Annotated in this window: 67 protein-coding genes, 1 tRNA gene and 1 pseudogene (2 of these 69 running past the window's edge); 14 read left to right on the top strand and 55 right to left on the bottom strand. The window is 44.9% G+C overall.

The features are described from left to right. The 12 genes from FTO70_RS04125 to FTO70_RS04070 all read right to left on the bottom strand — a co-directional run. A protein-coding gene (locus FTO70_RS04125; RefSeq protein ID WP_255334439.1) for a VWA domain-containing protein crosses the window boundary here: on the bottom strand, nt 1–2,591 show its 5' portion. 199 nt of this gene lie to the left of the window's left edge; the window shows 2,591 of its 2,790 coding nt (coding positions 1–2,591); its start codon is at nt 2,589–2,591; the stop codon falls past the left edge of the window. Next, nucleotides 2,588–4,486, bottom strand: coding sequence for a BatA domain-containing protein (locus FTO70_RS04120; protein WP_255334438.1), 1,899 nt, complete (start codon nt 4,484–4,486; stop codon nt 2,588–2,590). Before FTO70_RS04120 ends, FTO70_RS04125 begins: the two co-directional genes overlap by 4 nt. An 8-nt stretch (nt 4,487–4,494) precedes the next feature. Next, nucleotides 4,495–5,376, bottom strand: coding sequence for a DUF58 domain-containing protein (locus FTO70_RS04115; RefSeq protein WP_255334437.1), 882 nt, complete (start codon nt 5,374–5,376; stop codon nt 4,495–4,497). A 237-nt stretch (nt 5,377–5,613) separates the two neighbouring features. Beyond that, nucleotides 5,614–6,624 carry a MoxR family ATPase gene (locus FTO70_RS04110; protein WP_255334436.1) on the bottom strand — a complete coding sequence of 337 codons (1,011 nt, stop codon included), beginning with the start codon at nt 6,622–6,624 and terminating at the stop codon, nt 5,614–5,616. Between the two features lie 15 nt (nt 6,625–6,639). Beyond that, a complete protein-coding gene (locus FTO70_RS04105; RefSeq protein WP_255334435.1) occupies nt 6,640–7,521 on the bottom strand; it encodes a hypothetical protein in 882 nt (293 codons plus the stop codon). A gap of 463 nt (nt 7,522–7,984) precedes the next feature. Then, complete coding sequence (locus FTO70_RS04100) at nt 7,985–8,200, bottom strand: ATP-binding cassette domain-containing protein (RefSeq protein WP_255334434.1); 216 nt, start codon at nt 8,198–8,200, stop codon at nt 7,985–7,987. Between the two features lie 17 nt (nt 8,201–8,217). Then, complete coding sequence (locus tag FTO70_RS04095; RefSeq protein ID WP_255334433.1) at nt 8,218–8,646, bottom strand: ester cyclase; 429 nt, start codon at nt 8,644–8,646, stop codon at nt 8,218–8,220. A gap of 246 nt (nt 8,647–8,892) precedes the next feature. Further along, nucleotides 8,893–9,711: an ABC transporter ATP-binding protein gene (locus FTO70_RS04090; protein ID WP_369694328.1), complete on the bottom strand. Its 819-nt coding sequence runs from the start codon at nt 9,709–9,711 to the stop codon at nt 8,893–8,895. Between the two features lie 15 nt (nt 9,712–9,726). After that, on the bottom strand, nt 9,727–10,932 hold the full coding sequence (locus tag FTO70_RS04085; protein ID WP_255334432.1) for an ABC transporter permease: 1,206 nt from the start codon (nt 10,930–10,932) through the stop codon (nt 9,727–9,729). Between the two features lie 76 nt (nt 10,933–11,008). Further along, entirely contained in the window at nt 11,009–12,301 is a 1,293-nt protein-coding gene (locus tag FTO70_RS04080) for a COG1361 S-layer family protein (RefSeq protein ID WP_255334431.1), read from the bottom strand. A 207-nt stretch (nt 12,302–12,508) separates the two neighbouring features. Beyond that, complete coding sequence (locus tag FTO70_RS04075) at nt 12,509–13,885, bottom strand: sodium:alanine symporter family protein (RefSeq protein ID WP_255334430.1); 1,377 nt, start codon at nt 13,883–13,885, stop codon at nt 12,509–12,511. A gap of 886 nt (nt 13,886–14,771) precedes the next feature. After that, nucleotides 14,772–16,238, bottom strand: a complete 1,467-nt coding sequence (locus FTO70_RS04070; protein WP_255334429.1) for a sodium:alanine symporter family protein — start codon at nt 16,236–16,238, stop codon at nt 14,772–14,774. Between the two features lie 732 nt (nt 16,239–16,970). Here FTO70_RS04070 and FTO70_RS04065 point away from each other — a divergent pair. Both FTO70_RS04065 and FTO70_RS04060 read left to right on the top strand, forming a co-directional pair. Further along, on the top strand, nt 16,971–17,186 hold the full coding sequence (locus FTO70_RS04065) for a winged helix-turn-helix domain-containing protein (protein WP_255334428.1): 216 nt from the start codon (nt 16,971–16,973) through the stop codon (nt 17,184–17,186). A 137-nt stretch (nt 17,187–17,323) separates the two neighbouring features. Beyond that, nucleotides 17,324–17,515: a hypothetical protein gene (locus FTO70_RS04060; protein ID WP_255334427.1), complete on the top strand. Its 192-nt coding sequence runs from the start codon at nt 17,324–17,326 to the stop codon at nt 17,513–17,515. Between the two features lie 52 nt (nt 17,516–17,567). Here FTO70_RS04060 and FTO70_RS04055 read toward each other — a convergent pair whose 3' ends face one another. Beyond that, complete coding sequence (locus tag FTO70_RS04055; RefSeq protein WP_255334426.1) at nt 17,568–18,482, bottom strand: DMT family transporter; 915 nt, start codon at nt 18,480–18,482, stop codon at nt 17,568–17,570. A 230-nt stretch (nt 18,483–18,712) separates the two neighbouring features. Between FTO70_RS04055 and FTO70_RS04050 the strand changes: the two genes are divergently transcribed. After that, nucleotides 18,713–19,114 (top strand): ACT domain-containing protein, encoded by a 402-nt coding sequence (locus FTO70_RS04050; protein ID WP_255334425.1) that lies wholly within the window; start codon nt 18,713–18,715, stop codon nt 19,112–19,114. A 197-nt stretch (nt 19,115–19,311) separates the two neighbouring features. Then, nucleotides 19,312–19,524 (top strand): hypothetical protein, encoded by a 213-nt coding sequence (locus FTO70_RS04045; RefSeq protein WP_255334424.1) that lies wholly within the window; start codon nt 19,312–19,314, stop codon nt 19,522–19,524. A 177-nt stretch (nt 19,525–19,701) separates the two neighbouring features. Here the strand turns inward: FTO70_RS04045 and FTO70_RS04040 are convergent, their stop codons facing one another. Beyond that, complete coding sequence (locus tag FTO70_RS04040; protein WP_255334423.1) at nt 19,702–20,949, bottom strand: calcium/sodium antiporter; 1,248 nt, start codon at nt 20,947–20,949, stop codon at nt 19,702–19,704. Nucleotides 20,950–21,059: 110 nt separating this feature from the next. Next, nucleotides 21,060–21,479 carry a nickel-responsive transcriptional regulator NikR gene (gene nikR, locus FTO70_RS04035; protein WP_255334422.1) on the bottom strand — a complete coding sequence of 140 codons (420 nt, stop codon included), beginning with the start codon at nt 21,477–21,479 and terminating at the stop codon, nt 21,060–21,062. A gap of 951 nt (nt 21,480–22,430) precedes the next feature. Between nikR and FTO70_RS04030 the strand changes: the two genes are divergently transcribed. The 3 genes from FTO70_RS04030 (at nt 22,431) to FTO70_RS04020 (ending at nt 24,682) form a co-directional block, all read left to right on the top strand. After that, complete coding sequence (locus tag FTO70_RS04030; RefSeq protein ID WP_255334421.1) at nt 22,431–23,189, top strand: peptidylprolyl isomerase; 759 nt, start codon at nt 22,431–22,433, stop codon at nt 23,187–23,189. 146 nt (nt 23,190–23,335) lie between these two features. Continuing rightward, nucleotides 23,336–23,421, top strand: a tRNA-Ser gene (locus FTO70_RS04025). A gap of 70 nt (nt 23,422–23,491) precedes the next feature. Continuing rightward, on the top strand, nt 23,492–24,682 hold the full coding sequence (locus FTO70_RS04020) for a tyrosine-type recombinase/integrase (protein ID WP_369694327.1): 1,191 nt from the start codon (nt 23,492–23,494) through the stop codon (nt 24,680–24,682). A 2-nt stretch (nt 24,683–24,684) separates the two neighbouring features. On the opposite strand, the gene FTO70_RS04015 is transcribed toward FTO70_RS04020, so the two are convergent. The 10 genes from FTO70_RS04015 to FTO70_RS03970 are packed head-to-tail and all read right to left on the bottom strand — an operon-like array spanning nt 24,685 to nt 32,644. Beyond that, nucleotides 24,685–26,616 carry a hypothetical protein gene (locus tag FTO70_RS04015; protein ID WP_255334419.1) on the bottom strand — a complete coding sequence of 644 codons (1,932 nt, stop codon included), beginning with the start codon at nt 26,614–26,616 and terminating at the stop codon, nt 24,685–24,687. 4 nt (nt 26,617–26,620) lie between these two features. After that, complete coding sequence (locus FTO70_RS04010) at nt 26,621–26,752, bottom strand: hypothetical protein (protein WP_255334418.1); 132 nt, start codon at nt 26,750–26,752, stop codon at nt 26,621–26,623. Beyond that, nucleotides 26,753–27,184 carry a hypothetical protein gene (locus FTO70_RS04005; RefSeq protein ID WP_255334417.1) on the bottom strand — a complete coding sequence of 144 codons (432 nt, stop codon included), beginning with the start codon at nt 27,182–27,184 and terminating at the stop codon, nt 26,753–26,755. Between the two features lie 33 nt (nt 27,185–27,217). Then, complete coding sequence (locus FTO70_RS04000; protein ID WP_255334416.1) at nt 27,218–27,607, bottom strand: hypothetical protein; 390 nt, start codon at nt 27,605–27,607, stop codon at nt 27,218–27,220. Continuing rightward, nucleotides 27,607–30,384, bottom strand: coding sequence for a carboxypeptidase-like regulatory domain-containing protein (locus tag FTO70_RS03995; RefSeq protein ID WP_255334415.1), 2,778 nt, complete (start codon nt 30,382–30,384; stop codon nt 27,607–27,609). Before FTO70_RS03995 ends, FTO70_RS04000 begins: the two co-directional genes overlap by 1 nt. Then, a complete protein-coding gene (locus tag FTO70_RS03990) occupies nt 30,375–30,623 on the bottom strand; it encodes a hypothetical protein (protein ID WP_255334414.1) in 249 nt (82 codons plus the stop codon). Before FTO70_RS03990 ends, FTO70_RS03995 begins: the two co-directional genes overlap by 10 nt. Before the next feature lie 10 nt (nt 30,624–30,633). Beyond that, the gene (locus tag FTO70_RS03985; protein WP_255334413.1) at nt 30,634–31,386 is read right to left on the bottom strand and encodes a hypothetical protein; all 753 of its coding nucleotides are present in this window, start codon (nt 31,384–31,386) and stop codon (nt 30,634–30,636) included. Then, nucleotides 31,386–31,820, bottom strand: a complete 435-nt coding sequence (locus FTO70_RS03980) for a hypothetical protein (RefSeq protein ID WP_255334412.1) — start codon at nt 31,818–31,820, stop codon at nt 31,386–31,388. Before FTO70_RS03980 ends, FTO70_RS03985 begins: the two co-directional genes overlap by 1 nt. After that, nucleotides 31,817–32,137: a hypothetical protein gene (locus FTO70_RS03975; RefSeq protein WP_255334411.1), complete on the bottom strand. Its 321-nt coding sequence runs from the start codon at nt 32,135–32,137 to the stop codon at nt 31,817–31,819. The genes FTO70_RS03980 and FTO70_RS03975 overlap by 4 nt, the downstream gene beginning before the upstream one ends. Before the next feature lie 15 nt (nt 32,138–32,152). Continuing rightward, a complete protein-coding gene (locus tag FTO70_RS03970; protein ID WP_255334410.1) occupies nt 32,153–32,644 on the bottom strand; it encodes a hypothetical protein in 492 nt (163 codons plus the stop codon). Between the two features lie 94 nt (nt 32,645–32,738). Between FTO70_RS03970 and FTO70_RS03965 the strand changes: the two genes are divergently transcribed. The 3 genes from FTO70_RS03965 to FTO70_RS03955 all read left to right on the top strand — a co-directional run bounded on the left by FTO70_RS03965 (nt 32,739) and on the right by FTO70_RS03955 (nt 35,804). Further along, nucleotides 32,739–33,269, top strand: coding sequence for a hypothetical protein (locus FTO70_RS03965; RefSeq protein ID WP_255334409.1), 531 nt, complete (start codon nt 32,739–32,741; stop codon nt 33,267–33,269). Continuing rightward, nucleotides 33,254–34,129: a helix-turn-helix transcriptional regulator gene (locus tag FTO70_RS03960; RefSeq protein ID WP_255334408.1), complete on the top strand. Its 876-nt coding sequence runs from the start codon at nt 33,254–33,256 to the stop codon at nt 34,127–34,129. The genes FTO70_RS03965 and FTO70_RS03960 overlap by 16 nt, the downstream gene beginning before the upstream one ends. A 670-nt stretch (nt 34,130–34,799) precedes the next feature. Next, complete coding sequence (locus tag FTO70_RS03955) at nt 34,800–35,804, top strand: hypothetical protein (protein WP_255334407.1); 1,005 nt, start codon at nt 34,800–34,802, stop codon at nt 35,802–35,804. Nucleotides 35,805–36,643: 839 nt separating this feature from the next. Here FTO70_RS03955 and FTO70_RS03950 read toward each other — a convergent pair. The 21 genes from FTO70_RS03950 to FTO70_RS03850 all read right to left on the bottom strand — a co-directional run bounded on the left by FTO70_RS03950 (nt 36,644) and on the right by FTO70_RS03850 (nt 43,004). Beyond that, a complete protein-coding gene (locus FTO70_RS03950; protein ID WP_255334406.1) occupies nt 36,644–37,183 on the bottom strand; it encodes a hypothetical protein in 540 nt (179 codons plus the stop codon). Beyond that, nucleotides 37,180–37,494, bottom strand: a complete 315-nt coding sequence (locus FTO70_RS03945) for a hypothetical protein (protein ID WP_255334405.1) — start codon at nt 37,492–37,494, stop codon at nt 37,180–37,182. Before FTO70_RS03945 ends, FTO70_RS03950 begins: the two co-directional genes overlap by 4 nt. Beyond that, nucleotides 37,494–37,724: a hypothetical protein gene (locus tag FTO70_RS03940; protein ID WP_255334404.1), complete on the bottom strand. Its 231-nt coding sequence runs from the start codon at nt 37,722–37,724 to the stop codon at nt 37,494–37,496. Before FTO70_RS03940 ends, FTO70_RS03945 begins: the two co-directional genes overlap by 1 nt. A 1-nt stretch (nt 37,725) precedes the next feature. Beyond that, on the bottom strand, nt 37,726–38,121 hold the full coding sequence (locus FTO70_RS03935; protein ID WP_255334403.1) for a hypothetical protein: 396 nt from the start codon (nt 38,119–38,121) through the stop codon (nt 37,726–37,728). Nucleotides 38,122–38,292: 171 nt separating this feature from the next. Continuing rightward, nucleotides 38,293–38,616 (bottom strand): hypothetical protein, encoded by a 324-nt coding sequence (locus tag FTO70_RS03930; protein WP_255334402.1) that lies wholly within the window; start codon nt 38,614–38,616, stop codon nt 38,293–38,295. Next, nucleotides 38,613–38,753 (bottom strand): hypothetical protein, encoded by a 141-nt coding sequence (locus tag FTO70_RS03925; protein WP_255334401.1) that lies wholly within the window; start codon nt 38,751–38,753, stop codon nt 38,613–38,615. Before FTO70_RS03925 ends, FTO70_RS03930 begins: the two co-directional genes overlap by 4 nt. Then, complete coding sequence (locus FTO70_RS03920; RefSeq protein ID WP_255334400.1) at nt 38,753–39,049, bottom strand: hypothetical protein; 297 nt, start codon at nt 39,047–39,049, stop codon at nt 38,753–38,755. Before FTO70_RS03920 ends, FTO70_RS03925 begins: the two co-directional genes overlap by 1 nt. Next, complete coding sequence (locus FTO70_RS03915; RefSeq protein WP_255334399.1) at nt 39,050–39,541, bottom strand: hypothetical protein; 492 nt, start codon at nt 39,539–39,541, stop codon at nt 39,050–39,052. It lies immediately after the preceding gene. Then, the gene (locus FTO70_RS03910; protein ID WP_255334398.1) at nt 39,541–39,684 is read right to left on the bottom strand and encodes a hypothetical protein; all 144 of its coding nucleotides are present in this window, start codon (nt 39,682–39,684) and stop codon (nt 39,541–39,543) included. Before FTO70_RS03910 ends, FTO70_RS03915 begins: the two co-directional genes overlap by 1 nt. Beyond that, on the bottom strand, nt 39,681–39,920 hold the full coding sequence (locus FTO70_RS03905; RefSeq protein WP_255334397.1) for a hypothetical protein: 240 nt from the start codon (nt 39,918–39,920) through the stop codon (nt 39,681–39,683). Before FTO70_RS03905 ends, FTO70_RS03910 begins: the two co-directional genes overlap by 4 nt. Continuing rightward, nucleotides 39,917–40,105, bottom strand: a complete 189-nt coding sequence (locus FTO70_RS03900; RefSeq protein ID WP_255334396.1) for a hypothetical protein — start codon at nt 40,103–40,105, stop codon at nt 39,917–39,919. The genes FTO70_RS03905 and FTO70_RS03900 overlap by 4 nt, the downstream gene beginning before the upstream one ends. Before the next feature lie 455 nt (nt 40,106–40,560). Beyond that, nucleotides 40,561–40,767: a hypothetical protein gene (locus tag FTO70_RS03895; protein ID WP_255334395.1), complete on the bottom strand. Its 207-nt coding sequence runs from the start codon at nt 40,765–40,767 to the stop codon at nt 40,561–40,563. After that, a complete protein-coding gene (locus tag FTO70_RS03890; protein WP_255334394.1) occupies nt 40,764–41,096 on the bottom strand; it encodes a hypothetical protein in 333 nt (110 codons plus the stop codon). Before FTO70_RS03890 ends, FTO70_RS03895 begins: the two co-directional genes overlap by 4 nt. Further along, nucleotides 41,093–41,290 carry a hypothetical protein gene (locus tag FTO70_RS03885; protein ID WP_255334393.1) on the bottom strand — a complete coding sequence of 66 codons (198 nt, stop codon included), beginning with the start codon at nt 41,288–41,290 and terminating at the stop codon, nt 41,093–41,095. The genes FTO70_RS03890 and FTO70_RS03885 overlap by 4 nt, the downstream gene beginning before the upstream one ends. Nucleotides 41,291–41,292: 2 nt before the next feature. Then, nucleotides 41,293–41,589, bottom strand: a complete 297-nt coding sequence (locus FTO70_RS03880) for a hypothetical protein (RefSeq protein ID WP_255334392.1) — start codon at nt 41,587–41,589, stop codon at nt 41,293–41,295. Continuing rightward, nucleotides 41,582–41,851 carry a hypothetical protein gene (locus tag FTO70_RS03875; protein ID WP_255334391.1) on the bottom strand — a complete coding sequence of 90 codons (270 nt, stop codon included), beginning with the start codon at nt 41,849–41,851 and terminating at the stop codon, nt 41,582–41,584. Before FTO70_RS03875 ends, FTO70_RS03880 begins: the two co-directional genes overlap by 8 nt. After that, nucleotides 41,848–41,973: a hypothetical protein gene (locus FTO70_RS03870; protein ID WP_255334390.1), complete on the bottom strand. Its 126-nt coding sequence runs from the start codon at nt 41,971–41,973 to the stop codon at nt 41,848–41,850. The genes FTO70_RS03875 and FTO70_RS03870 overlap by 4 nt, the downstream gene beginning before the upstream one ends. After that, nucleotides 41,970–42,146: a hypothetical protein gene (locus FTO70_RS03865; protein ID WP_255334389.1), complete on the bottom strand. Its 177-nt coding sequence runs from the start codon at nt 42,144–42,146 to the stop codon at nt 41,970–41,972. Before FTO70_RS03865 ends, FTO70_RS03870 begins: the two co-directional genes overlap by 4 nt. Before the next feature lie 365 nt (nt 42,147–42,511). Beyond that, complete coding sequence (locus FTO70_RS03860) at nt 42,512–42,706, bottom strand: hypothetical protein (RefSeq protein ID WP_255334388.1); 195 nt, start codon at nt 42,704–42,706, stop codon at nt 42,512–42,514. Then, complete coding sequence (locus tag FTO70_RS03855) at nt 42,703–42,849, bottom strand: hypothetical protein (RefSeq protein WP_255334387.1); 147 nt, start codon at nt 42,847–42,849, stop codon at nt 42,703–42,705. Before FTO70_RS03855 ends, FTO70_RS03860 begins: the two co-directional genes overlap by 4 nt. Continuing rightward, a complete protein-coding gene (locus FTO70_RS03850) occupies nt 42,846–43,004 on the bottom strand; it encodes a hypothetical protein (RefSeq protein ID WP_255334386.1) in 159 nt (52 codons plus the stop codon). Before FTO70_RS03850 ends, FTO70_RS03855 begins: the two co-directional genes overlap by 4 nt. Nucleotides 43,005–43,119: 115 nt before the next feature. On the opposite strand from FTO70_RS03850, the gene FTO70_RS03845 reads away from it, so the two are divergent. Next, nucleotides 43,120–43,485, top strand: a complete 366-nt coding sequence (locus FTO70_RS03845) for a ribbon-helix-helix domain-containing protein (protein WP_255334385.1) — start codon at nt 43,120–43,122, stop codon at nt 43,483–43,485. Nucleotides 43,486–43,724: 239 nt separating this feature from the next. Here FTO70_RS03845 and FTO70_RS03840 read toward each other — a convergent pair whose 3' ends face one another. Both FTO70_RS03840 and FTO70_RS03835 read right to left on the bottom strand, forming a co-directional pair. Continuing rightward, nucleotides 43,725–45,212, bottom strand: a complete 1,488-nt coding sequence (locus FTO70_RS03840) for a hypothetical protein (protein WP_255334384.1) — start codon at nt 45,210–45,212, stop codon at nt 43,725–43,727. Nucleotides 45,213–45,217: 5 nt separating this feature from the next. Then, on the bottom strand, nt 45,218–47,365 hold the full coding sequence (locus FTO70_RS03835; RefSeq protein WP_255334383.1) for a class I SAM-dependent DNA methyltransferase: 2,148 nt from the start codon (nt 47,363–47,365) through the stop codon (nt 45,218–45,220). Between the two features lie 677 nt (nt 47,366–48,042). On the opposite strand from FTO70_RS03835, the pseudogene FTO70_RS03830 reads away from it, so the two are divergent. Beyond that, a pseudogene (locus tag FTO70_RS03830) lies at nt 48,043–48,189 on the top strand (IS1634 family transposase); the annotation flags it as partial. Between the two features lie 286 nt (nt 48,190–48,475). Here FTO70_RS03830 and FTO70_RS03825 read toward each other — a convergent pair. Continuing rightward, nucleotides 48,476–48,691, bottom strand: a complete 216-nt coding sequence (locus FTO70_RS03825; RefSeq protein ID WP_255334382.1) for a hypothetical protein — start codon at nt 48,689–48,691, stop codon at nt 48,476–48,478. A 585-nt stretch (nt 48,692–49,276) separates the two neighbouring features. Here FTO70_RS03825 and FTO70_RS03820 point away from each other — a divergent pair. After that, nucleotides 49,277–49,654: a hypothetical protein gene (locus FTO70_RS03820; protein ID WP_255334381.1), complete on the top strand. Its 378-nt coding sequence runs from the start codon at nt 49,277–49,279 to the stop codon at nt 49,652–49,654. A 445-nt stretch (nt 49,655–50,099) separates the two neighbouring features. On the opposite strand, the gene FTO70_RS03815 is transcribed toward FTO70_RS03820, so the two are convergent. Both FTO70_RS03815 and FTO70_RS03810 read right to left on the bottom strand, forming a co-directional pair. Continuing rightward, a complete protein-coding gene (locus FTO70_RS03815; protein ID WP_255334380.1) occupies nt 50,100–50,294 on the bottom strand; it encodes a hypothetical protein in 195 nt (64 codons plus the stop codon). A 100-nt stretch (nt 50,295–50,394) separates the two neighbouring features. Further along, on the bottom strand, nt 50,395–50,574 hold the full coding sequence (locus FTO70_RS03810; protein WP_255334379.1) for a hypothetical protein: 180 nt from the start codon (nt 50,572–50,574) through the stop codon (nt 50,395–50,397). Nucleotides 50,575–50,675: 101 nt separating this feature from the next. Here FTO70_RS03810 and FTO70_RS03805 point away from each other — a divergent pair, with 101 nt between their 5' ends. Continuing rightward, nucleotides 50,676–51,041 carry a ribbon-helix-helix domain-containing protein gene (locus tag FTO70_RS03805; RefSeq protein WP_255334378.1) on the top strand — a complete coding sequence of 122 codons (366 nt, stop codon included), beginning with the start codon at nt 50,676–50,678 and terminating at the stop codon, nt 51,039–51,041. A 202-nt stretch (nt 51,042–51,243) separates the two neighbouring features. Here FTO70_RS03805 and FTO70_RS03800 read toward each other — a convergent pair whose 3' ends face one another. From FTO70_RS03800 to FTO70_RS03785, 4 genes are all read right to left on the bottom strand, one after another. After that, nucleotides 51,244–51,714, bottom strand: a complete 471-nt coding sequence (locus tag FTO70_RS03800) for a hypothetical protein (RefSeq protein ID WP_255334377.1) — start codon at nt 51,712–51,714, stop codon at nt 51,244–51,246. 336 nt (nt 51,715–52,050) lie between these two features. After that, nucleotides 52,051–52,722 (bottom strand): hypothetical protein, encoded by a 672-nt coding sequence (locus FTO70_RS03795; protein WP_255334376.1) that lies wholly within the window; start codon nt 52,720–52,722, stop codon nt 52,051–52,053. 212 nt (nt 52,723–52,934) lie between these two features. Continuing rightward, nucleotides 52,935–54,704, bottom strand: a complete 1,770-nt coding sequence (locus FTO70_RS03790) for a UvrD-helicase domain-containing protein (RefSeq protein WP_255334375.1) — start codon at nt 54,702–54,704, stop codon at nt 52,935–52,937. A gap of 4 nt (nt 54,705–54,708) precedes the next feature. Further along, nucleotides 54,709–54,825: the final stretch of an ATP-dependent endonuclease gene (locus tag FTO70_RS03785; RefSeq protein WP_255334374.1), read on the bottom strand. It continues 1,977 nt past the right edge of the window; 117 of the gene's 2,094 nt are visible here — the last part of the coding sequence; the start codon falls outside the window, past its right edge; the stop codon is at nt 54,709–54,711.

Here is a 54,825-nt window from a genome sequence, read left to right as displayed (position 1 = left end):
AAGAGGGGGTTTTCGCCGATGTGGGTGTATTCGTCGGGGCGGTTTACGGAGACGGGCCTCCAGGATGCGTCCTGAAAGGCAGCGATTTCTTCGGGGGAGGCGTCGAGGGGGAGTACGGAATAAGGCGTTTCGGAGATGTTGTGGAGGCCAAAGGCTTCCGAAAGGACGTAGGACTCGTACATGTTGCTACCGATGGAGGTGATTTCCATGGGTTTCCTGTCAAAATAGAGTACAGGGGTCCCTCTTTTTTTGGTTGTGATCAGGATCCGGCCGGGCTCGCCCATTTTGAGGTCAGGCACTTTTAGCTGGAGGTCCTCGCCGGTTTCGGTGTCGGCGACCACCCAGTTCATGGTCCTGGTGATAAGCAGGCTGTCGTTTCCGGCGTAGAGGGCGGGAGCCCAGGGGATTCCCCCTCCGTACCCGTTGTCGGTAGTGATTGCAGCAACCCTGCCCAGGCCGAGCCTCCAGACCGTGAGCACGGGTTTGCCGAGCCTCGTTATTACCAGGCGGTTTGCTTCGGGCCTGGGGCTTACATCATTGTAGGCCAGGACGTCACTTGCTCCGGTAATGTCCCGGGTGATGAAGTGTTTGGGGTCGTAGATTACAACTGAGCCGGAAGAATAGTCATCTTCCGTGTCCTCGGCTTCTTCCGGGTTTTCGGCAAACTTGATATTTACCCTCTGGCCGGGCTCTATCCTGTAATAGTTTTCGGAGAGATGGACTTTGTTCATCAGGGTATCGGCATAGTACCGGCCGTCCCGGTTGACCTGGAAGTCAGCTCTTGGAGCGTGTATGTGGACAAAATAGATGCCTATCCCGCTTTCTTTAAGTGCACTCGCACGCTGAATTGCCTTTTCAAACTTGCCCTCGCCCGGAACCCTGTTGCCGATCCTGCCGTCGGAAACAATTATAATATCAGCTTCTGCATCGTTGTCCTGCTCTTCAAGGAGGTGGCGAGCAGTCAACAGCCCCTGTTCAAGGGAGGTTGAGTCCCCCGTGGGATTTATTTTGCGGATCTCGCTATCAAGCCACACCCTGTTGGACTCCTTGGACATATCCAGGAACCCTTCCGTGATATCCTGCCCCTTGCTGCCGAATGTGATCACATCTACCCTTGCGTCTTTCAAGAGGTCGCTTTCGAGGAGTACGATAGTATTGGACAGGATGTCGTCCAGTATTCTACCCCCTATGTTGTTGCTGTCCGCAGTGCTGGGTGATACATCAAGCATCAGAACGATGTTCCTGCCTCCCCTCCATGTGGAAGGGTTAGACGTAACCGGGAGGAGCTCTTCGAATTTCGTGTTTCTGTACGTGTCCTCCTCCGGGTAATCAAAAGAAGAGTCTCCTCCGACCACCACAAGCCCGCCCCCGTTAAGGATGAATTTCCTCAGGGTTTCGGCTTCGGCGGCCGAGATGGTCGAAGCTGGCTGGTTGTCTATTACCACGGCATCTACACCGTCCAGGGAATTAAAGGACCTGGCTGCATGTACCTCGTAGACCTCACTAAAGATGTTTGCAAGAGGGGACTCAGGTTCATCGGTGACTAAAATTACCTTCGGTTTCGGGGTTACGTATATGCTTTTCATATACTGGTTATTGGTTTCGAAATAGTCCATGCCTCCGAGCCCGGGGGTTGCCGGATGAAGGGTTGCTTTCAGGGCATGCGGGCCCAGGGTCTCAAAGGTGTGGTCGAACTCGATGCTCAGTTCCCTGTCGGCCTGGGTGATTTCCCGGTCCATGACTTTTACCCGGTCAACCGTAATTTTCAGCCGGTAACTTATTTCTTCTTCCGTGGATTTCCTGATACGGGCCATGAAAAAAGCCTGGTTATCGACCGGGACTTCGTTTTCCCCCTCAATTTCGATACTGAGGTCTTCTTCGAGGGTCTCCGGGACCAGGGCTGCTACCGGGAAATTGTTCTTATAGCAATAAGAAAGCGCATCTTCAACCGAAGTACCTGAGTTGCTCTGCCCGTCCGATACCACAAGCACATAGTTTTCGGCCGAAGCCTGCTGGAGGATGGCATCACCTAAAGCGGTATTCGACCCTGAAATCGCCGTAAGTGTAACAGGAATACTGCTGCTGAGCTGGTCTGCAATGTCTTCCGGGACCCCTTCCTGAAGCAGCTCCATGCTTGCGCTTTCATCCGAGATTATGGTGATTCTGGACTGGTCTATTTTAGATGAAGTTACCTGGGCAGAGTAGGGAGCTGCAAGCGCTATAACCAGGAGGAAAGCTACAAGGGCATGGATGAACAGGTGCCTTCTATTGATTCCTTTCCTGAGCCCCACCAACACTAAAAGTGCCAGAGGGACAAGGAGTATAAGCTCCTTTCCATACAGGAAATCGAAGTCATACCGAAAACCGGCGTTATTCAGGAAAACAACGTTATTCAGAAAGCCAGCATTATCCGGAAAAACAGCCTTATCCAGAAGAGCAGCCATCTCCAGAAAAACAGCCTTATTCAGGAAGCCAGCCTTGCCCAGAATGCCAGCATTATCCGGAAAAGCAGGGCCGTTTGGAAAACCAGCCTTATTCAAAAAACTAAGGCCGTTTAGGAAGACAAGGCCGTACAGATAAGCAATAATCATATTACTCTCCTCCTGAACAGGATCGCATTTTCAATGACCAGGAGCAGCAGTAAGGCATAAATCAGGTATTTCCGGGGTTTTAGTGGGGATTTTACACGGAGCTCCTGTTTTTCGTTTGCCTCTTTATCAGCTGCCAGGTCCAGCCGGTTTTCAGTAAAGGTATTTGATTCCAGGGGGTCGTAAAGGTTGGAAGCAATCGTTTTCTGGTCCATGCCGTAAAAACCGCACATGTCGTAGTAAACGAACTTGCTGGTGATGGTCTCTGTAGGGGTTTTGATCCTGGCGTTGTGGTCGAATGCCAGGTACTTTCCGGTTTTCACGTTGGTCTCACTGATATCCCCGATCCCCCACATATATTTGAGCAGTTTTGCCCAGAATACGGGATAAGTGGGAAGAGTATGGAAATTGTTCCAGGGCTCCTCTCCGGTAACGTCGCTCAGGCCCACATAGGCTGTTGTCCCGTTATATACATTCCAGGTGGATACCATGGGCCCAACGCCTCCCAGCTCTGCAAGTACGGTAGCATCTTCTTTCGGGGCAGTGACCAGGAATTGGCGCACATAAGCTTCGCCAAAAGAGACGTCCTCAAAAATTTGCTGCCCGCTCCCTGCTGCTTTAACCGTATGGCTGCCGCCTTCTTTGACTGATTTTACGTATACCGGAAGGACCGGGTAAAGCCCGTGCATCTCCGAAGAATTGAACAGGCAGCCGTTTCCGATTACTATCAAATCTTTTCCGCTTTTTGCATACTCAACGATTTTCCGGACACTCCCGGACGGCAGCGGGCTGGTTTTATGGTTTACGATAATAGTATCATATTTAGTGTAGTCCCCGGGGAGCCCGGCACGAGGGTCATGGTGCACATCAACAACCGTGTTCGGGATCAGCGAGATGGCTGTTATCAGGGGAGACCGGCTGGCCGCCGGGTCCAGGTCCGTTAACACCAGGATTCTTTTAGGAGCTATTTCTGGGATTGAGATCCAGGCAGTGTTATCACAGGGAATTGCGTCCCTGTTGAGTATTTCCACAGTAGAGGTTCCCTGCCGGATGTTGGAGAAGGTGATTTGCCGGGTCCCGAATTTTGCAAGGGACACTGAACTGCTCACTTTCTGGGTGGGGAAGAGGTCTGATTTGCTTTCCAGCCGGACATCGAGTTTCGCGCTTTTATCGTTGAAGTTTTTGACCGTGCACGTATATTCATAAGTCCCGTCATTGCGGTCTGTCAGGTGCCCGGATACGATTGCGTAGTTGGGGGTTTTTTCTCCGACCTGCCTGAATACGAGTTCGATATTTTTGGCATTGGCAACGTTGATGTAGGTTTCAGGCGCCTGCCCCTCCCAGTTTTCAAAATCGGATATGACCACGACTTTCCTGTTCTGGCTATCTTTATCGTTTATGACTGTCAGGAGGGCTTTTGGGATATCAGCCCGGGTGTTTCCGGCCTCCATGCTGTTGATTACCTCTTTTGCATCGGCTGCATCCAGTGCTTGTGCAAGTACCACAGGAATGCTTCCTGCAGCAATAATCGTGTTTTCCCGGCCCAGGTTGTCCATGGCTACGGACCTTGCCTCGGAAACCCGGTCGGCTGAGCTCATGCTGGCAGACGAGTCTATGATAAATATGACTTTTTTTGAATCACCCGCAGCTTCATCTATCATCGGGCCGGCAATGGCGGTGGATATGAAGATCAGGGCCAGCAGCTGTAATAAGAAGAGCGGGTCAGTTATTCTTTTACTGAGTTTCCGCCGGGTATCGAGCAGATTGCTGTGCACCCGCCGGACAAACATAAGGGTAGGCAGGATAACCTGTTTCGGGTGGGGTTTAAGCAGGTATACTATCGTCAGGGGAATTATGCTTGCAAAAGCAGCCAGACCCAGGGGGAAATCGAAGTCCATGGGCAGGATCACCTTTCACCTATAATGCTGAGAACAGTATCAAACGGCTTGTTCTTTATGTTCACCCGGAAATAAGGGATCTTAAATTCGTATGCGACCTTATCAAGTTCAGCAAGGTGTTTTGAGTATTCCTCGGCATATTCCTGTTTGAACTGCGGGCCCACCGAGATATGGATTTCCTCGTTTGTTTCACTGTCTACGAATTTGACTGCCCCGTCCACGTTTTCCGGCAGGTCGATTTCGGTTTCGTCGTAGAGGTGCACAAGGACAAGTTCATGCCTGGAAAGCCTGCGGACGGCGTAGCGGATTGAATCCATGTCGTCCAGGAAATCCGAAATTATTAAGACCATCGATTTTGTCCTTATCCTTGGATATATGGAATCTGCGCAGTCTGCAAGCTTCGTTTTTCCGTTAACTGAAATTCTGGTAAGGTTGTTTACGGCCTTGAGGAACTCGGCACTTCCCTTGTGGGCCTTAGTATAATCTACGTCGTCAGTAAAAGTCGAGATCATATACCTGTCGTTGTATTTCATAACAACATAAGAGACCCCGACGGCTATCGTTGATGCATATTCGAATTTGTTCGGGGTATTGTCCGGAAAGAGCATGCTGGTGCTGGCATCGAGCAATATGACCAGGTTCAGGGTCTTGTCTTCTTCATACCTGCGTATATAGAGTTTCTCCGTGCGTGCATAGAGGTTCCAGTCGATGTTCTTTAGTGAGTCGCCCTCGTTGTATTTCCTGTGGTCTACCAGGTCAAGCCCTGTCCCCTTCCTGGTTGAGAAGTGGCTGCCCGAGTGGATTGCATTCACCCTTTTTTTCAGGAGGAGCGTATATCTATCGAGCTGGGTCAGGAATGACGTATCGATCTTATGTTTTGCAACATCCATGGTTTAACGCCGCCTCCCGAAGTAATCCATAAAAAGAGGGCTCTTATGCCTTGTTTCTCCCCAATCTGCAGCCATGTATTATCCCTGTCTCCCGACGTGTTTTATCCCGATTTCCCGATGTACTGTAATCCCTATTTCTCGATGTGCTTTTTTACGGTCTCACGATGTGCTTTATCCCGATCTACCGAGCACTTATCGATCTCCTGCGTGCTTTATCCCGATCTCACATGAGCTATATCACTGCAGAGCCGAGCTAATTGTTCTATCCGCCAGGATTCTGTTTATGACCTCGTCGCTGGTAACGTTGTCCCTGGCAGCATCAAACGAGAGGATGAGCCTGTGGCGGAGGACCGGAAGGGTCATGCAGTCGATATCGTCTTTGTCGACGTATTTCCGGTTATCGAGAAATGCGTTTGCCTTTGCACAGAGGATAAGGGCAATTGAAGCACGCGGAGACGCACCCGCTTCAATCAGTTCCGGCATGTTCCGGGTCCGGTTCACGATATCAATTGCGTATCGCTTGAGTTTGTCGGAGATCGGGATCCTCCGGGTTATCTGCTGGAGTTCGAGGAAGGTCTGTTTGTCTATGCACTTTCGGACAGTCGGCCTGAAGGACTCGGCGTAACGGTTTACGATCTCGAATTCCTCGTCCGGGTCAGGATATTTCAGGAGGATTTTCATTAAAAACCTGTCAAGCTGGGCTTCGGGCAAAGCATAGGTCCCTTCCATTTCAAGCGGATTCTGGGTTGCAAGGATAAAAAAAGGCTTGTCCAGCAAATAGGTCGTGTTTGCCACAGTGACCTGTTTTTCCTGCATCGCTTCGAGCAGGGCAGACTGGGTCTTTGGGGACGCCCGGTTGACCTCGTCTGCAAGCACGATGTTTGCAAAGACGGGGCCCACCTTGAACTGGAAACGTTTGCCCCCCTTATCGTCTTCTTCAATGATGTCGGTGCCCGTGATATCCGCAGGCATCAGGTCAGGCGTGCACTGGATCCTGCTGAACCTCATATTCATAATCTGGGAAATTGTGGATATGGTAAGGGTTTTTCCCAGCCCCGGATTGCTTTCGACCAGGACGTGCCCTTCACACAGCATGGCTATGAGGATCTGCCGGATCATCTCTTCCTGGCCGACGATAGCGTTGCCTATTTCTTTAAAGATGACTTCGAAAATCTCCGGGGCCCTCTCATAAGTAGGTTTTAAGTCAAGTTCCGAATCTTCCAGCTGAATTTCCTGTTCTCCTCTCATATTAAAACACCGTTCTTAAGACGAAAGATCTTCAAAGTATTGCTTTATCATCGGCTCATATTCCTCGGGAAGGTTTTCCGAATATGTCTGGCTGTACCTGAAAGTATCGTTTGAGTTTTCCGAACTTCCCCCGAACTCATTTTCACTATCCATATCGACCTTGCTTGTGAACCCGAGCCCGAGGCTCGGATTGATTTCCATTTCAACCTGTTCACCATTCTTTATGATGAGAGCTTCCAGGTCATAGATCATATCCGGGGCGCTTTCTTTCTCATATTCTTCGTCAAATGTGGTTTCACTTCGTAAAGTAGGGATGTTTTCCATCATCTCATCCAGCAGCTTTCCAGGCGATAAATCAAAGCTGAAGCCCTCGTGTATACAGAAAATGATTGCTCCGGAAACCAGCAGGAGCATCAGGAGCGACCTGAAGATCTGTTTGCGCGGGGCTGCTTTGTTTATGCTGATGCCGGCAAGTTGCCTGTGCACGTCTTCAAGCAGTTTCTTCGTAACTATGTTGAAGTTCTGCCTGTTATCGTAAGCAGTACTCAGTTTTGTCCTGAGTTCGGGAAAATTCCTTTCGAGCCTGGTGACCAGGTCAAGTGTTATTGTATCCCTGAACATCCTGCGAATAATGCCGGCAATAAGAGTCACAATGAGGGTCAAGACCATTGCTTCCGCGGCCATTATAAAGATGTTAAACAGGTAAGGGTCGGTGTAGGCCTGGGTCCTAACAAACATATTCAGTTCGGGAAAATAGCGGACAAGTTTATACCCGTTGAATAAGATCAATAGCAGGAGCAGCAGGGCAAATTTTTCGGCCGTTTGTAAAAACCCGAGGAAACGATACGCCCACCTCAGGTATTTTTTGTATTTATCCAGCAGGGATATAACAAGCATATAATCTCAAACCACGGTTGTAATTTGGTAATTATATTGTAGATGTTACTAAAAGAACTTTACTAACAATTTCATTATTGATCGGATATATTTCCAGATGAAAAACCAATCCTGCCACTATATAGAGCAAGTAAATATTTAATGAATATAAACAAACAGTTTTAATTCTTTAATACATTGGTGCCCGTTTTCCGGGCATTCTTTCAATGCAACTTTACTGAAAAAAAAGAATATATTAATTTTTGAATATAATGTAATATCTGACATCTAATCTTATATCAGAGAATGTGTTTAATTCCATATTTTTAAAAAAGAATGCTTTTCTCACCTTTACCATCTTTCACATCACCTTTTTAATTTTTACCTTTTTCGCATTTTCACACATTCTCATCCACAACCACCCCATCCTTCAGTCTGACAAACCTGTCACTATATGCAGCGTGCCAGTCTTCATGCGTAACCATTACGATTGTCTTCCCTTTTCCGTATAGAACTTCTTGAAAAGGTCCAGAACTTCCTTTGAGTTCTTAGAATACAGGTTTGCACAGGGTTCGTCGGCGAAGAGGATGCCAGGGTTGTGGGCAAGCGCCCTGGCAATGGAGCCTCGTTGTTGCTGGCCGCCGCTCATTTTGGAGGGAAACTGTCTCAACCTGTCTTCAAGCCCAGAGGCAGCCAGCATCGCAGAGGTAATGACATTTAACCCTGGTCTCCAGGCATAGGAAAGATACCTAGCTGCTGCATCAGACCCAAAAGGTTAGCCTCAGCCCATAGTTCAGTAATCTTACCGTCTTTAATTCGAAAGATCTCTATGCCAGTCATGGTTATCGGTTTGCCTGTAGCCGGTAAACCCATGAAATTGCCTTTATGTATTCCATGAGCTGTGAAACGAGCAGCCACCTTATCGCCTTCAGCAATCATATCTTCAATTGTAACACTGAGGTGCTCGAAGGCGGCCCTGCATGTGGTAATTACTTCATGTATACCCTCAATTCCCGGAGACGCAGGAAGAGGCGTGTACATAGCGAAATCAGGTGACAGCAACTCGTCAGCAGCTTTTAGATTTCCCTTAGATGGCCCTTCTTCAAAGAATCGGCGAACTATTGCTTTGTTCTCTTCTGTAGACATTTTTCCTCACTTTTTAAAATACAAAGGTAATATTGATTCATTTCCAATATCCACTGATAATTCCAAAAAATGTTGATTGTACTCTGTTTTGTACTCTGTTTTGTACTCTGTTTTGTACTCTGTTTTGTACTCTGTTTTGTACTCTGTTTTGTACTCTGTTTTGTACTCTGTTTTGTACTCTGTTTTGCACTCTGTTTTGCACTCTGTTTTGCACTCTGTTTTGTACTCTGTTTTGTACTCTATTTATTACTCTAACATTCCGTCCTTCAGCCTGATTACCCTGTCAGTATATGCAGCATGCCAGTCCTCATGCGTGACCATCACGATCGTCTGCCCGTATTCCTTATTGAACTTCTTGAACAGGTCGAGGACTTCCTTTGAGGTCTGGGAGTCCAGGTTTGCACAGGGCTCGTCAGCGAAGAGGATGATAGGCTTGTGGGCAAGAGCCCTGGCGATGGAGACGCGCTGCTGCTGCCCGCCACTCATTTTGGAGGGGAGCTGGGCAAGGCGGTCGCCCAGGCCGACAGCGGCCAGGATTTCTGCGGCTGCAGACTCGTATTCGGCTTTGCTCCTGCCCTGCATCATGAGGGATATGTAGACATTTTCGGAAGCGTTGAGTTCGGGGAGGAGGGCGTAGTCCTGAAAGACGTAGCCCAGGTTGTGGAGGCGGAATTTGCCTTTTTCTTTGTCGGACATCAGGGAGGTGTCAATTCCGTTGATGATCACTTTTCCGGAGTTAGGGGTATCGAGGAGGCCGAGCTGGTTTAAGAGGGTGGTCTTGCCTGAACCGCTCGGGCCCATGATGGCAATGAATTCCCCATGCAGGATTTTTACGGAAACCCCGCGAAGCGCCCGGACCTGCACTTCCCCCATCCTGAAGGTGCGGACGATATCGATGCCTTCGATTATGACGTCCCCGGTTTTTTCAGGGGGAGTTTTCATCTCAATTTCAGCTCCGGCTTCTTTTTTTCTATCGGCTATGTTTTCAGTTCCGATTTTTTCAAATTCTTTTTCAAATTCTTTTCCAACTTCTTTTTCCGTTTCTGTTTGCATTCCATTTCCCATGCCTTCGCCTCCCTCTCATTTGCCCCATATAAGGTCCAGCAGGTCTTTTTCGGCCAGTTTGTAGGCGGGGATAACCGAGCCGACTATTGAAGCCAGGAAGAGAAGGACTGCCCGGTTTATGGCTTCGGCATCGTCAAACTTCAGGCTCATTTCCCCCAGGGGGATCTGGACAGGGTGGGCTACCGTGTAGGGGGCAAGTCCGAAGCGCATGAAGCAGTAACCCAGGATGACTCCTGTGCCTGCGTAGAGCATTGCCTGGAGCACGAAGGAGAGCACGATCACGTTCTGCTCGATTCCGATGGCTTTCTGGACACCGATCTGCCGCTTTTTATTGACGATATTTACGTAGATGACCACGAAGATAATCACAAAGGCTATCAGGAGCCCGATTGCATTCATAATGTTCCGGACCAGGCCCAGGGTATTTTCGATCAGGCGGAGGATCCCTGCAAATTCGTGCCAGGTGCGGATGTTTTCCCTGATGCCCAGGGAGAGGAGGGCTGTGCGGGTCTCATACTCGTCCGTACCTTCAGTGGTCTTGACGGCTATTTCGTGAGCCAGGTCCAGGTCTTCCACACCGAGCATCTCTTCCATGTCAGCCCGGCTAATGTAGGCACCGGCATCAGCCATGAAAAAGAGGGTGCTGTAGATCCCCTTGACCCTGAACTCCCGGGTCTTTCCGCTTATGGTAAGTTCCACAGTGTCCCCAACTTCCACACCGCCAAGAGACCTCGATTCCATCAAGGCCCCGTAACCTCCCGAAACTTCCCTGCCCAGGATTACCTCGCCGCGGTCGGGCCGGCTCAGGAATTCCCCGCTTATGACGGCATCTTCGAGGCCTGTTACAAAGGTCTCATCCCCGGGGTCAATCCCGTAAACCGTGGCTCCCATTTCCTTTTCCTTGTAGCGGAAGTTTCCCGAGGTCTTCAGGCGGGCTGAGGTCCCTACCACCTGCGGGAGGCTTTCGATCTTTTTCTGGAGGGCTGATGCGCCCTCGATATAGCGTTCCTCTTCCTTTGGCTCGACCACGACGTTTCCGGTCTGGAAGTCAACCATAAGCTCGTTAAACTTGAGCGTAACCCCGGCCAGCATGCTCGAAAAGAGCACGAGCTGCAAAAAGATCAGGGTCAGGACAAAGACCGTAAAGATCGTAATCCCCTTATTGCCCCTTGTTATGGAGCGGCCGGCAAGGAAGAAGGAGACTTTAGCTTTTTCAAGCATAATCAGGCATCCTGCTCATTTATTTTATTCAGCATTCTATGTAGTATTCTATGTAGCCTGCCCCGGAGTTTTCGCCTCAGAGCTTTCCTTTCTTTTTCATGTAGAGGACCGCAACTGCAAGGACAAGGAAAAGCCCGGCAATGAGCGGGACTTTGCTGTTCGAATCATTAATCACGTTGAAAGAAAAACCCTCGCTAAGCTGGTGCTCCCCGAAATCGTCCTCATATTCGACAAGCAGAGTGACTTCCTGCTCCCCTGTTTTTTCCGGGATAAATGTAAAGACTGCGGGGGCATCGTCGTCTTTGTCGAGCCTGCCCAGGAAGGCATTCGTGCTTCCGGAACCCTCAAGCCCTTCGAGCCTGGCTTTCACGAAACGGGCTTCTCCTTCCCCGACGTTTTCAAGCCGAAGGATCATGGAGACCTGCTGCCCTTTCACAGGCATTTCGGGATCGAACTTCAGGCTTGCAATGTTGATTTTCGCCTGGTTAAGCACGTTGATTCCGATTTCCTGGGCCTTGTCGATCTGCATGGTCCCGGCTTCGTTTGAGGCGGTAATCCGAAGCGGGATCTTATAGGGCTGCACCTCGGCGTTGCTGCCCAGCAGGAGCTTGAACGAGAGGTTTTCCGAGCTTCCGGCTTCCAGGGCTTCGAGGAAAAAGACGTTGTCTTCCAGGGGGATGATAGGGGAAGAGCCGTTCAGGTCAAGGATTACCCGGACGTTTTTTGCGTTTCCGTTCCCGGCATTCTTAACCGTGGTCAGGAGCTGGAACGACTGCCCCGGGACCAGGGCACCGGAAGCTGAGCTTTCGACATCTACCGGAATGATCCCGGTCCCGGTGAGCACAAGGTCAGGGTTTCCATCTACCCGGATCGGGATCCGCTTCGAAAAGCTAACCCCGTCCCCGTCTTCGATTGTGAACTCAAGCTGGCGGACCCCGGATTTGGCCCTTTCGTCCACACGGAAATGGAAGTTAAGCTCGACCTTTGAACGCTGCCGGATCTGCTCAATCCTAAAGATGCGTTCGGTATTGGTCCCGGAGCCGTAAACCTGTGAAGTGCTGTACTTAAAAATAAACGGGTACTGCTCTTCTATCCCGATTTTCACGTTCTCAGCCGGTTCGTTTCCCGTATTTTCAATGTTGATCCTGATAAGCAGGTCTTCTCCGGGCCTTGCCGGGTTAGGGGTGATTTCCGCAACTTCGATATTCAGGTGGGTGTCGCCTGATATGACGACAGCAGAAGCCGGGGCGGCCAGGAAGGCCAGAAGGACGGCAATAATCACTGCTGCAAACACTGAACGGAAGGCAGCTGAAGGGCCTGTGTTTTTCTTCACAGCCCGAGGTTTTTTTTCCGGATAGGTTGACTTCATGGGTAACAATCCTTTTCCTGGTTGGTGGGATGATAGGCGAAACAACTTCTGAAACAAACTTCTGAAACAAACTTCTTCCCCATAGGTGGGACTAATCCTTTTTCTGATTTTACTTCCTGGATAACAATCTGCTTGAATTGCTTATAACCGTTGCACTTTATTTACAACCGGCATCAGGTTGTATTCTCTTTTTTGCATTGCCCTGTTTCAATTGCCCTGTTCCAGGTCCTCGAAGTACTCCCTTGTCTCGGCGGCAATCACTTTTCTCAGGGCCAGCAAAGCTACAAGATTCGGAAAGGCCATGAGCCCGTTAACGATATCAGCCAGGACCCAGATGACGTCGAGGGTCAGGAAGGCCCCGGAGGCGACGATCAGGATGTAAAGAATCTTGTAAGGTAGAATCCCCCTGACCCCGAATAGGAATTCCGTGCAGCGTTCCCCGTAATAGTTCCAGCCGATAATGGTGGTGAAGGCAAAGAAGATCAGTCCCACGGTCACGATGTAGCTCCCGGCTTCCTCAAGCACGGTGGAAAAGGCGTAGCTGGTCATGTAAGCCCCTTCAAGATCCCCGGTCCAGGAATCCGTCATGATGAGCACGGTCCCGGTCATGACACAGACGACGATGGTATCGAAAAAGGTCCCGGTCATGGAGATCATGCCCTGTTTTGCAGGTTTCTTGACCTTTGCGGCCGCGGCTGCAATGGGAGTGCTCCCGAGCCCGGCTTCGTTTGAGAAAATCCCCCGGGCAATCCCCATCCGGACAGCAAGCATCACCCCGGCTCCCAGGAACCCTCCCCTTGCCGCGGTTTCGGTAAAAGCTGAACTGATTATAAGTGAAAAAGTTGCAGGGATTTTGTCAAGGTTCAGCCCGATGATAATCAGGCAGCCCAGCACATAAGCAACCGCCATGAAAGGCACCATCAATTGCGCCGCAGCCGCAATCCTCCGAATCCCCCCAAGGGTCACAAAAGCCACAAGCAGGCTCACAATGGCCGCAGTCAGAACTTCCGGGATGTCAAAAGCAATCCGGGCAGAGTCCACGATGGCATTTACCTGCGGGAAAGTCCCGATCCCGAAGAGCGCCACATTAAGCCCGAAAACGGCAAAGAGCGCTGCAAGCACTTTGCTGTACCACCTGCCTGCAAGCCCGTTCTTGATATAGTACATCGGCCCCCCCGACATCTGCCCGTTTGCGTCCACGGTCCTGTACCTGACAGCCAGGAGAGCCTCGGAATACATAGTCGCCATCCCGAAAAAAGCCGCAAGAAACATCCAGAACAGCGCCCCCGGCCCTCCCGTCTTGACCGCAGTCGCCACCCCGACAATGTTTCCCGTCCCGATGGTTGCCGAAAGCGCCGTACTGAGCGCCGCAAAACTCGAAACGTCTCCCAGGACACCCTCCTCAAATTTCCTCGAATTCATGACATATTTGAGGGCAAGCGGCAGCCTGAAAACCTGGATCAGCCCCAGGCGGACAGTCAGGAAAATCCCTGTCCCCACCAGCAAAACCAGAAGAGGCGGCCCCCAGACAAAGCTATCCACCCTCGTCAAAACTTCAAGTACGTCCATTCCCAGCAGTTCCATTTAACCCAGCCCCGGTTGAAAGATAAGAACAATAAGAACAAGTTCCCCACTTATTATTTGTGTAAGGTTGGCTTTAAACGTTGACCTTTGCTGCCCTTTATTGAAAGGATGTACGATTTCAAAAATGATCTGGCAAAAACAGGAGATGGCAAAAACAAGAGATGGGTATGCAAATTCAAAAAAACCTTTTTTGATCTGTTTTTCAGGTACCGACGCTCTCACCGTCTGCGAAGCAGACGGCCTTTTCCAAAAAGTATATTTGAATGATTAAAAAAGGCATTAAAATGAATGAAAAAGTATACTTGAATAATTTAAAAACATATTTTAATGACTGAATAAAAAACATATTTTAATGACTGAATATGGGCATTTTCAGGTTTATCAGGGATCTTTTCTCAGGGTTTTAATTTTCCGTGAAGTGGTATGTCTAATTGAAGTGGTATGTCTAATTGAAGTGGTATGTCTAATTGAAGTGGTATGTCTAATTGAAGTGGTATGTCTAATTGAAGTGGTATGTCTAAAAAACCATTTATAACATGTCAATAAGAGTTCAGGGCTCCTTAAGCCAACATTTTATTTTGCAAACACTTTTCCTCAGTAATTTTGGAAAACGCCGCTTGCTTCGCAAGCGTTGAGGGCCATGGGAACGATACGATATGAAAATAAAAACCAGATTTGAAATTTGAAATTGGTTTTGATCCCGGTCACAAATCAGGGCCATTTCAAGCAACGACAGGATTGATACGGCCGTTTTTAGTCTGGCAACTTGAAAAGTCACTGGAATCATTGTTTTTTTCCTTCGAGAAAAAAGTAAAAAGTAAAAAGTAAAAAGTAAAAAGTAAAAAAGAAAGGTCCCTGAGGACCTTATTTTCATAATAAGTCTTTTTCACTCTTCTTCTTCGGCTGCTGCCACGGCTTCGGGGGCATGAGCGCCTGCATGTGCTCCGATGCCTGCCGGCTTTGCTTCGAGAGACTTCAGGTACTTCTCGGTCTCTTTTACGACGACCCCGCTTAAGGCGAGGAGGGCAATGAGGTTCGGGAAGGCCATGAGCCCGTTGAAGATATCGGCTATGATCCAGACGGCTTCGATTGAGAGGAAACCGCCGGCTGCTACTAAGAAGACGTAAACGGCTTTGTAGGGGAGGATCCCTTTTACGCCGACCAGGTATTCCGTGCAGCGCTCGCCATAGTAGTTCCAGCCGAGGATGGTCGTAAAGGCAAAGAAGATCAGGCCTATGGTTACGATGTAGGTGCCTGCGGTCGGGAGGACGGCTGAAAAGGCGTTGTTGGTCATGTAGGCGGCTTCACTTGCGCCGCTTGTCCAGGCCCCGCTCAGGATGAGGGTAAGCCCGGTCATGGAACAGATGACGATGGTGTCAAAGAAGGTCCCGGTCATGGAGATCAAGCCCTGCTTGGCAGGTTCCCTGACCTTGGCTGCGGCTGCGGCAATCGGGGCACTTCCGAGGCCTGACTCATTTGAGAAGATACCCCTGGCAACTCCCATCTGGATTGCAAGCATGACGCCTGCGCCCAGGAACCCACCGCTTGCAGCAGTCGGGGTAAAGGCGCTCTTAACGACCAGAGCAAGAGCTGCAGGCAGGTTTTCGATATTGAAAGCGATGACCACAAGGCAGCCGAGCACGTAGGCGATTGCCATGAAAGGCACAAGGAGCTGGGCAACCCGGGAGATGCTCTTGATCCCGCCGATTGTGACAAGGGCGACCAGGAGGGCCACCACAACTGCAGTGTCTACACCCGGGACCCCGAAGGTCATTTCCACGGACTTCACGATTGCATTTACCTGGGTGAAGGTGCCCACCCCGAGACTGGCTGCACAGATCCCGAAGAAGGCAAAGAGCTTGGCAAGGATTCCGCTGTAGCTCTTGTGCCCGAGGCCGTTCTTGATATAGTACATCGGCCCGCCGGACATCTGCCCGTTTTCGTCAACAGTCCTGTACTTGACCGCAAGCAGGGCTTCTGCGTATTTCGTCGCCATCCCGAAGAAGGCTGCAAGCCACATCCAGAACAGAGCACCAGGCCCTCCTTTTGCGATAGCAGTTGCGACCCCGACAATATTTCCTGTCCCGATAGTTGCCGAAAGCGCCGTACAGAGCGCTGCAAAGCTTGAGACGTCTCCCTGAGCCCTTTTATCAACTTTTCGAGAGCGAGCCACATCTTTCAATGCCAGGGGCAGCTTAGACACCTGTAAAAACTTCAATCTGATTGTCAGGTATGCCCCGGTCCCCACGAGCAATATGAGGAGGGGGGGACCCCAGACAAGGCTGTCGATACTGTTCAGAAGGGAGATTATTTCTGCAGAGTTGAACAACTCAAATATTGAACTTACTACCATTGGAACCACATCTTTAAAATAAACATGATGAGAAGTCCGGAAACAGTAAATATCCGGAAACCTTAACGTAAGCAGGCGGCTCCATTCCTTTCGGAAACGTTAGATTGGTAACATTAATGTAAATGATGCAAAGTTAGCTGAAATTAATTACATTAGTCTAAATCAATTGGACCCGGTTGAAACCGGTTGAAACTACTTGATCCGAAAGCGGAAAAAGGCGGAGTCTCTCTGCCGACAACCGTTTTATTTAAAGATCTCACTAAAAATAGTCAATAATTAAAAACTATGATATTTAAGCGCATTGATTTTTTTATTAATCAGTAAATAAATATATTTAATTAAAAATACGACAGAGATCATTCACTTTCAAAAACACATTCAAAAGGATTGTTTCAAAATCCTGCTTAACGGAGTTATAAACTAAATTTGATTTACTCCTTTAAAATAATTAGAATTTTTACCGAAATTATTTTATAATAGATGTGTACCGTTTTTCGCCCTTCGGGATATACTCTATATAAGATATTCATCATATTATGATGGGAAATATGATGGGAAATTCTTCGAGATATCATTCGTTTGGCCTGACATACTTCAGTATTTTTTACAGGGCTTGTATTTTCCCTAACAGTTCATTACTTGAACAGTTCATTACTTGAACAGTTCATTACCCGAACAGTTCATTACCGAACAGTCCACTACTATAAAAGAATCTGAAAAGGTGAAAGATACATGGAGGATATGAATCTCAAAATAGGGGAAGCTGCCGGAGTGCTGTACCACAGGCTTGAAAACGGGGAATGCAGCCTGAACCAGATTAAAACCCACCTGAGCACCAATGGTTTCGATACCCAGATGGCTTTGATGGCTGTTGGCTGGCTTGCCAGGGAAGACAAAATAAATGTCGACAAGACAACCAACAAGTGGTCTGTCCGGTTGAAGGAATAAATCCGGTTGAAGGAATAAATCCGGTTGAAGGAATAAATCCGGTTGAAGGAATAAATCCGGTTGAAGGAATAAATCCGGTTGAAGGAATAAATCCGGATGAGGGAATAAATCCGGATGAAAAATTAATTTTCATTCAAATGAGGATTCCGGTGATAGGCCAGAGAGCCGAGCTGCATGACCTTCAGGGTCTTCTCTCTCAGTTCCGGGACTCTTTTTCCCGAGTGATCCTGCAGGAGCTTCCGGCAAAGGAATATATAGCCGCTGGCAGGGACAAGGACCAGGCCCAGAGAGATCCACTCATTGTATCATTTCCGGAAAGGCTGGAATAAGGAACGTCTAGGGTTGAGACACTTAAGGGTTCAGGAATAATTACGGTATTCGCTAGGTCTCCGATTCTTGATTGACATTTCCGGAGATTCCGCGGAAGTTTTCCAGGCTGACTAGGAGCCCTGCTGCAAGGATCAGCACGCAGCCCAGGAAGGTGTTGAGGTAGAGGGAAACCCCGAGCACAATGAAATCGAAGAAGATCCCTGAGACCGGTTCTACCAGGGCAAGGATGCTCCCGACCTGCGCTTCGACCCCGGAAAGGCCTTCCGTATACAGGATTTCCCCGAGCCCTCCGGAAATGAGCCCGAAGAGCAGGAGCACTTCAAGATTTTCTAACACCACTTTTGCAGGCACTTCAAGGGCCAGGGGGGCCGTTAAAAGGACGATTACCACAAGGGGCCAGAAGGCGACGGCCATTTCGGGGTACTCGTCTTTCAGGTAGCGGATATTGAGGATCACGGCTGCATATGCAAGCCCGGAGAGCAGCCCGAACATGAGCCCTGTACGGTAGTTTCCTTCCAATTCGAGCCCTGAAAAGCCGCTTTCCGGCCTGACCACCAGAAACACGCCTGCAAGGGCCAGTAAGAGGGCCAGGTAACTTCTGGAGTTCACCTTCTCTTTCAGTATCAGGGGCGAAAGGAGGGTCACGTAGATAGGGGATGTGTACTGCAAAAGCACGGCTACGGAGACGCAGGTAAGCCTGATTGCCGTAAAGTAACTGAAGAAAGTTATGCAGATAAGCACGCCCAGGAGGAAAAGATAGCCCTTTTTTCCCCCGAGCCGGAGTTCCGAAAGCCTCCCCCTGGCTGCAAGGTAGACCAGGATGGTCAAAAGCCCTATAAGCATCTCGTAGAAAAGAACCGCTCCCGTTCCCATTCCGTTGATGTGGGCAAGGAAGAGGCCTGCCATCCCATAAATCATGCAAGCTAGGGCTACTTCGAGATGGGCTTTTCCGGGTCCCTGATTCATGACCTCCCCCTTAAGAAGGCGGTGCATAAATATTTTATTATATTCAAAATGAAATGTATGCCGGAAAAACTGAAAAAAATGCATGCGAAAAAGGCTGGAAAGTTTGAAAAAGCTGGAAAGGCTGGAAAGGCTGGAAAAGAATACACAAAGAAAGGCCCGCAGAGACAGGCTGAATAAAACAGGCTGAATAAATAAGAGGTGAAAAACTGAATCCGAAATCAAATCCGAATATGGAACCCGGAATGAAGCAGAGCAAACTTACGCTGAGCGTCCTTGAAGGCAGTTTAGGGGTCTGCAGGCTGGACAGGGAAGCCGGCGTCCCGGGATGGGCTCTGGAAAGCGATTTTTATTCAATCACTAAAACCGGGAATGAGCTTTCGGTCGTCTGCCCCGAAGAGAGCGTTCCCGCAGGGGTCAAGTGTGAAAAAGGATGGAACTGCCTTAAAGTAGAAGGCCCGCTTGATTTCACACTTACTGGAATCCTTTCAGGACTCAGTCTGGTCCTGGCTGAACGCGGGATCAGCATATTTGCCGTTTCAACCTATGACACGGACTATATCCTGATAAGGGAAAAAGACCTGGAAAATGCAGTGGATGCGCTAGAAGGGGCCGGATACAGGATTTTGAAATGAGATTTTTCTGGTTTAGCGTATGAGGGCAGATGGGCTGAGATAACGACCCTGAGGCAAATGGCTCTGGAAAGAGCATGATGGAGAACTATGGAGAGCTTTACTGGTAAAATTTTTGCAGTTCTTTGCCAGCCTGATTGATCTTAAAGGGAAGAAAATGTTTGGTAAAATATAATATGTATCAGGAAGTTCTTGGGAACATGGATAATTTGATGGAAAAACTAAAAGAATTGTCAATCTACCCTATCCTCGCTGTGGGGCTTTTGCTGATCTGCATCCTCTTTGTGCTCATGTTCAGGTTTGCGGAAGCGGAAAGCCTATCAATGGTGCTGATTACCGCCCTCCTGATCTCGGCAGTCTCCTTTTTGATAATGAAGGTCCTTGTTCACAAAAAGCTGAGAGGAGAGTTCTAATTCCTTCCGGGGATAACTTCCCCGAAAAGTTTCCTGATCTGAGTACCTGAGGTATCCGGGGTCTCTGTGAGGTATCCGAGGTTTCGGAGGTATCGGAGGCACCTGTGAGATATTTGAGGTATCGGTAGCAGCTCCCGGGTCTATTCGTGCAGGTCCCGGGTTTATTCAGGCAGGTCCTCAGCTGAGGTGGAAGAGCAGAACCATGAACCCCGAATAAAGCAGGAGGAGGATAAGTCCTTCAAACCTTTTTATTTCCCAGCCAGTCCAGATGAAAAAAAGGAGTATGAAGCTTATAAAGAGCATGAAAGGCGCTATGAAATAAACACTTAATCCCGTTACCTTAAGGGGATAGACAAGCGCGGAACAGCCCAGAATCAAAAAGATATTCGTTATGTTAGAGCCGATTGCGTTACCGATAGCGATATTTGCATAACCGCTGCGGGCTGCCGAGACAGTGACCATCAATTCCGGAAGGGAGGTCCCGACAGCAACAAGGCTCATTCCTATAAGGGTTTCCGGGATTTCCAGGAGCCTGGCAAAGAAGATGGACTCGTCAATGAAGTACCGGGCCCCGATTATAATGGCGATCCCGCTTGCAAGCAGTTTGAGCCCCTCTACCGGAAGGCTGCCTCCGGGACGGCATTCGTTTTCAATTTCATTATTTCTCTTTCCACTGTTTTCTGTTTTTTCCCGGTTTATTTCTTCCCGGTTTCCTTCTTCAGGTTCGGGACTTTTGCATTCTGCCATTTTCTCCTGATCTCCGGCTTTCTCCCGATCTCCAATTCTTTCCTGAGCTCCGATTCTTTCCTGATCTCCGGTTTTCTCCCCTTCTTTTATTTTATTAATTTCTTCCATTCTTCTTTTGTCTTCAATTCTCCCCATTATCCCGGTCTCGATCCTTGCCTTTAAATCGAAGATATATTCAAACTTGAAAAAATAGTTCAGAAAATCCTTGAAATAAATGTCTTCTTTATGCCTGCGTACTTTATCGAGCAGGAAAAGTATGTAAGAGACATAGAGTAAAAGAAAAACGAGGGCTTCGAGCCTTGAAATCTCGAAATTCAGGGAAAAAAGGTAGAAAACGACAGCTGCAAAGAACATTATGTATCCGTCCCGTCTCAGCATCAGTTCTTCGGTCTTCACTTTTGAGAGGACGGCAGCCGTGCTCACGATCAGGCCTATGTTGGCAATGTTTGACCCGATAACATTCCCTATTACAATTCCGCTGGCCCCCTGAAAAGATGCAAACAGAGAGGAGGCAAGTTCGGGAACCGAGGTCCCTACTGAGACCAGGGTCAGCCCTATTATGAATTCTGAGACTCCAAGCCTTTTTGCGATAGCTGAAGAGGACATCACAAATAAATCTGAACCCTTGACAAGGAGGATAAGGCCTGCTAAAAGGAGAATCAGGTTTGTTGTGAGCACAGAAATGATGTGAATCCGGCTTTATTTAAAAGTATCTTCCAATCAGGGGGATATTCGGGTCTGATTGCAGCAAAAAGTTGAAGAAGGGAGCGCTCGGCGCAGGGGATATTTTATTTCTCGGTCTTGGGGATTGTTGTAAGCTTTAAGTTTTTCACTCCTTTCAGGCTCAGGATTTTTTCGGCCAGTTCTACTATCTGCTCTCCTTCCCCGTCAAGGATGATGACTTCAAAACAGGACTCGGTTTCAATATGGAAACGCACGCTGGAATTTATCAGGTCCGTATAATCGTGCTGGATTGTTGCCAGGGCATTGGAAACCCCTTTCTTGGAACAATCGTACACAAGAGAAATTGTTGCTGCCCGCCTCCCCTGAATTTCCTGCATCCACTCGTAGTGCTGGTTGTAAGTCCTGATAGCGTCCCTTATCCCCTCAGAGCGAGAAGAATAGCCGCGTTCCATAATAATATCATCAAAATTTTCCAGAAGATCTCCCGGAAGAGAGATCCCTATCCTCATGAGCTGCTTTTCCATACTGCCCCTCCGGAAAGAATACCGAAAATTGTTCATCTCCCGGGTTTTTCCTGTCCGAACGCAGAAAGAATAAAAAATCCCAACGGCCGGTAAAAACTTCAGGAATCATGAATAGAGCCCGGAAAATCCCCTGAAGTATAATGGTCAGAGGTTATATTTAATATTTTTTTACATATTCTGTAACATTTTTTATTATTAGAGAACTGTATATTAATAAAATATTATATAATTATATATTAATAACAAGGCCTGGCAGAAATAAGCACCCGTGCCTGCCTGTATGCATGAGCCCTGAATGTATGGCATGAGCCCTGCAGCTTCGTGCTCTTGCAAAAAGCAGACCTGCCTTCGGCGGGGACTTTCACATTTGCGGAGCCCTCTGCGAGGGAGAGGACTTCCCCGAGAGGACACAGGACGCCCCTGAACCTTACTCGGAACCGGACTCAGAACCGGACTTAGAACCGGACTTAGAACCGGACTTAGAACCGGACTCAGAACCAGATTCGGAACCAGATTCGGAACCGGATTCGGAACCGGACCCTGAAAAGGAGAGGAGAATAGGAGTCCATGATGCCGGATGAGATGGCATTTAAATGAGTTCACGCTGCAGCGCGGTGCTGCGCCGTGCGGAAGCCCGGGGGAGCCGCGGGAGGGCCGGGCAGGATAAGGAAACGCAAAGGATGTGAAGTCCTGCTTTCAAACCCGGCGACCCTTTCCCGGGGAAGGTAAACGGCAGCAGTATGCCTTTTTTAGAAAAACCATAATCTGAGTAAAAAACTTTGGGAATGAATGCCCCGGTTGACGTTAAGGGGCTGAACCCCAAAAAGCTTATTAAAGGCAGAGTTCTATAGCGTGAGACACATTTACTATGAAAGTTCAGGGATTTAGCTGATACAGCGTGATTTACCTGCTCATCAAATTTAATTAATATAATGAAAGAGTTGAAAAATTATGGCAATCCAGAAAGGCGACTTCATAAAGTTAAATTACACTGGTAAGTTTGTAGACGGCAAGGTTTTTGACACAACCGACGAAGAACTTGCAAAAAAGGAAGAAATTTTCAGCCCCCGCGGCCTTTACGGCGGAGACGTTATTATTGTAGGGGCAGGACACACCATTGACGGCCTTGACGAGGACCTCGAAGGAAAGGAAGCAGGCTACACCGGTAATGTGGAGATCCCCCCCGAAAAGGCATTCGGCCCGAGCAACCCCAAGCTCATCGAGACCGTCTCTGTCACAAAGTTCGAAGACAGGAAAGTCTACCCCGGCATGGGCGTTGAGATCGACGGCAAGAGAGGTGTGGTTACCAGAGTCATCGGCCGCAGGGCTACCGTAGACTTCAACAGCCCCCTCGCAGGCCAGGTCGTCAACTACGAGTACACCATTGAAAAAGTCCTCGAAGGAGACGTTGAAAAGGTCCAGGGCCTCCTCGCCCTCTACACCGGCCTCCGTGAAATGGAAGTCGAAATCGAAGACGGCGTAGTAAAGATCGGCATCCCCACCGGCCTGACCTTCAACCAGCGCTGGCTCATGGCAAAGAACAGGGTCGCAACCGAACTCTTCAAGTACGCTGGCCTCAAGGAAATCCAGCTCATTGAAAAGCTCACTGCAGAACCCGAAATCCCCATGCCCTCCCCCGAGGAAGCCGAAGCTGAAGCCGAAGAAGCTCCCGAGGCTGCCGCTGAAGAAAACGCAGAAGCCGAAAACTGATCATACCGATCAGAACTGAAAAAAGACCTGCGAAGAGTTCTTCTCTTCGCAAAATTTATATACAATAATCGGGTTCAGGGTATATGCTTCCCGGAGCGTAAAGGAATCATGCCGGGAAACATTTACCTGAATCCTTCATTCAACATGCTGAGGTAGCCAAGTGGACTACGGCGCCGGTCTTGAAAACCGGTAGTGCTCACGCGCTGCGGGAGTTCGAATCTCCTCCTCAGCGTACTTCCCTAAGTTCAAAGCCCATTACTTTCAATTGACTTGGTATCTATTTTTATTTCAATACCGGGTGAATGATATATATGGGCATTTATGATTATAAGAACAACAAAGGGTTGCGCAACCTTGAGTCGCGCATAAAGGACGCTACTTATTCTGAAGCTAACAAGAAATCAATTCTGGATTTCGAAAATTACCTTTTTGCTGAAGGCATTAAAACTATTCGGGTTTTGAAATACTTAATGCAACTGAATACCCTGGCAGAGATGTTTCAGGAGATCAACGGCAAAAATTTTTCTGAAATGGACCGGCTGGATATCCAGGCTGTTGTAGCGCGAATAGAAAGATCTGACCTGGCCGAGTGGACCAAAAGGGACTATAAAGTCACAATCCGGCGTTTTTTTTCATGGCTGCAGGGAGAAAACAATGCTGCCGCATGGGTAAAGACTACCGTCAAAATGAATGCAAGAAAGCTTCCTGACAACCTGCTTACTGAAGAGGAAATCAAGCGGATGATAGAAGCTGCCGACCACACCCGCGACAAGGCAATTATAGCGATTCTGTATGACTCTGGCTGCCGGATCGGTGAACTCGGAGGGCTCCAGATCAAAAACGTAAATTTCGACCAGTTTGGAGCTGTCCTATCGGTACAGGGAAAGACGGGAGCCCGGAGAGTAAGGGTCATATTTTCAGTGCCTTATCTCGCAGCATGGCTTGATGTTCATTCTGACAAGGAGAACCCTGAAGCATACATTTTCGTTATGCTCAGAGGGAAAGGGAAAGGAAAGAAACAGATGCAGTATGCTGCACTTACAAAGATCATCAAGAATGCAGCGAAAAAAGCAGGCATCAAAAAGAGAGTCCATAACCATCTATTCCGACATTCCAGGAGTACAGAGCTCGCCCAGCATCTGACAGAAGCTCAAATGGAAGCCCACCTGGGCTGGGTCCATGGCTCGAACATGCCGGCAACGTACGTACACCTTTCCGGGAAGCAGGTAGATGATGCAATGCTCCGGATCTATGGAATGAAGAAAAAAGAGGACATGCTTCCAGAACTTACCAGTAAGCCCTGCCCTATATGTGAAAAGATCAATGGTCCTACCTCAAAGTTCTGTACTCGCTGTGGTCATCCCCTTGATCAGCAGACCCTCCAGGAGATCAACGAAATAGAAAATAAAATACCAGAGCTTTTACAGCTGGTAATGAAGAGTGATGCTGCAAGAGAACTATTTTCCAAATTCGGGAGGTCTGAATCAAACTAATTTTATAATTTTGGAATTTTTATTTTTATATCAAACGGATCTCCATATCTATTTGAAAGTTCGCCAGGTTTTGTTTTTCGGCGTTTTGGTTTTTCTGTGGGGAGCATAACATTTAGGGAATCTTCTATTGATACAGGTAATTTCATTTTAGATGTCGGCCTCCAAGGAAAATAATATTCTTCTCTCGGAGGTTCTGGAATATTTCCCTTGGAAGGGATTTCTGATATTTCCGGAACGTGTCCTATGATTGGAACTGCAGCTTCCTGAGGCATCTCCGTCTCAAGCTCAGGAACTGTAGGAACTGGTGGAGTATAGATACCTCCTTTTTCTTGTTCCTTAGGCATTTTAGCCTCCAGTTGTGGGACTGTTACCAGTGGAGGAATATAGATGTCTTCATATTCGTTTTCCTGTCTCTGAAGTGTTTCAGCCTCAATATGTGGAACTTCTGTAAGTTCCCGGACAGAAAAAACACGAGAACTTGTCAATACCGGAAAAATCACATTTATTTGGGATGTCTCTGCTCCAGTTCTAATGCTACTTATAGTGTATGCTGTTGGAGCCGTGTTTTCAGGGCTGAATATATCTCTTTTAAGTCTCGCATCCAAAAGCTCGGTAGATAGTTCGGGCTGACGTGAAGCTGGAACTTTTCCAAATAATGCTTCCTCCATCTCTGGAGTTATTTTTACATCATCTGCAAGTTTGATGCTTGAGATATGGAAATTCTCCTCAACCTGGGGTTTAGGTTTTCCGAATAGCACTTCCTCCATCTCCGGGGTTAATTTTACATCATCTGCAAGCCTAACACTTGATATTCTCGTAGAGGATTCTGGAATTATTTTGTCGCCGAATACTATATATGTTTCTAGTTTTTCTTTTGGTGTGATTGCAGGTCTTGGCTGAGATATGTCAGTTGATTTAAATACGTTTACGCCTGCTGTTCCTCGAGTATCCTCTAAAAAGTTATTAAATCCAGTTTTTGATAATCCCGGTTTAACTTTTGCTTCTACTGATCCACCGGCTTTACCTAATAACCATCCACCTACCAGTTCCCCTGCCAGTTCTCCTGGATGCTCCTTTGCTTTTGTTACGGTTTCGCCAGCCATTAACCCAAGGCCAAACCCAATGGAATCTTTTATAGTAGTAGGATTTCTGGCGATTGTTTCTACACCGAAAGGAATGCCGCCTACGGCCCCTATTGCCCATTCAGGAACGTTTGTCACTCCTGTAAGTACATCTCTGGTGGTCCCTGCAGGGAGTCTGCCTAATATTGCATTTTGAACCTGGTCATATCCTGAAGCTAGAGCGTTTGCTTTTTGAGAAAATGAATATGTACTCATACTCCGAGGTGCTACATTTGGGGCCCGTAATCCCCGTAATGAATATTCCTGCCCCTTTCCTGCAGCGTATCCCTGTGAATAAGCTCGCCCTATCTCTTTCACAGGTTCCGGGCTGTGTTCCTCCAGCCAAAAATTAGGATTGGTTTTATCAGCTGCCCTCGTTGGCAACCCATAAACGTTCCCACCTATCGGCCTGAACTTTCCACTTATTTTTGATTCTCCCTTGGCTGCAGGTGTCATTTGCGGGTTTGTTCTAACTGACCATCCGACATCTCTGTTTACTACAGTCGAGAAACTGGATTTTTGTTCAAACGCCCCACTTTCTTTTAGATCCCGAAGCCCGGAAACTATAGACTGCTGCCGTTCAACCTCCTGGGGGGATCTCTCGTAAGGATTGTTGTATGTGCTGCCAGACCCTCCAGACCCTCTGGATCCGGACCTCCGGATCTCATCCTGAGCTCTCGCATATTCCGATCCTCGAGAGGACCCTACAATATTCCCTTGTGAGTCTCTGCTGGCTGTCGTCTGGGCCGCATGACCCCCTGCAGCTTCACTCAATGAAACATGTACCTTTCCGTCTGAACCAACATATGACAAACAATCACCGCACGAACTTCCTCATAAAATCATTCAGGGTAAAATCCCCCATCGGCTTATAGTCACGGTCCAGGACCCTGACCTCTACGTCCTGGATCCTATCTACCTGTATCTCAAATTTCTTTTTCTTGCCCATTCAATCACCAACCCAGAACGTATACAGAACCCCTGTCAGGCTCACAGCCGTGAAAACATACAGCATATACAAAGCCTGGTATGGAATGTAGATCACCCCTACAGCTTCCGGAGCAACCGCCAGGAGGCTCATAAACAACATAGCTATGCAGGTCCTGTGCAGGCTCTGGCTCTTCACATAGATGATCCCTACAGTGATGATAATCAGGACCACGTAGAACCAGGACCCATACAGCGAAGGTGAAGCCCAGAACGAATTCACAGGCGTTAAAATAGAGTTCGCAGCTGCAGCCGGGTCATCAGCTGCGCTGGCATTTGTCATGTTTTGAATTGCAGGGTAGTCCGAAATATTGTACTGATATGAAAAATTCTCCCGCAGGTTATCGAGGCTCTGGAAAGCCTCCGTCCTGTTGTAATCATTCCAGCCGGCCATAAATCCTCCAAATATTTCCCGGGAAATAATCCATTATCCATCTCTCCCCAGGAGCTTCATAGCAAGCCCGTAAATTGCCACAGTTCCAAAGAACAGGCTGATAGGTAAGGCAAAGGTCCCAGGCAAGCCCATTGCCGTCATAATAGGATAGGTACCTACTATGACCATCAGGGCGAACTCCAAGACAACCTTCACGCCCATCAGCAAAACCATCCCTGAAATTGCAACACTCGTCAATACTCCGTTTTCTGCAATTCCAGAAAACATGGTCTGAATGCTGGTCATAGTCTCCGTAATGTCTCCATAGACATCGAACCCTGCAATCTCAAGGGAAAATGGATATACCTCAGTCAGCCCGAGCAGCACCAGGGACAGCTGAAGCAGCATCATAGAAAAAGCATATCCTTTCAACTTATCTGCCATCAGCCCACCCCTCCGGTCCTCTTCTGATGCAGGTATATCCCACCCAGCGCAACGATCCACACCAAGACCACAAACCCAAATGAACAGATCAGCCAGCCCAGCTTATACCCCAGGCTCGTCAGCACCGCAGCAGACCCGCAAGAAACGTCACTCCGCCCCTTTCCGAATGCCATAAGGAAAATCAATATTATGGCCACAAAAATCAGATTTTTCAGCCAGGCCGGGTATGAGTCAGGGACCAGGTCCACTGAGGCAGAGTAACTGATAGCCCAGGACTGAGCTGCAGAATTGCCGTCCTCAGTCTGAATTCTGAACTGCAGGAGATAGTCACCTTCCGGATAAGAAAAAGTGAAATTGCCATTATCCTCCGTGCTCGTCTGAGAATATACCTCAGTCCCGTTTGTAGCTGTAGCGGCAAGGGAGACTGACGACACTGCTTTTGTGCTTGTATATAGGACTGTTGTGGATCCCGGTCCCTCAGAATATGTGAGGTTCAGCCAATCATTGTAGTACTCATGAACTATGTTTCCTTTGTTGAGCACAATAATATATTCGCTCAAACCAGGCTCGAAATATTCAGTGTACGTCTGTTCTCCATACACCAGGTCAATCCTGTACCTGGTTCCCTGGTCCATATCCTCTACTACAAATGAGCCTCTGTCGTCCGTTGTCCCTGATTTGATGAGCTCGGATTCGTTGTCATAACAGCGATATGAGACTCCAGAGAGCCCTTCTCCGGAATACCAATATTCCCATACTGTATAAAGCACGTCATGCGGAGCGTAATATATCCCAGCTCCTGACTCAATATCCAGGTAGAGGTCCTGCCTGGTAGTGGCCCCTTCTGTCACGAAATCTGTATACGATGGCACCGCAGTTGTATATCCGGACTTAGCCACTGAAACTGTATATTGCCCGGGTGAAAGTCCTGTGGTTTTGAGGTACATACCGTTTTCGTCGGTCATGATGTAGTATGTCACGGTCCCGTTAGAAATTGTTACAGTGGCAGATTGTATTGGGTCCTGTGTGGCTGAATTCTTCACATATCCATATATCCCCGGCATCGTAAGGTCCGGGGTGAATGAAAATATGTGGGTTGTGAGATTGGTCCAATCCGTGACTGTGTAGGACCAGGTAGATTCACCATATGTTTTTCCCGGATAATCTGTACCACCTGAAAGAAATGGTCCGCTGGCCGTTATGTTTTCTGCAGTAGTTGAAATAGGAATCAAGTTCCCAATATGCCCGAGAGTGTTAGCTGTCAGGAGCAGGGTCCAGTTCCCCAAATATGAAAGGCTCGCGGATACGTCAGCTGTTCCATTCGCGACGATTTCAGAGAGTAGATTTTCAGTTGTAGAGTTCAAATCTGACGAGTTCAGCGAGACGATAAGGTTTCCTGCAGATATGTTTCCCTCGTCATCGAATTCATAGCAATCGTCATCCACGCTTAGAGAATCTCCATCTGAAAGGTTTCCTAGGAACAGGAATGAACCGGATGCTGCTGTAGCATTATCTGAAATGGGCCCCCCATCAAGAGAGATTTCATAGGGATGGTATAGATTCAAAAATGAGAAAGTGGTAGAATTGATTGTTTCTGCTCCATATATGATTTCCAGATCGGCCTCAAATGCATACGGAGTGCCCTGTATTGTATATGTGAAATTATATGTCCCGTCTTCTTCGGCTGGAATCAGATATATATGATCTCCAGCATCGACATCGCCCCCTGTCAGATCGTCATCTTGGATCGTTGTAGCGACATCTGAACCCCCATAAAAAAGAACATCTGGGTAAACTCCAGGGTTTGAGAGCTGAGAGTAATAAAAATAAGTATCTGCTAAAATTATAGATCCCCGGGTTATTTCTAGCAGGCACAATCCAAAATTTTCCCCAAATGTGTCTAATCTGTTTGCAACAATATACCCCGCCTCATCTCCGCCCCCCGTGCTGTCACCTGGGATTGTCCATGACGAGATTTCGCCGGGTTTTGTCCCGGTGATTGAATATAGCGTGATGTCATGCGATGAATCGGGATATGAGCGAGCCAATTGCTCAGACCACGTGAACGTAATTGTATCACTCGATTCAGTGACGGTATCGGGGATGCCGATGCAGGAACCCGTTGTAAAATCGTCAAGATACACAATAGACGTTGCGGTGCGAGTACTAGATGGCGCCGCGAGTGCGTTCCCTATCGAAATACCTATGTCGATCCCGCCAGTGTATGCGGGATAGCTGTTCGCAATGCTCCCCAGTAATACCCCATTCCCATATATATCAAAATAAGATCCACTTTGGATAACCTCATATTTGGTCTCGTCCGTCGTGGTCATGGAATGATATGTTGCCATTTTAGTGCTTGTGCCGGACTGATAGACATATATGTATAATCCTCGTTGGAGTTCGTAAGACGTGGTCCCTGTATATCCGTAAGTGGTCGGACCGTCGATCAGGGTGAAAGCAAAATAGTCCTGCGGAAAATTCATTCCATTTGTTCGTATATTACAGTATATGCATGAGTAGCCATTCCCGTCAGTTGAAGTCGCATATAATTTCAGTGCGGTGTTTGCAATCCCTCTAGGGTCAGGAACCGCAGTTACGGTCACCGAAGAACTTGTTAAAACTCCACCACTTATGCTTAGTGACGAACTCGTTGACCAATAATCGGCATAACTGTTTTCATATCGTTCGATTGTGTCCTCAAATGCGTTGGCTGTTGCTGCTGTAGATAACAGGAAAAAAAGGAGAAAGAGATAGAAGAGACATTTCATTTCCATAGGCTGTTCCCTTCTGAACGAGTAGCTTCTATGAATCCCCAAAGAATCAGCGACAGCGAAATCAATACAGGAAGATATCTCAGCTCTCCATCTATCGTGTCAGCTGTGTGTGCTGCATTTCCTCCCATTGCCCAACCTAACGCAAACAGGAAGTCAAAAATCGGTTGATTGAAGATGAAAGTGGCTCCCAGGATGAAGAGGCCAACCATCACTTTTATCCAGGCTCCGACATATCCCATTTAGACCACCTCATTTTAGCTGAGTGAGAGGAGCTGCGGCGGCCTGCATACCAGCAACTGCAGTAGACGGCTCTCCTCCGCCTCCCCCTGCTCCTGCCATCATATAGCCGAATGCCAGGCCAAGCAGGCCAGCCATGAGGATGAAAAGGAGGACATTCGTATTTCCCAGGGGGTTCCGCATTTTCCGCCTGACTATGTCCACCTCCCTCTCTATGACCGCATTCTCTGCAGCCGGGCTGCGGCTCTCAAGGTAATTCTTCAGGTCAGTGATCCGGATGACCTCCAGGTCCTGCAGGATCTTGCCGTCATGTGCCTGGATTTTCTCAGCTATGGCTGCAACTGAGTCCCCTAGTTTATCCCTGATCTGCTCAAGAGGGGTTGAATATAGGAACATTAATTCCCCATAACTTTCGATGCCCATCTCTCGTATGTCCCTCAGGAGGGGCATTATCCGGGCGCTGACTGCCTGATTGTACGGTTTATACCAGATTGCCCCTTTGGTACCGTTGAAGCTGTATGAGTCCTCTGGTTCGAGCTCGTACGTTCCCTTATCTGTTCGGTATGTTCCCTCTACCTCATTTGCCCCTTCAAAGGAGAGTATTGCATCCTTTGAGAGGCCTAATACGTATCTTTTCCCCTGAAGTTTTGCCGTTGCGATCCTGAGCCAGCCCGGGAACCCGAAGAATGTAAGGAAGAGTACCAGGCCCAAAAGAATTGATTCGAACATGCATAGAATTGTGATTGTCTGAAGCGGATTTGACATTAATATCCCCCCTGTGGCTGCTGTGCTGGAGGCTGAGACTGTTGCCTTGGAGCTCCAATTCCCAGGAAGCGGCTCTTCTTTTTGTCTGTGTCTGGTGATTCCATCTTGTAGCTGGCAGTTGTGGCTCTCTTGATCAGGAAGCCGTCCCGGCCCAAGCTGGTGAGACATTTTGCAATTATTGTGGTCTGATCTGCCCCTGCCATATCCATTTGGCGGAGTTCGTAGTCCCGTTTTCCAGACATTTCCTTCAGCTGCCGGATCCGGAGAATTTCTTCGATGTCTTCACAGTCCTCTTTTTTGAGGTTGCTAAATGCAAGTTGCTTGTTCAGAGGGCCCCAATTTCGAAGCAGTTCTGCAGGAGGGATGCCGTCAGGGGTCCCTGCGTATTTTATGAGATTGTCCTTGAATGGGTTTTGAGATGGGTCTGAGGTCATGATTCATCCTCCTGTATGCGAGAATCTCTGAATGTTATCGCCTTGATGATCCCCAAGCTTCCGGACAGCAGGACCATACCCACATTCAGGTAGGCATAGCCGGGATCGTAGACCTGGTGAGTGTGCTCTATGATCGTGCTTGTTGATTCATTGAGAAAAACGTGATACGTCTCAATGTTGAAACTCGCTAATGAGAGAGCCAGGAATAGCGCAGTACTTAGAAAAATTAGTAGCCCGTGCCATGTGTCCCTTTCAATAGTATAGAAAAAGATCAGGAAAGCTGCAGCCTGTAGAAAAAGAAAAAGAGGTTGGTCCATTCGGTGAACCTCCGCTTAAGCATTCTTTGCCAGACCCATCAGCATCCCCAGGATGACAATGAAAACCGCGACATATGGAACCATGCCGTAAAGGTCGATTGCTCCCCAGCCTGTGGTCTTGATATTACCATAGCTGGTGGTTGCCTGAGAGTCGTTGAGGGCTGCTATTTTCCCGTCAGTTTGGCCCTGTAAGGTACCAAACAATAGGGCACATAACATCAATGTTACGAGCAGGACCAGGATACCAATTGCATTGCCGGCCATGTATGCTTTTTCGTTTTTCTTGAATCTGTCCATGGCAACCATATTTTTCCTTCTGATTGCCCGGGATGATTTCATACCTGGCACGAAGGCTGTTAAGTTCAGATATCCTTTTGTGTTGCCCTGAAGGGCTGCAAGTCCTTCCAGGCCGCGTTTGTAGCAACTGTCAAGCTTGTCTGTAGTGTAGTATAGAGTACCTATACAGGCAAATATACCAAAGATTGCAAGAGAGATTATGGTAATCAACTTAGGATACACCTCCTAAAAAATGATATATGCAGTTTAGTATATATATTTTAGTGTACATTAGGAATTTTTAGACAGAAAATAGGAGTTGAATATGACAGGATACAAGGTTGTAGATGGAAACAATCAATTCGATTTTAATTATCCATACCAAGATTTGATGATCAAATTGACAGAGAGCCTGAAAAATCAGGATTATATCTCGTATATCGATATAGTAGGGCACCTCAAGAATATGTCAATTCTGGCATTTGATGAAAAGGATCTGGAATGCATCGAAAAATTAGAATCCATTGCAAGGACATTCAAGCGGCACATTGATGGTATTACCCAAGCAGAACTCAAAAACAGTGAGCTATACCGAAGAGATTTCCAAAACAGTGTATATTCAAGAGGCCTTGACTTAAAAGTATGCATTGAATATCAATTTTCATGCGTAATAGAACGAATATGTATTAGTGCGCTCCGAAAAACAATCTTCAAAATGCAGGTCCCGAGTGGCCAGGATGGGACAATATATTATGACATAAATAAAGACGTGACACAAACAGTTGAGCATATCAATGCATATTTTGAAGAAATAGGATTGCTGCCAGTGAAGGAGGAAGCATGGAAGACGGAATAAGCCGGAAATTCAACTACTTCGGTTACTTTGTAAACCAGGCGAAAATAGCTCAGCAGATGGAGGACTCAACATTATATGCATTTATAGGCCGGCGCAGGTCCGGAAAAAGTGTGATATCCCTGGCAATGGCTTGCAGGATCGATCCGGACATCACAGCTGAAAACATCTGCTTTGGTGCAAAACAATTGACTGATGCCCTGAAATCCATGGAAAAAACATCTATTGTCTGGGAAGAGGCCACTGCAGCTGGAGGCTATAACAGAGACTGGCATAGTCCAGGAAATGCCATCGTTAATAAAACACTGCAGGTATACGGAGAAAAGAGAATTGCCATCGTTGCCAACCTGCAGCACCTCAAGATCCTAGATCCTCAGGTCCAGGTGCAGACAGATTGCATATTCAGATGCTGGGCTGAACATGAGAAGTTAGATGAGGGAGAGTACAGAAAAAATACATTTTTTGAGCCATGGAGGGTCAATACTGATTTTCTGACAGAACCTGTCCTAATGAGATACACGATAAACCGAGATGGAGTCTACAGCCCAATAGGGATGATACCTGTCCCTCAAATGGATGATCTGTTTAAGATTTGTGGAGTGAGTAAGTCCCTGTACACTGAATACAGGAAAAAGAAAGCAGAGTTTTTTGAGAGCATTGGAGAAGATGAAGAAGCCGAAAAAATAGATAAGAAAAAAATTGGCCGGCTTCAAAGAATGGCTGCAGGATGCGTCAAACTGATTAGAGATTTGAATGCAAATGGAATGACCCAGGGGGAGATCGCAGGAAAGATAGGGGTCAATCATCGCACAATATCAGAATGGAAAAATTATGACCTTGCAGAACTTTCTGCCATCCAATAACATAATAATATATACAAAAACTAAAAACCAGAACCTTCCCAGCCAAAAACCCCATTAAACTACATTTTTTTAGAGTGTAACGGAGGAACCGGGAGGTCCGGAGCAGACCTGCAAGGAAGGTACGAACCGAGAGCCCCGTGAGAGTCTGCAGCTGGGAAAAATTTCACCTATTTTTTTTGAAAGGAAGTTTGGATCCTTGGAAACTTACATCCTGAAAGGAGCAAAAAAAGGAAAAAAGAATACTTGGTTCCAAATACACCAAAGCAACATAAAAATGATGATCAAAAGTAACACGCTTTAAGTAATTTCAATATCAACTTTTCATACATTGAAAGGAAAGGTCCCTTTTTTGCCATCCTGTCCTATGTGGCACCAAACAGGTATATTACAGAACTTATAGGAATATGCTTGTTTGTGCCTGGGAGTGTATGAGTAAATGTAAAAAAATTGTGAGAAAAACATAGGCACTTTTTACTAATGTCTATTGCTATTGAAAAATTAATTAATTTTTGATCGTAACAATTTTGATTTTCTTGATGCTCATGATAAACCGGGTTATCTTATTTAACCTTATGATAGAACCGAGAATCCTAAAATAGTATCATGTATATGGAATCTAAATCACATTAACTAGAATTAAATAAGAATAACTAATAAAATAAATAAGACAATGAAAACCATAATAATTCTAATATTTATCACAATTCTTTTTGTAGGTGTATGTGCTGCAAATAGTCCAAATAAAGAAATTCCAACTTACTATGCACTAATAGAACCTGATCTTGAAGGTCATGCATATTTTCAGATTAATGTTCAAAATTTTGATTATAATCAATCTAGGATTTTTGGAATATCTGTCTTCAAGCCTTATGTTGAAAACTATAAATCGGAAGGCGCGAATGAGTCGTACGAAATTAATATACAAAGTCCTGATGCCAGTATCGATATTTTCTACAATAACGGAAAAATTGAAACAATCGATAATTTTAGTGGCGAATTCGAATTTTTAGGTGATTCCTACTTTAACCTTCCAGTTCCCTCTCAAATTTATTATGTAAATACAACAGATGAAATGAAGAATAATAATATATCTAATTTTAATATAAAATATTATGATTCGAATTTCAATTCAAAAAAACATTATGACAAATATCCATTTGATTATTATAATTTCACATATGATATTGCTTTTTTAAATGAATCATTTGTTATGTTAACGATTTCACCAATAAACCCAAACAATTTTTATGATATAGATGTTCTACTCAACCATGTTTATAAAAATAAAAATGGACAGAGTTTTGAAGAAAAAATAGATTCTGTTTATGATGGAGTATATAAAATAAATTTTGAAACTAAGAACAATGAGTCATTAGATGAGATTAAAATTACTTACACTCGGAAAATGGGTCTATCACAGGTTTCTTTTTTTGTTTTAGCTTTTTTAATAATTTTAATCCTAATAAGTATTTTCGCAATCAAAATTCCACAAGAATTAAATGCTATTGTATTTGGAACATTTTTAACAATTTATACATTCTCAGCGTCAATAGGTTATGCATATAAACCTTCGTGGCTTAATGGTTTATCTTGGTTTGATGGAATATTTATCGTTAGCACATTTTTGATTATAATTTATTTTATACTTTTAGTCAGAAAATGGAAAGAAAGATGACACTGATTTATTGAGAGGAAGATTGTCATCATCCGCAAGCAGAATGGAAAAAAGTTATTCTCAAAAGGTACTTTGCATCCGACTTTCCACAGATGTCCTTTCAATTTTCATCAATTTTCTTGCTATCGTTTTTTCTGGACCTTTGCAGCTGCAAGGAAGAATTTCTCCCCGGGTTAGGAAGATCTTCCCGGAAGGCCTTCCTTGCAAATCTCACCCATATGCGAAGGTACGGAGCACTCCAGGATATTCAAGGACAAGGCCTTCCCGGAAGTTCCACTGAAGTTCCAGGACAAGGCCTTCCTCCGGATGCAGGACATGTAGGATCTTGGCGCCCGGGAAAGTCCTGGTCCTGACCTGCAGGGAAGGTCTGCAGCTGCAAAGATCCGGAGCTTTTCAGGATCTTCCAGGACAAGGACTTCCTGGATAAAAAAGAGAATTAATAATTTATTAAAAAGTTATTTCAAACATTTTCAAACAATTTGTTTGAATTAAAAAAAAGAGTTTACTGATATTGAAAACATAATTTCAAACATTTTCAAACGTTTCAAACATGATGTTTGAACTTTCAGAACAGATATGATTCATTTTACAAATTTCATTTACAAATTCTTAAAATGATATAAAATAAGAGAGATAAAAAATAAGAGAGATTTTTGGGATTTTTTCTTCCCGGTGAACAACTTTCCTTGTCACTTTTTTGTCTTTTGAAGAAAGCTCGTTCCTTCATTCAGTCACTATATAAATGGAATCACCATTTTCATCTCCTTTTCTTCGAAATTTCAAACATCATGTTTGAAATGTTTAAACATCATGTTTGAAATTTACAGCGTGAACCTTTATTAATTCTTTATATGGATGCGCATTACTCGGTTCTTACCGGGTACTTTCTCGTAGACCACATCAGGGTATTTCTCAGGCATTCTCTGCATGAGCCGTGTTGCTTTCATAGTGTTTGATTTGTCCCAGCCAAACAGGTTCATGATGTCCCTGTTTTTCAGTGACAGGCTTCTCTGGAGCTCATCATAGAGCCGTTCCTCCAGACTCTTCTCTGGATTTCCCTGGATATCCTGAATGAGGCTGGCCTGCTGCCTGAGCTCTTCCCGCCTCTCTTTCTGTTCAAGGTAGTACGGATCTTCAGGGTCCTTTATTTCCTCTTCCAGACCTAATAGGAGCTCCAGATCCGCAATCCGTGCACGGTCCTTGATACTCTCATTCTGTGTGAAGTCGATACGTTCAGATATTTCCCTGAACGTCACCTGCAGGGCCTCTAAGAGGATCTCAGGCTCTTCCCGGATCAGCTCCCTCAGGATATCCTTGAGCACTTCACGGGATCCCAGGGATCCGAAGGTACCCAGCAGTTCTGCAGCTGCAGTGTTCATATTCTCCACCCTGTAGTATGAGTCAGTGGATCCACCCTGCAGGGCTTAGCCTTGATGATATCTTTTATCTCTCGATTTATGTTGAGCTGACACCTCCTTTCTATGTTCGCGTTACTCCGGATAATCGCCTGCTGCCGGATCTGTTCATCCGTCAAGGCAGGCCCTGTTCCCATACCCTTACATTCCCTCTCCGGATTCCCCCCCGTTTTTGGCTGTGGCTCGATCAGGTCTATGAACTCCCAGATCCGGGCCCGGAGCTCGTCATAATTAGAAAGAGTTGCTGGGTATTCTGCAATGATCCGGGCTGCCATTAAACCACACACCTTTTTTCCACGAAATACTTTATTTCCCATGTAGGGTGATATTGCTCCACTCGCGAGGGTTTTTCCGGAAAGGTGACACCAATATATCCCCCGTCTCCTTTTCTGATAGTCCCTACTCTCCCATCATAAACTTGTACTTTAACTCCTGGATATGCAGGTACGCCGTAACGCTGACGGATATACTCCAAATCAGATTGGCTTTTAGAGGGTTTTACCATATCAGACCCCTCCAAACGCTGTAAGCGTGGGCTGTTTCTTGACGGTCGTCAGTTGCTTCCTGTATGGACATTCTTCTCGATCCAGGTCTTCCATCTCATAGGTGCATTCCATACAGCATGTATTGTTGCACTCAGCAAGTGTGGTAGGTATAAAGCAGCGATACGGTACAGGCTCCTTCATGAAATCATAAGGCTCTCCGGAATCTGTCAACTCGATCCAGGACCCATTATCCTTGTAGCCTGCAGCATTGTAGTGGTACGATTCCTTTCCACACTTTGGGCAAGCTTGAAAGTATAAAAGTCCAGATTTTTTCCCGCTTTTTCTGTGCTGGCCCTGAACTCCACGGAGAGCCCGATCAGAGATAATCTCCTTGCATTTGGGGCACTGGTATTTCATTCAGATCATCCCCCAGTATTTTCGGCTAGAGTACAACACCGCTAAAATGGCATTTTTCCTGACCGTGGAGCTGGGCCAGTGGGCACGGCGAGCGCGCCAATAGCGGGCAGTTGGAGATGTACCCTCTGTGGAGATTGTGCGAAAACGAGACATTCTGCGAAAATGAAACATTCAGATCACCCCTGTAGCTGCCCTGAGGATCCCAACAAGAGCAAAGCCTTCATAGATAGAAAAGGTCCGGAGCAGAGCCCGGGCTTTCTCAGCTTCTTCCCGGAGGCCTTGAGCATCAAATTCCCGGACCAGCCTGTGTTGATGCAGGACCAGAGGCAAGTTTGAGACGGACCACACCAGGTTCGCAGCTGCAGCGGATCCCCACAGACCAACAAGGGCGGCGCCGGCAATCCCTCCCCAGGCTCCCAGCTGCACACCTGAGAGTTTGGGAAGGGATATCCTGGACGCAAAAAAAGAAGAAGGGTTCCGGGTCTGTTCGCTCATTCAGAACCCTCCTCTAATGGGGCAAAGGCCCCATAAGCTTCAATCTCAGCATCGGACCTGATCCGGACGTATCCCCGGCCATGGCGTTCTACATATTCCTGCTGTTCCTGGATGGTCATGCAGTCCCAACGCTTCATCACAACTGCCTCCTGGGTTTTTCATCGCATCCGGGACAGTCCTTCTTTTTCTCTGGCCAGCAGGACTTACATTTCATTTGTGAGCATCCAGGGCAACCGTTTTTGTACTTGGGGCAGACCTCACAACATTCTCTGAGATCCGGGTATTTATCCGGACATTCAGTACCTGCAGTATCCAGGATTGTGTTGATTTCTGCAATCAATCCCTGGACCTTTTCATCAGGGCAGATATCGGAGATCTGGTCCAGCCGCCTCTGGCACTGTCTACATACACCATCATTGTACCAGTTAGGCAATTATGCCACCCCCCTAACTCTCTTCCATCCTCCGCGAGATAAGAGCCGGTAAACCCTCTTTATGGAATCTCCACGTTTTACCGCAAGCATGATTGCAGCGGTCTTGGCCTCATCATGATTCATGCATTTACGGAATTCAAAATCAGCCGGAAAATCACCAAAGAGAAAAGCATATAGGAATCCAGGACTTTTGATACTTCCCGGGTCAGGGGCAGCCTTGGTGAGATAGAAACTATCTCTTATTTCGTAGTACGTTTTTGAGTCGCCTAGGGTTGAAGAACAGATTAACCTCTCTTTTTCGATTGCTTCTTTAAGTTCTGCAGGGGCAGACTTCAGCATACTTGCGTAATCATGCCCTGTCAGCCCGTTTATTGGGATTTCCCCGATCAGGTTGTGCTTTTGCCGGTGAGCTCCTTTCAGAGGATAGGGGAAGCCAATACGGCCTTCACGCCTTGCTTTCTTACGTTCTTCATTGTTCAGGAGTATACCCATTAGACCGCCTCCTCGTTTTCATCCTGGCACTTTTTTGCAGGGTCCTCGCAGATATCCCCGATTTTGCAGCCCTGGCACCCGCCTTCTGCGTAATGGCGGCAGCGTTCGCAGTGGTCCCTGAGAATTCCCTTTCTCCAGGTCATGCAACACCCCCCAGTTGCGTCTGCTTTTCATCTTTCTTTATGAAATGTGCCCTTACATCTGGCCTTGATATCTCTTTCAATGAGGACAGCTCTTCTATCCGCCGATCTATGCTGATTAGATCGTTCTCTAAGTCACTAAGCTCATCTTCCAGGTCACTGATATTGGACTCGATTTCTGCCTTTTTTTCCTCTAACCCGGCAAGTTCAGAATCAATCGAAGAAATATCAATCTTCACGCTTTCACCCCCGGGACCTGGATCAGGCGAATTTTCCTTCGGTTCCCCGGTTGGTTCACTGCGAACTCCAGCTGCGCTTTGAACATCCTGATATATTCCCTGCAACCCTCTTCGGAGTCCTGATATTTGCAGTCGATACAATATGCAAAACGGCCCTCAGCCGTGCAGCCTATAATCTCCCTCATAGTGACACACCCCACCGATAGGAGCTGTGCAAATACAGTGAGATCACGAGGATCCAGCAGATCAGAGAGAATAGGAAGAATAGGAAGGCCTGTTTTTTGGTCTTGATGTATGCATTCATAGTCCCATCCCCGCAATAGATAGGATCGAGAGGCAGAACCAGAGCAGGACCAGGCCAAGAAATGCCGAGGATACGAATAAGAGAGGCAGTAATGAAACTTCAGATACGAATCTCATTGCCCTTCCCCCTTGAAGAACTTATATGCATAGTGTATCAGGAGGATATACAGACTCGCAGCATACAGGTATGCACAGTTTACGGTCATGAGGTTGGCAGCTAGACCTACATTGAGTACTGCAACGCCAGTGATTGATATAAAATAGAAGTGTGCCACGGTTGAAAACAAAAGGCCAATGTTCTTTTTTAGACGGGGGGAAATATGAGGTCTTTGAAGGTTCATTCCGAAGCCCCCTTGAATTTCCGCGACAGGATAGACAGGATAAAGAGCAAAACCCCGAAATAAATCAAAATAAGAGGCGGGGTTAGTTTTCCTCCCAGTGATGCATTAATTGCAGCAATAAGTCCGCTTGTAACCCCCACAAGCCCGGCAAGCTCCAGAAATGAACAGCGAATTTCCATTTTGAACAGGTTAAATGCGCTCATTCCTGGTCCCCTCCAATCCCGCAGAATTCGCCAGCAAGCACATCAAAATCCCCATTTTCAATGTCCCATTCATCATATCCTTCTGCCATAAAGCAGGAGTCGCAGAGGACTTCTTCTCTTTCACTCTGATAGAAAACAGCATCTTCAAGGGAAGAATAACACCTGCAGCTGCATTTTTGCCCGCATCCGGAGCAAATTAACCGGGTCTTGAACTGTCCTGTGTTCATGTCAAGGTACAGTTTCATGTGGTGGATGTCGTATGATACGTCTTCCCGGTCTGCGTTAGGGTCAGGAGCAGCTACAATTTTACAGAGATGCGTTGCGCTCATTCCGAAGCCCCCTTGACCTGTTCTTCAAGTTCCTTGACCTTTTTTTCAAGCTGAGTAATTTGGTCTATGCACCATATCGGGAAGTATGCATAGAGGGCCAGAGTGATAAAAATCAGGACAAACGGCACCAAATTAATTAGAGGAACTGAATCTAATCCAGGGGCAACGTTGGGGCCGGTGTATGTGGCATTCATCATTAGTACCCCTCCGGCTCTTCTACCGGTTCTTCCTCCGGCTCGCGCTGATTACGGAATGTCCTTATAGCTTCGATTGCTTCGCGGTACGCCTGGATTCTGTCTTCGATGGCTGCCAGTTTCCTTTTTTCGTCTTTCAGAGCCTCTTCTTTTACTATAATACCTTTCTCAACGTCGTCTCTGGAACTTTCCAGCGCGCGCAGGTTCCTATTTAGCTCAATCAAAGGAACCGGGTGAGAAGCATCCAGATATGCATCTACGTACTTTGAAGCTGTATCCTCAAGGTGTAGGTTACTCACTCTCACTCACCCCCTGAGATCTACAGAAAAGCATCATTGCCATGTTTGCGATATCCAGCAATTCATGTATGGCATCAGGCGAAGTTATGGGGATTCCGTCATCTTGCAGACAGCCGAGTTCTTCTACTTCCATCCAGAATTCGGTTTCCAGGTTGTGCACATCGAGCTTTTTCCAGGAATCCCCTTTTTCTGCGTCGTGCTTTTGCATGGTTTTTTCCATTGCTTCGGCAAAGGCGGTTATTTCGGGCCGGACCTGGTTCACTCCCCCACCCCCTGGCAGAGCCTGGCCCATGGATTGTAGAGCGCAAGCAGTTCAAGGCAGTGGGATTTCAGTTTGTAGACCCGGACGCGAGGAAGAGGACGGGAGAAGTTTTTGCGGCTCATGCGGGAACCCTCCGAGGCATTTTCCGGGACCGGGACAGGGCGGTTTTCTCGTTTCTGGCCCTGGCAAGTTTTTTTGGGGCGCATTTGGAGCAGAGGCGTTTTCCGAGGACTTTGGGGCAGGAGACCGGTACGAATGTTTTCCGGCAGGCTTCGCATAGTTCGTGCCCGGTCATGCTCTGACCTCCTTAAAAGCTATATAGCGAGAGTGCATATTGTTCGTTGAGGAGTGATTCACCGGCTCCTGGCTTGGCGGCTTGTGCTCGGTTTTTTCGCCCCTCACATCACCTTGCTTGAGGTGAGTAAGGTTTGGGTGTTTCGTTTCTGTGTATTCCATTCTTGTCACCAATTTCTTTTCTGTTCTTTTCTTCCGGTTTGTGTGTTGATTTCGAGGTGTTTTTTTGTGCCGTTGCCCAGGCTTGAACTGGGTTTTGGGGGGGAGTTTTGGGGATTTGTGGGCCATCGATTCAGGTTTTTAGGAAAGGTCCTCCCCTGGTCAACGGCGCGGTGTTCTTCCTGATTGCGGCCCTTTTCCCCTGTGTTATTCGGGGCTGCTTTCACAGATCATTTTGCAGAGTTCGGAGAGCATCCCGATGGTTGCGTGGTGCCTTTTGATCTCTTCACTTACGCCGGCGAACTGCCGGACAAGCGGGTTTTTGCTGAGGTCTTCGAGGCTGGGGTTTTCAGGGACAGGTCCAGGATAGGGAAAGGAAAGTGCGGCAATTTCTGCGCTCATGCCCTCCCCCCCGGGACCGGCTCTTTGCCTGGCGGCTTGTGGTCTGTTTCCTGTGTCGGCATCTTGCTTGGCGGCTTGTGCTCTATTGTTTTGTTCCCTGCGGCAGGGGCAGGCGTTGATTCTGTCGCTTTTTCTCCGGTCATGCGGGGACCTCCTCTTTTTCTCCGAAGGTGGAGCGCACGGCACGGCGGACGGCGGCAGAATAGCTGTCGTACTGTTTTTCGATGTTTACGACCCGGTCCAGAATTTTTTCATCATCGGGATCGAATGTGATAGTTTTACGGGATATTTGAATCACCTTTCATCTTTAATGATTCTTTTATCATCATTATGAATCATTTTTGTATTTAAAGATTCCTTTTGATGTAAAAATAACAAAATAGTATTTCAACGCAGAAATCTTATACACAATGATGAAAGAGCGATTCAGTATTACTCTTGATAGTGATCTTCTTGATTGGATCGAGTCACTGATAAAAGAAAAAGTGTTTTCAAGTAGGGTTCACGCTGTTGAATTTTGCGTAGCTCAGCTAAAAAACATAGGCATTGAAAATGTAATGCTGATGCGCTGGGGAAAGAACGAAATTGAGCCTGTTTTCCTTTCAAAAAATGAAATTCAAACAATCGACAAGGTCTCAAAAAAATTAAATGTCAATAAGAACGAGGCCTTAAAGATTCTCATCTACCGGGGATTAGAGGAGATAAGCAAAGGCTCTCAAGGATCGGAAAAGGAGACGGGGAATAAAGAAGACAAGCCCCGGAAGGTTATTTTTGATTAATATATCCAGAGAAAAAAACACTCTTTTTATAAATTCTCACATATATACGATGTTAAATCCTTCACACAAATTAGAATCATCTTCCAATGTGGGAACATTGATAAAAAGATAATTTTTGCGCCAGGGATCGGAAAAGGAGAAGGGGCGGAAGGTTATTACATCGGGAGCGCGTAGGGTCACGAATACCCCGCTCTCCTGGTAGATGATGAAGTGAAATCTCACCTCTTTTAGAGGGTAATTTACACTTCTACTGTTGTTCCTTCGATAATAGCCTTTTGAACTTTTAGAAGGATGGTGTGAAGTTTTTCGAGTTCGCGATCTAACTGATATATCCCAAGGGTAGAGTTCCATTGATTATGCCACTCAACGAAATTATCATTTGTCAATTTATCAGAGGGGGGCGGTGATTCATTGTAATATAATTTGGCAATCTCTTTCTTCTTGGCATCGGGGAAATTAGGGAAAGGCAGATAGTCAAAGTATTCTGGCGACATGTGTCCACCTGAACCACCAACACCTACCCAATCAATGATACCATGCTCACGTAAATAAGCCAAAAAGCATCGAACAAAAATTATTTCCCATAGCTCGGCATTTTGAGAGAAAAGAACAGTCCCATGGAAATTAGTAGTGCACTTTTCAATACCTTCAACAATTACAATTGACCTGCCCTTCTCAAATCCTTCGCAACCCAAGATTAAGTCCTTAGGATTTACGGTCAATAGTTCTTTTTTATTGCCCAACCATTCTTTGTTTGTTAATGTTCCATATTCACTTATGTTTGTTGGGCGTATTAACTGATACCAATTTTGCTTTGGTTCGTCAGAGTACAAACTTTTGCCTATCACAGAAACGGCAAGATTAGGGCCTCGCCTTGATTCGATACCCATTTTTGACAAACAAGTTGATCCTTTTTCATATGAGTCGACAAGGTGCTTATATTTTTTAAAGTCCTCATTATATAAACCTGTATCAAGGCGGGAAGTTAAACCAATATCTCTATTTGTTGGAAACGCATACGAAAAGCTATTACCAGTTTGTTTTGTGAGAAGCTCTTTATTAATCTCAAGGAGAATTGCTTCGTGTCTTTTTTTAATTGCAATCTCTTTTGCAACAATAGCTCTCATTAAGGCAGAAACATAGCTCACAACTTTGTCTGAATCTGGCTGGTTTGGAAATGGAATCAGACAATCCAGCCAAAGACTTTTTGCATGAGTTATTGTAGAACCTCGTGAAGTCATGGAAATAAGTTGCACTTTGAACAACGGGTGCTTCAGGAAAGAATAAATATAGTAACGGTCAAAAGAAGGATGTAGTCTAACAATTCCGCCACTAAACATGTAGTTTGACCAATTATCCCCATCTACAATCGCAACTTCACCTACATTAGAGTCCTTAGACAAAAGAATATCCTCAGCAGCCAGCTTAAAATCAACAAAAACTCTTGGATTAATTGGCACTATTGAATTGCCTTTAGGATACAAGAGACAACTATATTCTTGCAATGCTTTTGTTCTTATGAGGTAATTAGACGAGTTATGCAGATACCACATCGATCCTGGTTCATTTCCCTTGTCAAATGGATTTTCTTTATCAAGCAAGTCTCTAAGTAGAACTACGTTCTTGTTTGCAATAATAGTTTGACGATACATCGAAGGAGACCATGAGTAGTCTTTTGTTTCAATTTGTGACAATGAAATCTGTGAAGGCACATTATAGTATTCCAACTTAATTACTCCTTTAGGAAAATATTCTTCAGAGTTTCCTCTTGTGTAATAGCCCAAGTTCTAAATTCAGATACTATGTTGGTAAAATCCTCATCCAGAACTAAATTGCCTTCTACATCTGTTAATGTTTCGAAAGTGGTTTCATCAACCTTATACAGAGGGTTGAAAAATACATTCCGCTTACTAGTTCTTTTTTCATAGCCTACGTTATGAATTTCACGCACAAATACCGAATAGTTCTGTTCATTTAACGTCTGTATCTCTTCTGATCCGGGTTTGTATGCTACAATCAAAGTTGTATTCACACCAGTTTCAGCAAAAACATTAGGTGGCAAATCAAACAAAGCAACAATGCGCATTTTTTTCATTAGCCATTCCCTAACATCCTTCCATTTATTTATTGATGCTATGGAGTTCGAAAGTACAATGCCCATACGTCCATTTTCTTTTAGGCAATGGACTACATTTTCTAGAAATACTACTCCAAGATCAATGTTATCTCCGCCACCTGACAGTTTCCACGTTTCATACATTTCAATAACCTGACGGTCAAAAGCGGTTTTAGGTCTATATGCACGGTCTTCCCCAAAAGGTGGATTAGTTAGGATCACATCAAATTTCATTAAACGTGTTCTGTTTGGCCAATTATCCCAGTTCCCATCTTTGTGTATGTTAGGTATAAGCTCAACAGGTATTGGAGGATTGCCTTCTTTTATTTTCCATAAAATCGAACCATGATCAGGTACATGAAATAGATGTGCTTTTCCATCTCCGTTAAGTAACATATTTAGTAACGCCAATGAAATCATTTCGCCCGATACATCAGTTCCATAGATGTTTGCATCTTCAAGTTTCCAAGGGTCGTTTTTGTCTTGTGAATTTACATAAGATAATGATAGAAAATCACCAATACCGCAACAGGGGTCAAAGATCGTGTCTGTACCTCTAGGGTTGACAATTTTCACGAGGAAATCAATTACTCGGGGAGGTGTAAGGAATTGGGCTTTTTCTTGCTGTTGGAATTTATTTGCAAAGTTGTAGAAAATTATTTGATACAAATCGCTTTTTGACGAGCGAATGAAAGAAAAGTCTTGGAAACTTTCACATGCCGATACAGCTATTTTTACTTGTTCTAAGCTCTGCCAATCAATCGTATTTCTTTCTAAGATTGCTTGATATGGACCTATTGCTTCATTAAAGATTTCTTTCATTCTTTTTATAAATCTTTGAATGGGGTGTTCTGTAAGATCTTTAAATCCTGCCTCCTCTTCAAGAACGTAAAACTTTAAGGGTATAATTGAATTGCGTTTATTTCTTTTTTCATCAAAAATTTTTAGAGCAAAGGTTTGTATTAAAATTCCGTAACCCTTCTGGTTTACATAACCATATCTGTCCATCGTGCGTAGTACGTTGGACAATGCATCCTGCATTTGAACAGTTGATATCGAGGTTATAACTTCTAAATTTTGAACTGACCTATTGCTTCGGTCTATTGTTGAAGGATGGTGAACGAGGTTACGTAGTTCGTCAAATGAAGGAATATACTGGTAAGGGTCAGGCAAGTGTAAGGAAAGGTCACCTACTTGGCTATCGTCCCCCTTCTTGTTTTTTCCCTCATCGTACCTCAAATATTTGCCTGCGCGTCTGTGAAAAAGAAAAAGTCGGCCTGAATCGTAGTATATTCCGAGAACGTATGCGTCACTTGGATCCTTTTCTTTCATTGCAGGTTTTATTTGTCGAATTAGGACTTGGTCAATTTCCTTTTCCCCTCGCTTAAACTCAATTATACCAAGCATATGATCATTGAGCCATTGCAGGTCAGATGGATTTCTGTCTTTCCAGTAGTTATTATATTTGCTTAGCCAAGAAGGGTCGTCAAATATGGCCCCGTCAACCTTAAGGTCTTTAGCTCCTTTACTTCCTTTAGGAAAACGAATTTCAGTGCCAATATAATCCTTAGAGTAAAGATCGCTCTGAATAAGGGAGAAAATAAATTGCCATTTATAATACTCTTCGAGTGGTTTGCCATTCGATCCCCAAAGTGGAATATTACTTTTTGTTTTCCCATCAACAGGAACTAAAGATAATGGCAAATTTGCGTTTTTTCCAATTGTATCATCAAACGCTTGTTTGGATTCGGTGAAAGAAGGCATTTTTTCGGCATCCTGTGTGCAATAAAATGTATTAGTTTTTAGAAATTGTAAATGAAAATTTTGATATCTCTTTCAAGAAGAGCCAATTTGCATCTTTATTTTTATACAAAAATTCTTTTTCTATATCAATGCTTAGTTTTTTTATATTTAGTACTTACGCACTTGAAATGTAAGTCACATGTAAACCTTTTTTCCTAGATTTATGTCGAGACGTTTTTAGTTTTCTAAATTCGCAAGCAAGGTATACTAAAAAGGTTTTCCAAAATTCTCTTTTACCTTCCTGTATTCTCCAGTTACCTGCTTTATCCTTAATAGATAGTTTTATCTCCCTTCCTTGGGGCGGTTAGCCCGGAGACCTTGAGTTTCTCCAGAAACTGCCCAGCTTGGCCGGGCTGAATCCATCATGAAAAACAGCCTTCAGATTTGCCCTACATTCGATTTTTTTGAATGGGTGCTTGTAGTTTCTTCATGCTCCCTCAGTCCAGGCTCTCAGGGGCTTTCAGGAGAATGGCAGCAGCCAGATCGGAGAGACTGAGCTTCTTTAAAGGCTGTACGGTCTGGATACTGCATAACTTTATTTAGTAACAAGTCATATGTATATATGGATCAGTTTCATTAAACCTAACTTTGGCAGCTAAATAAAAATAAGTGCTCTTTGTTTTGCATTATTCGGTCAAATGAACATCACAAAACAAAGAGCATTCCCTACAATTCCTAACAAGAATATATGTGTTCCTATCGGATCAATCCTTGCTGTCCAACTCTTTTATGAAAAGCTTAATTTCTGTGATATTTTTGGCAAACATAAAAGCAAAGGTCTTGAATTTTGGTTGCCTTATTTTCCGTTTTTCTAAGTTCGTAAGAAATTGGGATTGATGGAACAGTTCTAAAATATAAGTATGCCTTCCAGCCTAGCTGCATCCCATCCTAAAAACAGCCTTCAGATTTGCCCTACATTCGCTTTTTTTGAATAGGTGCGTGTGTTCGTTCCTGCTCCTTCGAATAAGCTCTCAGAGGCTTTCAGGAGGGAGGCAGCAGGTAGATCGGAGGGGCCGAGGATCTTTAGGGGGGCTGGAAGGTCTGGACTGGCTGGGCACTGCATAACTTTATTTAGTAGTAAAGCTCATTCATATATTGACCAGTTTCATAAATATTATTTAGAAAACTCTCTCCTATACTGAAACTGGTCACCATTACCCCTTCAAGAAAAAGCTTCAGAAAGGTTATGGGAAAAAAGTAGGATTGAGAGGATAAGGGTTTCCTCTCAATCGGGAGGGGTGGATCACACTTGTCTATTGTTTTCCTGCTTTTTCCAAGTTTTTCCAAACTTGCATTTCTTCATATGGTTACACAATATAAAAGTTTTTCCTGCATTCCTTGAAAATATTACAACGTTTTGAATTGGATGCCTTTTAAAATGTCGGCGTATGTTAACATAGACCAGTTTTAGAATATTATCACAGGCCCTCACAAGAAAAAGGTTATAGAAAAAGTAGGGATTGAAAGGTGTAAAGGGTTTCCTCTCAATCGCCGGGGTTTGATTGTTTAGGGGTTCCGTTTTTTAGTATTCCCATTTTTGTATGAGAGTTTTAGGTTGGGGTTTCCTCTCAATCGCAGGGGGTTGGATCATTTTGATTATTTGTTTTCCGTTTTTTCAAGTACGTAAGAGCTCCAAGCGTATCAAACAGTTCTGAAATATAAATACTTTGTGGAATTTTTAATAAGGGATTTATTTTTTTTAGAAAGACATATGAATTTTTAGATTGATTTCTGACTTTAGTCAGATATAACACTCAAAAAATGAAGCTGGTTCGCCTATCACCCTTAATTTTTATTACTTTCATATCGCTTCACTATTTTTTATATATGTCAGAATGTTTTATTTCCCGGTAAATAATGGGGATTTCAAAAATGTTCATAAAAGCACACTGTCCAGTATGCGGTACTGATCTGTATCAAAACATAAGGCTGCACGCCCTGGAGCATCTGCACTTTGAAGGAGATAAGCAGGCCTACAGGTATGCGATAGAAAGCATTGATGTAACTGATACCCTCACAGAAGAGGAGCTTATCAGAGATATTTTAAAGGGGCTGCACAGGATCATCCATGACGGAATAGAAGTTGAGGTCCTGGCAGGGATCCTGGAGGAGAACTATGGGGTTACGGGGGCTTGCTGTAGGGGGCTTATAGAGATGATCCAGGTTGAGCTTGACATGTATTGCCCGGATATGAAGAGGCTTTATTTTGTCGATCCTGAAGGACCTGGCGAGTTATGCGGAGAAAAGTAAAAGGATTACTGTGGCAGTTAGTGCTTGCCGGGAAGCTGGCTGGATCAGGGGGAGGGGGCTTACTCGGAGAAGACCGATAAGCATATAAAAAAAGGAGTGCTTTTTTAAGATAGGCTTTAAACTCAGGGTAATACTCTCCTCCTCAGCGTCCACTTCTTTTTTGTTTTCAGGCTTTTTACCACCAAATCGTAACCTTTTTACATGCTAACTGGTTCCGTTCTTGTTGCCGCACCATGAAGCAAAAACCCGGTGAAGGTTCAAAATGAGCTGTTCTTTGTTTCGGTTTAATCCAAACTGGTGTTCAGACCATCGATAAACTTGCTAATAAACTGTGTTAAAGGAGATTTTTAGGGGATACGTGGGCCTTTGGTTCAGGGTTTTAGAAAAAGTCCTCCCCTGGTCAACGGCGCGGTGTTCTTCCTGATTGCGGCCCTTTTCCCCTGTGTTATTCGGGGCTGCTTTCACAGATCATTTTGCAGAGTTCGGAGAGCATCCCGATGGTTGAGTGGTGCCTTTTGATCTCTTCGCTTACGCCGGCGAACTGCCGGACCAGCGGGTTTTTGCTGAGGTCTTCGAGGCTGGGGTTTTCAGGGACAGGTCCAGGATAGGGAAAGGAAAGTGCGGCAATTTCTGCGCTCATGCCCTCCCCCCCGGAATCGGCTCTTTGCTTGGCGGCTTGTGCTCGATTGGTTTGTTCCCTGCGGAAGGGAAGGGTGTTGATTCTGTCGCTTTTTCTCCGGTCATGCGGGGACCCCCTCTTTTTCTCCGAAGGTGGAGCGCACGGCACGGCGGACGGCGGCAGAATAGCTGTCGTATTGTTTTTCCTTATCAACTACCCGTGTTAAAATTTCAAAAACATCCGGGCCTAAATTGATAGTTTTCCTGCAATCCTGTTTGTTAATTTCTTGTGGTGAATTCATCATACATCAATTAACTAATTATGAAATTTTCATATAAATGGTTTTTTTTGGTTCTAACTTCATACAATTATTTATATTACAATCAGTTGTATGAACTAGCGATGAAAGAACGGTTTACTATCTCGATGGATGATGATCTTGCAGCATGGCTCGACAATTTAAGTGATGACAAAATATTCAGCAGTCGAAGTCATGGGATAGAGTTTTGCGTCAAGCAAATCAAAAAAATGGATATCGAGAAAGTTGTGCTCTTACACTGGGGTAAAGAAGAGGTAGAACCTGTTTTTTTGTCAAAGAAGAACGCTCAAATCCTTACCCGGATAGCTGAAAAATTAAATCTTAGTCCTGAAGATACGCTGGGAATTCTTTTGTATAAGGGATTAGAGGATGTAAGTAAAAACGCCCAGGGGTCGGAAAAGAAGAAGGGGGATGTAGAGGGGATGAGTCGGAAGGTAATTATTGATTAATTTTTTTCGATTATTCAACTGTTTATATAAATACTATGTGTGGAAAAGTGGATGAAATTTCAAGAGGGATATAATGAGTGATCAAAACAAAAACTCTGAAAATAAAGGGAATAAAGGGAACTCAGGAAATATGCCTGAACCCGTTGCTCTTGCAAGAGGTTTGTCAATAGAGAAATTTCAGAAGGAAACTTCAAGGGACATTTCAAAGAATAAACGTTAGGTCTGCTTGCGATAGAATTGTGGCGATCATTAGTAACACACTAAGCCCAAGGGCATAGATTGCCATCCCTATCTTAGCAGCTTTTTTTGTGGACCTCTCCCTCCAGAGGTCCTCTGCATTTCCCATGGTTGCTACAATCCTCATAATCTTTTCTTTTTCATCGTCATTGTTTAATTCTTTGAGCAGGTTGTTAGTAGAAACATCTCCGATTTCCATAGTTCTCAGAGCGAGGATTGCGAGAATTATGGTAACTATAAAGGAAATTCCAGTCACTAAAAACAGCACATTTGATATGAGATTTTCGCCGTTTCCTATACCTTCTAGGAGACTAAAAAATATACCTGAGATTGTGATTATTCCGGCACTTTTATTATCTAGAGAATAAAACCTTTTAATCACAGTATCAAGGTTATTCCAAGCAACTTCCAGCATTGCATCTTCAAAATCTTTCATAGTATTTACTCAACGTTTCAAATTATATAGATGTGATGTAAGCAAAAAACAGAGGTCGAAAAAGGAGACGTGGGATGAAGAAGGGATGATCCGGAAGGTCATTTTTGATTAAATAGTGAGGCAGCTTTTTGCCGCAGATTCTCAAAAAAAAGAAATGTTTGTTTTTTGTGATGAAAACTAATTTTTTCTAGAGTTGCCGCACTCTGAGTTGACAAAATTATTTAACAATTTGTGCACGCATCGAAATTCTTTCCGGAGATTCATCTAATCGCACGGTTACTGTATTTGTTTTTGATTCTCCGCCTTTAATGGTTCCAACAAAATAAGTTTTAGAACCTAAAATATAGAACCTAAAATATCACCAGTAGCAAATTTATTGTAATTTTTTCCCCATTCCCCGGTATCTTCAATTACTGATATTTTCACTTTCACATTCCGGGCTGAAAAAAAACCTTCGTTATATGTCTGGAATGTAATTTCAACCTCATTATAACGATATTGAGAGTCAATCAAGTCTACTTTTATTGAGTCTTTTTCTTCTTCTAAAACCATAGCACCGGCCCATAAAACCACACAAAGAAGAAATATGCCTACTAGTATATAGCCAGTGAATTTGGAAGTAAAGTCTTTATTCTGAGCTTGTGTTGGCTTTTTGGGTATTGGGATTTCTGTTTTTTTGAGAGGGGATTCAGGCTCTTGTTCTTTTCCTGGCTTAATAATGATTCCAAAGGCAAGTAAAGTAAACAGCATGAACATAACTATTAATAAAAGCAATGCAAAAAGCCCGTCAAAAAAATATATAAAATTTGGTGTTTTTTCAACGATTAGTAAGTACACATAGCCGCTTCTTGGTTCAGCCCAATTAACAAGGTCTATTAAACCTAATTTCAATAACTTCCAGCAAAGAAAGGAAATTGTGGACCATTTTATGAATTTATATAGTAAGATATAATCCCTGTTTTTGCATTTGCTGATTATCCTAGAATCTATCCGCTCTAACACTCCCATGAAAAAAAGTAGTAATGAAAACTATATAAAAGTTTTTTAATCCAGAACTGCCTTTCAGGTGAGAGCTTCAAAAGCTCATATTCTAGGGATAAAAGAGGGGGAATGGAGAAACGCTATGGATCGGAAAAGGAGAAGGGGGATGTAGAGGGGATGACCCGGAAGGTTGTTTTCGATTAATATATCCAGAGAAAAAACACTCTGTTTACAATTTCTCACATATATACAATGTTAAATCCTTCATACAAATTAGAATCATCTTCCAATGTGGGAACATTGATAAAAAGATAATTTTTTGCTCTACTCATAGCAACATAATATATTCTTGCTTCATCTTTTCTCACATTTTCAACTTGATTCACGCAATCAACAATCCATTTTTTGAATTCTTCTTCGTCCTCCAAAACTAGTAAGACTGAATCAAATTCTGCACCTTTTGCGCTATGAATTGTTCTTATCATTTCTTCTTGCTTTGTTTCTGTTTTTATATATGGCACTAAATCAGCTAAAGTATGTTTTTTGGCAAACTCTTTAGCATTCCCTCTTCCATACGCTCCTGCAATTTTAATATTGTAATCATCAAGTAGCCGGGTTATCGAAGCATATGCATCAAATATTGTTTTGTCCATGAAATCTTTGTCAGACATCTCATTTATTAGAGTAACTGAGAGTTTTCTGATGATTAATGAACTTACTTTTTGCCCATTTTTATCCAACTTTAGATATTTGGATATTTCTTTAATGGAATCTTTATTGTTACTTTTGATTGAGTAGTCTCTAGCAACCAACAAAGAGTTTATGAATGCGGGCCTCTTTTTGTCAGAATCAGAACCGTATAGCTCATTTATCAAGTTATAAGTTGATTCGATGCCATTTAAATTATTCTTTAACTCATTAGCTTTAGAATTATTACGAGTCAGAATTATTGGCTCAATATGGCAGTTTTCTTTTATCCATTCCCGTGCTAATTCTATATCACCTATTAGTAAAGTCACAGGATAAATGTCAATAGTAGTTTCTACTTTTCTCTGTTGGATATCAGTTCGAAGAGTGTTTAAATAAGTTATAATTTCTCGGCTACTCCGATGATTTTGTTCTATTTTGTAGTTTTGCATTCTATCAAGAGCAAAAGACTCAAAATCATGCCTTTGTGCACCAGTAAACATATAAATTGATTGTGCAAGGTCCCCAATTACACCAACTGTCGTTTCCTTTTCAGCTATAGTTTTTATAATATTTGTTTGCAATTGTGTTGTATCTTGAAATTCATCAATGAAAATATAAGGAAATCTTGCTCTGATAAAATCGAGAGTACTTGGATAATTAGTAATTATATAATGAGAAAAATACAAAACATCTTCATGATGTAAAATACCGTATTTCCAATATGCTTTTTTATACAGTAAGAGTTCTCCGTTTCTTATTGGTATGCCAGGATTTTGGTAAGGCTCTCTAAACTTTAATTCGCACTGTTCGCCTGAAAGAGACCAATACATTGTTGGAAAATATTCGTATATTCTTTGCTTATCTTCGTTATTTTTTAAGTAGTTATATAAGTAGCCATATTTTCTTGAATTTAATTTCACTAATTCTTCAATCCAGCTAGAAACTCTATCCAATCGGGGAATATGTTCCACATGTCCTGTTATTTCATTAACATTAACTAGGGGATTTCCACTTTGGTCGTTTTCAATTAAAAAAGAAAAAGGTTTTATTAAATTTCGGTATAAAAAACTGTGAATTGTAGAGACCTCAATTCTGTATAAGTCGCAATTTAACCGTTTCTTAATCTCATCTGCTGCTACATTAGTGTAAGTGATACAGGCTATTTTTCGTGTTTTTCCAAGACGAGTAGATTCTCTTGAAACACGTCCAATATGGTCAATGAGCCATTTAGTTTTACCAGCACCAGGTCCAGCAAATACTTTAAAGTGATGTTCAATATTTTCCATTGTATATACATCAGAACACGTATTCATATCCATAAAATCAGTCCTCTGATATATATTCAATGCAATTTTTCAGATAATTCGGGACTTTAAAATCTTCTTTGTCATTATTTTTAACAAGATTATATCTTAGCTGCTTTTCAAGGATGAAAGCATG

The organism is Methanosarcina sp. KYL-1 (assembly GCF_024372725.1).
Lineage (GTDB): Archaea > Halobacteriota > Methanosarcinia > Methanosarcinales > Methanosarcinaceae > Methanosarcina.
This window is presented reverse-complemented; position numbering and strand designations above follow the sequence as displayed.

Excerpts from the sequence above, each read along its gene's own strand:
- FTO70_RS04070 (WP_255334429.1), bottom strand. The coding sequence starts at position 16,238 with ATGGTAGTAAGTTCAATATTTGAGTTGTTCAACTCTGCAGAAATAATC.
- FTO70_RS03820 (WP_255334381.1), top strand. The coding sequence starts at position 49,277 with ATGTTCATAAAAGCACACTGTCCAGTATGCGGTACTGATCTGTATCAA.
- FTO70_RS03810 (WP_255334379.1), bottom strand. The coding sequence starts at position 50,574 with ATGAATTCACCACAAGAAATTAACAAACAGGATTGCAGGAAAACTATC.
- FTO70_RS04105 (WP_255334435.1), bottom strand. The coding sequence starts at position 7,521 with ATGCTTGTTATATCCCTGCTGGATAAATACAAAAAATACCTGAGGTGG.
- FTO70_RS03815 (WP_255334380.1), bottom strand. The coding sequence starts at position 50,294 with ATGAGCGCAGAAATTGCCGCACTTTCCTTTCCCTATCCTGGACCTGTC.
- FTO70_RS03965 (WP_255334409.1), top strand. The coding sequence starts at position 32,739 with ATGACAGGATACAAGGTTGTAGATGGAAACAATCAATTCGATTTTAAT.
- FTO70_RS03895 (WP_255334395.1), bottom strand. The coding sequence starts at position 40,767 with ATGAGCGCATTTAACCTGTTCAAAATGGAAATTCGCTGTTCATTTCTG.
- FTO70_RS03945 (WP_255334405.1), bottom strand. The coding sequence starts at position 37,494 with ATGGCAGCCCGGATCATTGCAGAATACCCAGCAACTCTTTCTAATTAT.
- FTO70_RS04100 (WP_255334434.1), bottom strand. The coding sequence starts at position 8,200 with ATGCTGGCTGCCTCTGGGCTTGAAGACAGGTTGAGACAGTTTCCCTCC.
- FTO70_RS04110 (WP_255334436.1), bottom strand. The coding sequence starts at position 6,624 with ATGAGAGGAGAACAGGAAATTCAGCTGGAAGATTCGGAACTTGACTTA.
- FTO70_RS04085 (WP_255334432.1), bottom strand. The coding sequence starts at position 10,932 with ATGCTTGAAAAAGCTAAAGTCTCCTTCTTCCTTGCCGGCCGCTCCATA.
- FTO70_RS03925 (WP_255334401.1), bottom strand. The coding sequence starts at position 38,753 with ATGAAGCGTTGGGACTGCATGACCATCCAGGAACAGCAGGAATATGTA.
- FTO70_RS03855 (WP_255334387.1), bottom strand. The coding sequence starts at position 42,849 with ATGACCGGAGAAAAAGCGACAGAATCAACGCCTGCCCCTGCCGCAGGG.
- FTO70_RS04010 (WP_255334418.1), bottom strand. The coding sequence starts at position 26,752 with ATGGGCAAGAAAAAGAAATTTGAGATACAGGTAGATAGGATCCAGGAC.
- FTO70_RS03835 (WP_255334383.1), bottom strand. The coding sequence starts at position 47,365 with ATGCCTTCTTTCACCGAATCCAAACAAGCGTTTGATGATACAATTGGA.
- FTO70_RS03870 (WP_255334390.1), bottom strand. The coding sequence starts at position 41,973 with ATGAGCCGCAAAAACTTCTCCCGTCCTCTTCCTCGCGTCCGGGTCTAC.
- FTO70_RS03890 (WP_255334394.1), bottom strand. The coding sequence starts at position 41,096 with ATGAGCGCAACGCATCTCTGTAAAATTGTAGCTGCTCCTGACCCTAAC.
- FTO70_RS03915 (WP_255334399.1), bottom strand. The coding sequence starts at position 39,541 with ATGGGTATACTCCTGAACAATGAAGAACGTAAGAAAGCAAGGCGTGAA.
- FTO70_RS04000 (WP_255334416.1), bottom strand. The coding sequence starts at position 27,607 with ATGGCAGATAAGTTGAAAGGATATGCTTTTTCTATGATGCTGCTTCAG.
- FTO70_RS03795 (WP_255334376.1), bottom strand. The coding sequence starts at position 52,722 with ATGGGAGTGTTAGAGCGGATAGATTCTAGGATAATCAGCAAATGCAAA.
- FTO70_RS03990 (WP_255334414.1), bottom strand. The coding sequence starts at position 30,623 with ATGGGATATGTCGGAGCCTGGATAAAAGTGATGGTTGGCCTCTTCATC.
- FTO70_RS03805 (WP_255334378.1), top strand. The coding sequence starts at position 50,676 with ATGAAAGAACGGTTTACTATCTCGATGGATGATGATCTTGCAGCATGG.
- FTO70_RS04080 (WP_255334431.1), bottom strand. The coding sequence starts at position 12,301 with ATGAAGTCAACCTATCCGGAAAAAAAACCTCGGGCTGTGAAGAAAAAC.
- FTO70_RS04075 (WP_255334430.1), bottom strand. The coding sequence starts at position 13,885 with ATGGAACTGCTGGGAATGGACGTACTTGAAGTTTTGACGAGGGTGGAT.
- FTO70_RS03910 (WP_255334398.1), bottom strand. The coding sequence starts at position 39,684 with ATGACCTGGAGAAAGGGAATTCTCAGGGACCACTGCGAACGCTGCCGC.
- FTO70_RS04060 (WP_255334427.1), top strand. The coding sequence starts at position 17,324 with ATGAGGATTCCGGTGATAGGCCAGAGAGCCGAGCTGCATGACCTTCAG.
- FTO70_RS03845 (WP_255334385.1), top strand. The coding sequence starts at position 43,120 with ATGAAAGAGCGATTCAGTATTACTCTTGATAGTGATCTTCTTGATTGG.
- FTO70_RS03955 (WP_255334407.1), top strand. The coding sequence starts at position 34,800 with ATGAAAACCATAATAATTCTAATATTTATCACAATTCTTTTTGTAGGT.
- FTO70_RS04030 (WP_255334421.1), top strand. The coding sequence starts at position 22,431 with ATGGCAATCCAGAAAGGCGACTTCATAAAGTTAAATTACACTGGTAAG.
- FTO70_RS03975 (WP_255334411.1), bottom strand. The coding sequence starts at position 32,137 with ATGGACCAACCTCTTTTTCTTTTTCTACAGGCTGCAGCTTTCCTGATC.
- FTO70_RS03985 (WP_255334413.1), bottom strand. The coding sequence starts at position 31,386 with ATGTCAAATCCGCTTCAGACAATCACAATTCTATGCATGTTCGAATCA.
- FTO70_RS04055 (WP_255334426.1), bottom strand. The coding sequence starts at position 18,482 with ATGAATCAGGGACCCGGAAAAGCCCATCTCGAAGTAGCCCTAGCTTGC.
- FTO70_RS03950 (WP_255334406.1), bottom strand. The coding sequence starts at position 37,183 with ATGAACACTGCAGCTGCAGAACTGCTGGGTACCTTCGGATCCCTGGGA.
- FTO70_RS04050 (WP_255334425.1), top strand. The coding sequence starts at position 18,713 with ATGGAACCCGGAATGAAGCAGAGCAAACTTACGCTGAGCGTCCTTGAA.
- FTO70_RS03940 (WP_255334404.1), bottom strand. The coding sequence starts at position 37,724 with ATGGTAAAACCCTCTAAAAGCCAATCTGATTTGGAGTATATCCGTCAG.
- FTO70_RS03865 (WP_255334389.1), bottom strand. The coding sequence starts at position 42,146 with ATGACCGGGCACGAACTATGCGAAGCCTGCCGGAAAACATTCGTACCG.
- FTO70_RS04090 (WP_369694328.1), bottom strand. The coding sequence starts at position 9,711 with ATGGGAAATGGAATGCAAACAGAAACGGAAAAAGAAGTTGGAAAAGAA.
- FTO70_RS03900 (WP_255334396.1), bottom strand. The coding sequence starts at position 40,105 with ATGAGGGAGATTATAGGCTGCACGGCTGAGGGCCGTTTTGCATATTGT.
- FTO70_RS03980 (WP_255334412.1), bottom strand. The coding sequence starts at position 31,820 with ATGACCTCAGACCCATCTCAAAACCCATTCAAGGACAATCTCATAAAA.
- FTO70_RS04005 (WP_255334417.1), bottom strand. The coding sequence starts at position 27,184 with ATGGCCGGCTGGAATGATTACAACAGGACGGAGGCTTTCCAGAGCCTC.
- FTO70_RS04095 (WP_255334433.1), bottom strand. The coding sequence starts at position 8,646 with ATGTCTACAGAAGAGAACAAAGCAATAGTTCGCCGATTCTTTGAAGAA.
- FTO70_RS04065 (WP_255334428.1), top strand. The coding sequence starts at position 16,971 with ATGGAGGATATGAATCTCAAAATAGGGGAAGCTGCCGGAGTGCTGTAC.
- FTO70_RS03935 (WP_255334403.1), bottom strand. The coding sequence starts at position 38,121 with ATGAAATACCAGTGCCCCAAATGCAAGGAGATTATCTCTGATCGGGCT.
- FTO70_RS03960 (WP_255334408.1), top strand. The coding sequence starts at position 33,254 with ATGGAAGACGGAATAAGCCGGAAATTCAACTACTTCGGTTACTTTGTA.
- FTO70_RS03790 (WP_255334375.1), bottom strand. The coding sequence starts at position 54,704 with ATGGATATGAATACGTGTTCTGATGTATATACAATGGAAAATATTGAA.
- FTO70_RS03800 (WP_255334377.1), bottom strand. The coding sequence starts at position 51,714 with ATGAAAGATTTTGAAGATGCAATGCTGGAAGTTGCTTGGAATAACCTT.
- FTO70_RS04120 (WP_255334438.1), bottom strand. The coding sequence starts at position 4,486 with ATGGACTTCGATTTCCCCCTGGGTCTGGCTGCTTTTGCAAGCATAATT.
- FTO70_RS04020 (WP_369694327.1), top strand. The coding sequence starts at position 23,492 with ATGATATATATGGGCATTTATGATTATAAGAACAACAAAGGGTTGCGC.
- nikR (WP_255334422.1), bottom strand. The coding sequence starts at position 21,479 with ATGGAAAAGCAGCTCATGAGGATAGGGATCTCTCTTCCGGGAGATCTT.
- FTO70_RS03930 (WP_255334402.1), bottom strand. The coding sequence starts at position 38,616 with ATGAGCGAACAGACCCGGAACCCTTCTTCTTTTTTTGCGTCCAGGATA.
- FTO70_RS04045 (WP_255334424.1), top strand. The coding sequence starts at position 19,312 with ATGGATAATTTGATGGAAAAACTAAAAGAATTGTCAATCTACCCTATC.
- FTO70_RS03995 (WP_255334415.1), bottom strand. The coding sequence starts at position 30,384 with ATGGAAATGAAATGTCTCTTCTATCTCTTTCTCCTTTTTTTCCTGTTA.
- FTO70_RS04115 (WP_255334437.1), bottom strand. The coding sequence starts at position 5,376 with ATGGATGTTGCAAAACATAAGATCGATACGTCATTCCTGACCCAGCTC.
- FTO70_RS03885 (WP_255334393.1), bottom strand. The coding sequence starts at position 41,290 with ATGAATGCCACATACACCGGCCCCAACGTTGCCCCTGGATTAGATTCA.
- FTO70_RS03860 (WP_255334388.1), bottom strand. The coding sequence starts at position 42,706 with ATGAGCGCAGAAATTGCCGCACTTTCCTTTCCCTATCCTGGACCTGTC.